The 42,759-nt window shown below is 72.8% G+C and carries 35 protein-coding genes; 21 read left to right on the forward strand and 14 right to left on the reverse strand.

Annotated elements, in window-relative coordinates; all coding sequences use genetic code 11:
* Window positions 1–338: 338 nt before the first annotated feature.
* The gene (locus IPZ69_RS32495; protein WP_235458241.1) at window positions 339–1,193 is read left to right on the forward strand and encodes a GNAT family N-acetyltransferase; all 855 of its coding nucleotides are present in this window, start codon (window positions 339–341) and stop codon (window positions 1,191–1,193) included.
* A gap of 415 nt (window positions 1,194–1,608) precedes the next feature.
* Here the strand turns inward: IPZ69_RS32495 and IPZ69_RS32500 are convergent, their stop codons facing one another.
* Window positions 1,609–2,940 carry an MFS transporter gene (locus IPZ69_RS32500; protein WP_235458242.1) on the reverse strand — a complete coding sequence of 444 codons (1,332 nt, stop codon included), beginning with the start codon at window positions 2,938–2,940 and terminating at the stop codon, window positions 1,609–1,611.
* Between the two features lie 59 nt (window positions 2,941–2,999).
* Here IPZ69_RS32500 and IPZ69_RS32505 point away from each other — a divergent pair, with 59 nt between their 5' ends.
* On the forward strand, window positions 3,000–3,386 hold the full coding sequence (locus tag IPZ69_RS32505) for a MerR family transcriptional regulator (protein ID WP_235458243.1): 387 nt from the start codon (window positions 3,000–3,002) through the stop codon (window positions 3,384–3,386).
* Window positions 3,387–3,426: 40 nt separating this feature from the next.
* On the forward strand, window positions 3,427–4,203 hold the full coding sequence (locus IPZ69_RS32510) for a GNAT family N-acetyltransferase (RefSeq protein ID WP_235458244.1): 777 nt from the start codon (window positions 3,427–3,429) through the stop codon (window positions 4,201–4,203).
* Between the two features lie 261 nt (window positions 4,204–4,464).
* Here the strand turns inward: IPZ69_RS32510 and IPZ69_RS32515 are convergent, their stop codons facing one another.
* A complete protein-coding gene (locus IPZ69_RS32515) occupies window positions 4,465–4,728 on the reverse strand; it encodes a GlsB/YeaQ/YmgE family stress response membrane protein (RefSeq protein ID WP_235458245.1) in 264 nt (87 codons plus the stop codon).
* Window positions 4,729–4,945: 217 nt separating this feature from the next.
* On the opposite strand from IPZ69_RS32515, the gene IPZ69_RS32520 reads away from it, so the two are divergent.
* A complete protein-coding gene (locus tag IPZ69_RS32520; RefSeq protein ID WP_235458246.1) occupies window positions 4,946–6,397 on the forward strand; it encodes an immune inhibitor A in 1,452 nt (483 codons plus the stop codon).
* A gap of 40 nt (window positions 6,398–6,437) precedes the next feature.
* On the opposite strand, the gene IPZ69_RS32525 is transcribed toward IPZ69_RS32520, so the two are convergent.
* Window positions 6,438–9,170: a glycoside hydrolase family 2 protein gene (locus IPZ69_RS32525; RefSeq protein WP_235458247.1), complete on the reverse strand. Its 2,733-nt coding sequence runs from the start codon at window positions 9,168–9,170 to the stop codon at window positions 6,438–6,440.
* Between the two features lie 101 nt (window positions 9,171–9,271).
* On the reverse strand, window positions 9,272–10,456 hold the full coding sequence (locus IPZ69_RS32530) for an ROK family transcriptional regulator (protein ID WP_235458248.1): 1,185 nt from the start codon (window positions 10,454–10,456) through the stop codon (window positions 9,272–9,274).
* A 118-nt stretch (window positions 10,457–10,574) separates the two neighbouring features.
* Here IPZ69_RS32530 and IPZ69_RS32535 point away from each other — a divergent pair, with 118 nt between their 5' ends.
* Window positions 10,575–12,029, forward strand: a complete 1,455-nt coding sequence (locus IPZ69_RS32535) for an APC family permease (RefSeq protein ID WP_235458249.1) — start codon at window positions 10,575–10,577, stop codon at window positions 12,027–12,029.
* Window positions 12,030–12,191: 162 nt separating this feature from the next.
* Window positions 12,192–12,959: an ArsR/SmtB family transcription factor gene (locus IPZ69_RS32540; protein ID WP_235458274.1), complete on the forward strand. Its 768-nt coding sequence runs from the start codon at window positions 12,192–12,194 to the stop codon at window positions 12,957–12,959.
* A gap of 127 nt (window positions 12,960–13,086) precedes the next feature.
* On the opposite strand, the gene IPZ69_RS32545 is transcribed toward IPZ69_RS32540, so the two are convergent.
* On the reverse strand, window positions 13,087–13,533 hold the full coding sequence (locus IPZ69_RS32545) for an SPW repeat protein (RefSeq protein ID WP_235458250.1): 447 nt from the start codon (window positions 13,531–13,533) through the stop codon (window positions 13,087–13,089).
* Between the two features lie 165 nt (window positions 13,534–13,698).
* The gene (locus tag IPZ69_RS32550; RefSeq protein ID WP_235458251.1) at window positions 13,699–14,349 is read right to left on the reverse strand and encodes a sigma-70 family RNA polymerase sigma factor; all 651 of its coding nucleotides are present in this window, start codon (window positions 14,347–14,349) and stop codon (window positions 13,699–13,701) included.
* A gap of 94 nt (window positions 14,350–14,443) precedes the next feature.
* Between IPZ69_RS32550 and IPZ69_RS32555 the strand changes: the two genes are divergently transcribed.
* Window positions 14,444–15,493 carry a MerR family transcriptional regulator gene (locus IPZ69_RS32555; protein WP_235458252.1) on the forward strand — a complete coding sequence of 350 codons (1,050 nt, stop codon included), beginning with the start codon at window positions 14,444–14,446 and terminating at the stop codon, window positions 15,491–15,493.
* 32 nt (window positions 15,494–15,525) lie between these two features.
* Here the strand turns inward: IPZ69_RS32555 and IPZ69_RS32560 are convergent, their stop codons facing one another.
* Together IPZ69_RS32560 and IPZ69_RS32565 are read right to left on the reverse strand one after the other, a co-directional pair.
* Window positions 15,526–16,902 carry a cryptochrome/photolyase family protein gene (locus IPZ69_RS32560; RefSeq protein WP_235458253.1) on the reverse strand — a complete coding sequence of 459 codons (1,377 nt, stop codon included), beginning with the start codon at window positions 16,900–16,902 and terminating at the stop codon, window positions 15,526–15,528.
* Between the two features lie 72 nt (window positions 16,903–16,974).
* Window positions 16,975–18,507, reverse strand: coding sequence for an SDR family oxidoreductase (locus IPZ69_RS32565; protein ID WP_235458275.1), 1,533 nt, complete (start codon window positions 18,505–18,507; stop codon window positions 16,975–16,977).
* 336 nt (window positions 18,508–18,843) lie between these two features.
* Here IPZ69_RS32565 and IPZ69_RS32570 point away from each other — a divergent pair, with 336 nt between their 5' ends.
* Window positions 18,844–19,014: a hypothetical protein gene (locus IPZ69_RS32570; RefSeq protein ID WP_235458254.1), complete on the forward strand. Its 171-nt coding sequence runs from the start codon at window positions 18,844–18,846 to the stop codon at window positions 19,012–19,014.
* Here the strand turns inward: IPZ69_RS32570 and IPZ69_RS32575 are convergent.
* Complete coding sequence (locus tag IPZ69_RS32575; RefSeq protein WP_235458255.1) at window positions 19,011–20,084, reverse strand: acyl-CoA dehydrogenase family protein; 1,074 nt, start codon at window positions 20,082–20,084, stop codon at window positions 19,011–19,013. The two genes, IPZ69_RS32570 and IPZ69_RS32575, sit on opposite strands and share 4 nt — an antisense overlap.
* Before the next feature lie 168 nt (window positions 20,085–20,252).
* Here IPZ69_RS32575 and IPZ69_RS32580 point away from each other — a divergent pair, with 168 nt between their 5' ends.
* The 9 genes from IPZ69_RS32580 to IPZ69_RS32620 all read left to right on the forward strand — a co-directional run bounded on the left by IPZ69_RS32580 (window position 20,253) and on the right by IPZ69_RS32620 (window position 34,078).
* On the forward strand, window positions 20,253–21,575 hold the full coding sequence (locus IPZ69_RS32580) for an aldehyde dehydrogenase family protein (protein ID WP_235458256.1): 1,323 nt from the start codon (window positions 20,253–20,255) through the stop codon (window positions 21,573–21,575).
* A gap of 129 nt (window positions 21,576–21,704) precedes the next feature.
* The gene (locus IPZ69_RS32585) at window positions 21,705–22,526 is read left to right on the forward strand and encodes a hypothetical protein (RefSeq protein ID WP_235458257.1); all 822 of its coding nucleotides are present in this window, start codon (window positions 21,705–21,707) and stop codon (window positions 22,524–22,526) included.
* Between the two features lie 17 nt (window positions 22,527–22,543).
* On the forward strand, window positions 22,544–24,616 hold the full coding sequence (locus IPZ69_RS32590; protein WP_235458258.1) for a CHAT domain-containing protein: 2,073 nt from the start codon (window positions 22,544–22,546) through the stop codon (window positions 24,614–24,616).
* Window positions 24,613–29,739, forward strand: a complete 5,127-nt coding sequence (locus IPZ69_RS32595; protein WP_235458259.1) for an ATP-binding protein — start codon at window positions 24,613–24,615, stop codon at window positions 29,737–29,739. The genes IPZ69_RS32590 and IPZ69_RS32595 overlap by 4 nt, the downstream gene beginning before the upstream one ends.
* The gene (locus IPZ69_RS32600) at window positions 29,736–31,046 is read left to right on the forward strand and encodes a hypothetical protein (protein ID WP_235458260.1); all 1,311 of its coding nucleotides are present in this window, start codon (window positions 29,736–29,738) and stop codon (window positions 31,044–31,046) included. Before IPZ69_RS32595 ends, IPZ69_RS32600 begins: the two co-directional genes overlap by 4 nt.
* Before the next feature lie 80 nt (window positions 31,047–31,126).
* Window positions 31,127–31,498 (forward strand): BlaI/MecI/CopY family transcriptional regulator, encoded by a 372-nt coding sequence (locus tag IPZ69_RS32605; protein WP_235458261.1) that lies wholly within the window; start codon window positions 31,127–31,129, stop codon window positions 31,496–31,498.
* Window positions 31,495–32,424, forward strand: coding sequence for a M48 family metalloprotease (locus tag IPZ69_RS32610; protein ID WP_235458262.1), 930 nt, complete (start codon window positions 31,495–31,497; stop codon window positions 32,422–32,424). The genes IPZ69_RS32605 and IPZ69_RS32610 overlap by 4 nt, the downstream gene beginning before the upstream one ends.
* 118 nt (window positions 32,425–32,542) lie before the next feature.
* Window positions 32,543–32,935 carry a VOC family protein gene (locus IPZ69_RS32615; RefSeq protein WP_235458263.1) on the forward strand — a complete coding sequence of 131 codons (393 nt, stop codon included), beginning with the start codon at window positions 32,543–32,545 and terminating at the stop codon, window positions 32,933–32,935.
* 63 nt (window positions 32,936–32,998) lie between these two features.
* On the forward strand, window positions 32,999–34,078 hold the full coding sequence (locus IPZ69_RS32620; protein ID WP_235458264.1) for an adenosine deaminase: 1,080 nt from the start codon (window positions 32,999–33,001) through the stop codon (window positions 34,076–34,078).
* Here the strand turns inward: IPZ69_RS32620 and IPZ69_RS32625 are convergent.
* The 3 genes from IPZ69_RS32625 to IPZ69_RS32635 form a co-directional block, all read right to left on the reverse strand.
* Complete coding sequence (locus IPZ69_RS32625; RefSeq protein WP_235458265.1) at window positions 34,060–34,575, reverse strand: mycothiol transferase; 516 nt, start codon at window positions 34,573–34,575, stop codon at window positions 34,060–34,062. The two genes, IPZ69_RS32620 and IPZ69_RS32625, sit on opposite strands and share 19 nt — an antisense overlap.
* 27 nt (window positions 34,576–34,602) lie before the next feature.
* Window positions 34,603–36,099 (reverse strand): carotenoid oxygenase family protein, encoded by a 1,497-nt coding sequence (locus IPZ69_RS32630; protein ID WP_235458266.1) that lies wholly within the window; start codon window positions 36,097–36,099, stop codon window positions 34,603–34,605.
* A 67-nt stretch (window positions 36,100–36,166) separates the two neighbouring features.
* Window positions 36,167–37,081 (reverse strand): LysR substrate-binding domain-containing protein, encoded by a 915-nt coding sequence (locus tag IPZ69_RS32635; RefSeq protein WP_235458267.1) that lies wholly within the window; start codon window positions 37,079–37,081, stop codon window positions 36,167–36,169.
* Window positions 37,082–37,192: 111 nt separating this feature from the next.
* Between IPZ69_RS32635 and mgrA the strand changes: the two genes are divergently transcribed.
* Entirely contained in the window at window positions 37,193–38,185 is a 993-nt protein-coding gene (gene mgrA / locus IPZ69_RS32640; protein ID WP_235458268.1) for an L-glyceraldehyde 3-phosphate reductase, read from the forward strand.
* 34 nt (window positions 38,186–38,219) lie between these two features.
* Here mgrA and IPZ69_RS32645 read toward each other — a convergent pair whose 3' ends face one another.
* Window positions 38,220–39,203, reverse strand: a complete 984-nt coding sequence (locus tag IPZ69_RS32645; protein ID WP_235458269.1) for an oxidoreductase — start codon at window positions 39,201–39,203, stop codon at window positions 38,220–38,222.
* 107 nt (window positions 39,204–39,310) lie between these two features.
* Here IPZ69_RS32645 and IPZ69_RS32650 point away from each other — a divergent pair, with 107 nt between their 5' ends.
* Window positions 39,311–40,228 carry an AraC family transcriptional regulator gene (locus tag IPZ69_RS32650; RefSeq protein ID WP_235458270.1) on the forward strand — a complete coding sequence of 306 codons (918 nt, stop codon included), beginning with the start codon at window positions 39,311–39,313 and terminating at the stop codon, window positions 40,226–40,228.
* Here IPZ69_RS32650 and IPZ69_RS32655 read toward each other — a convergent pair.
* Window positions 40,218–40,505: a DUF1905 domain-containing protein gene (locus IPZ69_RS32655; protein ID WP_235458271.1), complete on the reverse strand. Its 288-nt coding sequence runs from the start codon at window positions 40,503–40,505 to the stop codon at window positions 40,218–40,220. The genes IPZ69_RS32650 and IPZ69_RS32655 overlap by 11 nt on opposite strands.
* A 292-nt stretch (window positions 40,506–40,797) precedes the next feature.
* On the opposite strand from IPZ69_RS32655, the gene IPZ69_RS32660 reads away from it, so the two are divergent.
* Window positions 40,798–41,208, forward strand: coding sequence for a hypothetical protein (locus tag IPZ69_RS32660; RefSeq protein WP_235458272.1), 411 nt, complete (start codon window positions 40,798–40,800; stop codon window positions 41,206–41,208).
* 95 nt (window positions 41,209–41,303) lie between these two features.
* Window positions 41,304–42,759 (forward strand): FHA domain-containing protein (locus IPZ69_RS32665; RefSeq protein WP_235458273.1); only part of this gene is annotated, 1,456 nt, incomplete at its 3' end.

Genomic DNA, 42,759 nt, shown 5'->3' on the forward strand with positions numbered 1-42,759 from the left:
GGCACCGCCGGTCCGGGGCGCCACGCTCGCCCACACGGGAGCGGACCTGACCGCCCCGGCCGTCGCCGCGAGCAGCGCGCTGCTGATCACCGGCGTGGTGTTGTACCGACGGTTCCGGCCGAATGGGGACCGCTGACCCCGGTCGGGTCGACAGCGCGGGAGGCCCCGCCGGGCATGCGGCCGGCGGGGCCTCCGGCTACGTCAACGCCCCAGCGAACAGGACTTGTTGAAGCCTCGACGGCTCGAACCCGTCGTGGCGCGAGGCCGGTTGATCGGGAAGGATGCTGCGGGCGCGGTCGATCACCGCGCCCCCGCATCTACGGAATTGGAGCGCACCGATGACCTCTTTGGCCCCCCAGGACCTCGTCGTCACGCGGGCCACCATCGAGGACTGGCCGGTGATCAGCAGGTGGGCGGCGGACGAGGGCTGGAACCCCGGGCTGTCCGACGGCCCCGCCTTCTTCGCCCAGGACCCCGACGGATTCTTCCTCGGCCGGATCGACGGGGAGCCGGTCTCGGCCATATCCGTCGTCAACTACGGCCCCGACTACGCCTTCCTGGGCTGCTACCTGGTCCGGCCGGACCAGCGCGGCCGCGGCCACGGCATCACCACCTGGAAGACCGCGCTGGCGCACGCCGGGAACCGCACCGTCGGCCTCGACGGAGTCGTCGCCCAGCAGGACAACTACCGTCAGTCCGGCTTCGAACTCGCCTACCGCACCATCCGGTTCACCGGCCCGGCCCCCGAGGCCGCCACGCCCGAGCGCGTCCGCCCGGCCGGCCCCGCCGACCTCGCGGCCGTCACCGCCTACGACAGCGCCTGCTACCCGGCCGACCGGCCCCGCTTCCTGGCCGCATGGCTGACCGGCGCTGGCCACCGGACGTTCGTCCGCACCGACGGCGAACGCCTCACCGGCTACGGCGTGATCCGCCCCGGGCGCGACAGCCTGCGCATCGGCCCGCTGTTCGCCGACGGCCCCGACGACGCGCGGGCCCTGTTCGCCGCCCTCACTGCCGAGGCCGCCGGACGCGAGGTCGCCGTCGACGTGCCCGAGACGAACGCAGCGGGCGTCGCCCTCGCCGAAGCGGCCGGCTTCACCGCCTCTTTCGAGACCGCCCGCATGTACACCGGCCCGGTACGCGACTTCGCCCAGGACCGGGTGTTCGGCGTCACGACCCTGGAACTCGGCTGACGCGTACGGCGGTTCACGTCGGCGGCGGGGCGCCGGGCGGTCGCGCTGCCGCTGAGCCGCCTGGCGTTGGTGCGGTGCCGGGGGCATCTGGTCGGGGCCGCGCCCGAACGGGCTTTTCCCGGCCTCTGCGCAGGATGGGAAAGGCGTGCCGTCGTTTCTCGGCGACCGTGACGAGCGCGGCCGTGACTACTCGAACTCGGCTGACGCGTACGGCGGTTGTTGTCGGCGGCGGGGCGCCGGGCGGTCGGGCCGTCGCTGAGCCGCCTGGCGTTGGTGCGATGCCGGGGGCGTTCGGGCGCGCCTGAACGGGCGCTTCCCGGCCGCCGCGCAGGACGGCAAAGGTGTGCCGTCGTTTCTCGGCGACCGTGACGAGGGCGGCCGTGACCACTCGAACGCAGCTGCCCCACCCGGCGGTTCACCTCCGCGGCGCGGCACCGCGAGGCCGCGCCGCCGCCGAGCTCCCCGGCGTTCGTGCGGCGTCGGGAGCCGGGGACTGGTCCGGGACATCCGGTCGCGGCCGCGATCTGCCGGGCCCGGCAGGGCCGCCGCGCCGTACCGGAAAGGCGTACCATCGTCCCCCGGCCACTATGACCAGCGCGGCCGTGACCAGTGGTAGCGCCGTCCAGGGCAGCGCGCCGGGACCTAGGCCGTCCAGGGTCAGGCCCCCGAGCAGCGAACCGGCCGCGATCCCCGCGTTGTAGACGGTGGTCTGCAGTGAGGTCGCCACATCGGCGTCCGCGGGGCCGGAGGCGTCGACGAGCGCGGTCTGGATCAGCGTCGGCGCGCCACCGAAGGCCACCCCCCACAGGGCGACCGCCCCGACGAGCGCACCGGACGTACCGGCGGCGAGACCGAGCACCGCCAGCACGGCCGAGAACAGGGTCAGCGCGGTGAGCAGGGCCGCCCGCAGATGACGGTCGACCAGCGCCCCGGTGACCCAGATCCCGGCCACCGTCGCGCATCCGAACACCGCGAGCAGCGGGCCGGTACGACCGAATCCGGCGTGCGCCGCGAACGGGGCGACGTACGTGTACATCACCTGATGGCCCAGCAGCAGGAACAGCGTCACGGACAGGACCGGACGGATCCCCGGGCGCCCGGCGACCCGGAGCAGCGGCACGCGCGCGTGCGCGGGTTCGCCGGGGAAGGCGGGCACCCGCCGTCGGGCCCAGCCCGCCACCAGGGCCGCGAGCAGGGCCGGCAGAACGGAGACCGTGCGCCAGGGCAGTACCCCGGCCAGCGCGGTGGCGGCGGGGACGCCCAGGGACAGGGCGAGGGTGATGCCGGCCAGCACGGTCGCGATGGCCCGGCCGCGCCGCTCGGCGGGCACCATCCGGGCCGCGTACCCGACCAGCATCGCCCACAGCGTGCCGCCCATCGCCCCGGCCAGCAGCCGGGCCGCGAACGTGAGGGCGTACGACGACGAGACGGCGACCAGGGCGTTCGCACAGGCGAGACCCAACAGCGCGCCGACGAGCACCGGCCGGCGCGGCAGCCCGCGCAAGGCCGCGGTGAGCGGGACGGCGGCCAGGAAGGAGGCGGCCGCGTACGCGGTGACCAGGAAGCCGACGCGGGCCTCGGAGACGCCCAGCGCCGGGGCCATCGACGGCAGCAGCCCGGCCGGGAGCAGTTCGGTCATGACGGCGGTGAAGGCCGCGGCCGACAGTGCGAGCAGGCCCGGCCACGGCAGCGCAGCGGGCGGGGGAGCGGGCAGGGGAGTGCCCCTGACCCGGGAAGCGGTGGACATGCGAGCATGGTCGGAGCCTCACATCAGTGTGAAGGTCAAGCGCGGCCCCGGAGGGAGCCATGAGGATCGGCGAGCTGTCCCGCCGCACAGGCGTCCCCACCCGGCTGCTGCGCTACTACGAGGAACAGGACCTGCTCCACCCCGAGCGGACCGGCAACGGCTACCGCACCTACGCCGAGTCCGCCGTCCAGGACGTCCAGCAGATCCGCGGACTGCTGGACTCGGGCCTCACCACGGAGATGATCCGCGCGATCCTGCCGTACCTCTCCGGCCCCGGCGAGATCCATCCGCCCCCCGAGTCCGTGACCCCCGGGACGGCCGCGCTGCTGCGCGATCACCTCGACCGCATCCAGGCCCGCATCGACTGCCTGGCCCGCAACCACGACCGGCTGAGCGCCTACCTGGCCGCGGTACGCCCGGTCGACGGGAACAGCGTCGACGGGTAATCCCGTTGCCCGGGCCCGCCCAGGATGCTGGAGTGAGCGCATGGATCACGCCTCGGTGCTCGCCCTGTACGACCGTGACATGCGCGAGGGCGCCCGGCCCGACGGACCCGGAGCCCGGATCGAGCGCGCCGGCGACGTGGTGCGGCAGGTCGCCGACGCCCACGGCTGGAACGGCGTCGTCTGGTCGGGACTGGACCGGGCGGGCGCGGACCGGGCGATCGAAGAGCAGATCGCCCATTTCACCTCACTGGGCCGCGACTTCGAGTGGAAGCTGTACGGCCACGACCTCCCGCACGACCTCGGCGCGCGGCTCACCGCCGCGGGATTCCGGCCGGAGCCCGAGGAGACGCTGATGATCGCCGAGACGGGCACGCTGACCGTCGAGGCACGGCCACCCGCCGGCGTCCGCCTCCTGCCCGCCGCCGACGCGGCGGGCGTCGACCTCGTGGTGGACGTGCACGAGAGGGCGTTCGGCACGGACGGGACGCGGCTGCGGCACCGGCTGCTCGCCCGGCTCGCCGCCGACCCGGACACGGTCGTCGCCGTCGTGGCGCTCGCCGGCGAGGAGCCGGTCGCCGCGGCCCGCCTGGAGCTGGTCCCGGGCGCCCGGTTCGCCGGGTTGTGGGGCGGCGGCACCGTCGAGGCGTGGCGCGGCCGGGGCCTCTACCGCGCCTTGGTCGCCCACCGCGCCCACACCGCCGCGGCCCTCGGCTACCGCTACCTCCAGGTCGACGCCTCCACCCAGAGCCGCCCCATCCTCGAACGCCTGGGCTTCCAGCCCTTGAGCACGACGACGCCGTACGTGTACGAGCCGTAGCCCGGCAGGTCTGTCCCCCGAAAGGGTCCAACGGCCCGGTGTTCAGGGCCTGTTGGCCCCACGCGTCGACGCCACCGCGCTGCGACCCTGAGGGTGTGGGGGTCGCCACGACCCCGGGGGACAGCCTCCCGCAAGCGCCCTTCCTCCCCCGTGTTCGGCGCTCGGTCGAGGCTGTGGGCCCGCCGACGCCGAGGGGAGCCGCGTCGGCGGGCCCGCACCGTGTCGCCCGCACGGCAGGGCGTTTCTGGTGTTTCCGACGGTTCAGCGGCGTGACAGCGCCCGGTCCAGGGACGCCACACCCACCGCCGCGAGTCCGATCTGGATGAACCACTCGATCCAGTCGGGGCCCTTGGTGTCGGCCACCCCGAACCCGGCGGCGATCGCCGAACCCAGCAGCGCGGCCACGATGCCGACGACGATCGTCCAGAGGACGCCGATGTGCTGACGGCCGGGGACGACGAGGCGTCCCAGCACGCCGATGATGATGCCGATGACGATGGCACTGATGATGCCCGAGATTTCCATCTCCGCCCCTCTTCGTCGCGATACCCGCTGATGTCCAATGTGCCCCCGAAATCCGGGGCCAGTCCGCTCCGGTCATTGCCGGGACTTTCTGTTCACCGGCCCGACACGTCATGTACCTTTCAATCAATCGACGCGTGTAGAACGCTCAACCGGGTTCTACGCGCGCAGACTTGGCGCCCGCCCCGCCTCTACCCCACCGCTCACGGAGGTTCGCCGGATGCTCGGTTCCAGAAGATCCCCCCGCAGATTCGCCACGGCCCTGGCCGGCTTCGGGCTGCTCGTCACGGGAGCCGCCCTGCAGCTCGGCACCGGTGCCGCACCCGCCCACGCGGCCACCACGCACCGCATCCTGTTCGACAACGCCCATGCCGAGACGGCCGGCAACGCCGACTGGATCATCTCCACCAGCCAGCCCGACCCGCTCGGCCAGGACTCCTCCCCGTCCGCCGAGACGGACTGGACCGGCGCCCTGTCCTCCTGGGGCGTCTCCCTGCAGAAGACCGGCGGCTACAGCCTGAAGACGCTGCCGTCGGGCTCCAGCCTCAGCTACGGCGGCTCCTCGACGACCGACCTGTCGAACTTCGACACGCTGGTCCTGCCCGAGCCGAACACGCTGTTCACGACCGCCGAGAAGACGGCGATCATGAACTTCGTGAAGAACGGCGGCGGTCTGTTCATGATCTCCGACCACACCGGCGCCGACCGCAACAACGACGGCCAGGACGCGGTCGAGATCCTCAACGACCTGATGACCAACAACAGCGTCGACTCGACCGACCCGTTCGGCTTCTCCATCGACTCGCTGAGCATCAGCTCCGGCTACCCGGCGGCCATCAGCGACAGCACCGACCCGGTGCTGCACGGCTCCTTCGGCACCGTCACCAAGAGCCTGATCGCCAGCGGCACCACCGCCACCCTCAAGCCCGCCGACAACTCCTCCGTCAAGGGCCTGCTCTACCGCAGCGGTTACTCCGGCAACACCGGTGCCTTCTTCCTCACCAGCACCTTCGGCAGCGGCCGCGTCGCCTTCTGGGGCGACAGCTCGCCCATCGACGACGGCACCGGCCAGTCCGGCAACACCCTGTACGACGGCTGGAACGACTCCGGCGCCACCAACGCGGCCCTCGCCCTCAACGCCACCGCGTGGCTGGCCGGTTCGGGCAGCACCGGCGGAGGCGGTGGCGGCGGCTCCACCTGCACCGCCGCCCAGCTGCTCGGCAACAACGGCTTCGAGTCGGGCAACACCACCTGGAGCGCCAGCAGCGGCGTCGTCACCAACTCCACCGGCGAGTCGGCGCGCACGGGTTCGTACTACGCCTGGCTGGACGGCTACGGCAGCGCCACCACCGACACCCTCTCCCAGCCGGTGACCATCCCGTCCGGCTGCACCACCGCCACGCTCAGCTTCTACCTGCACGTCGACACCGCGGAGACCAGCACCAGCACGGCGTACGACACGCTCAAGGTCCAGGTCCTGAACAGCTCCGGAACCGTCCTGGGCACCCTGGCGACCTACTCCAACCTCAACGCCGCCAGTGGCTACACCCAGCGCAGCTTCAACCTGGCGAGTTACGCCGGCCAGAGCATCACCCTGAAGTTCACCGGCACCGAGGGCTCCACCCTGCAGACGTCCTTCGTCCTCGACGACACGGCGCTCAACGTCAGCTGACGCCGAAGGGGCCCGGCCTCGTCGGCCGGGCCCCACCGGGTCACGCCGCCGGGACCGTCGTCTCCGGCGTGTTCCAGCCGGAGGTCCTCACCCGTGGTGCGGATCCGTGCAGATCGGCCGTCCGGTAGGTGGCGGTCAGCGTCACCGACTCGCCCGGCCACAGGCTCACCTGGTTGTCCGACCAGCGCACCGGCAGCACCGGCCGGCCCTGCGCGTCGACCAGATGGGCGTCCGTCAACAGCGCCGGGGTCTTTCCGCTCCCCGTGGCCCGCAGGGTCACCGTGGTGGTCGAGGTCCCGTCCGAGGAGCCCGTCGACGTCGTCGTCGCGGTCGCCGACACCGGCGCCTGGGCCATCGACGTCAGCCCCTTCAGATCGGCGTAGCTCGTCGTCGGCGTGTAGTACCAGTCGGTGCCGGCCCAGTCGAGGGTGTCCGGCTTGGTGGAGAGCCAGTACACGTTGCGGCTCACCTCCTTGCCCGAGGAGTCGGTCAGGACCAGGCGGACCAGGTACGTCGTCGACAGCCCGCTCACCGACGCGGGAAGCGTCAGCGCGGTGGTGTGCGCCCCGTCCCCGTCGACCGTGACCCCGGTGACGGTCTTGTCGTACTTCTGCGTGCCGTCGGGGTTGAACAGCGTGGCCCGCGCGGTCAGTCCGGTCGCGGAGCCGTGCCGGTTGTCGACCACGACGACCGAGCGGTTGTCGTACGAGTACTGGATGTGCAGCGGCTCGTTGGCCTTCTTGGCGCCGAAGTAGGCGCCGCCCTGGTCGAGATAGCGGTCCATCAACTGCCAGTGCAGGGACGTCCAGCCGCTGTTGAACATCCAGTAGATCACCCCGGTGGACGGCTTCGAGGCGTCCGTCTGGTTGCGCTCGTAGGCCTCGTACTGCGCGCGGACGTTCTCGTACTGCGCGAGCTGCGCCTTGCGTACGTAGTCGGTGAGGCCGGTCGGGGCGCCGTAGCGGCCGGCGAGGGCGTTGTCGTAGATCTTCAGCGTGCCGAAGACCGGCGACGGGGAGCGGTGGTACTGCTTGGTGCTGGGGTTCTTCCAGAGGGTGTCCAGCTCGGCCGGTGACATCATCCGGCGCAGGGTGTCGAGGGTGGGGATGTCCGGGCCCGCGCTGGTCTCGGAGTTGAAGCCGGTGGCCCCGCCCTCGCGCTTGGCGTACCAGTAGTTCGGCGGGATCCAGTCGTAGGGGCCGGTCATCTTCATGCCCGAACTGCCCAGCTGCGGCGAGGACTTGGCGGAGGCGGCGGAGACCACCGGGGTCGGCCAGTCGGCGGCCCGCAGGGCGTCCAGGTAGTTCTTCTCGATCGTCGCGTCGGGTGCGAAGTCGCTGCCGATCAGGAAGGAGATCACGCTCGGGTGGTCACGCAGCCGGGCGGCCTCGGCGGCCATCGACGCCTTGGCGACCGGGTAGTCGGCCGGGGTCCACTTGTCGCCGGACTCGCCGCTCCCGTTGACCTGGCCCTCCCACTTGTCGCAGCACTCCCAGCCCGGCAGGGTCAGGACGCCGTAGCGGTCGGCCAGTTCGAAGAACTCGTCGGGCTCGATGTGCCCTTCGAGACGGATGGTGTTGAGGCCGAGGTCGAGTGCGTACTTCAGCCGGTCCTCGACATAGGTCCGGTCCCAGCGCAGGAACTCGTCCGGCGACCAGCCGCCGCCCTTGATCAGCAGCTTGCGGCCGTTGATCCGGTACTGGCGGGCGCCGTCGGAGTTCAGCGGCGCCTGCACGTCACGGATGCCGAAGGTCTCGTGCGTGGAGTCCGACGGCGTACCGGCGACGGACGCGGTCAGGTCGAGGCCGTACAGGGGCTGGTCGCCCATGCCCGCCGGCCACCACACCCGCGGCGAGGTGAGGTGCAGGCCGGGGGAGTCGGCCGGGGTGAAGGTGACGGTCTTCGTCTCGTGCGCGGCGAGCGTGACGGTCCTGGCGAAGGACGTTCCCCCGACGCTGCCGGAGACCTCGGTGGTGACGGGGGCGTCGGAGTCGTTGCGGGCCTGTGCCTTGACCGTCAGGTCGGCCGTGGCGAGCGAGGGGACGGCCAGTTTGCTCACCACGTGCGCGTCGCGCAGCGCGACCGGGCCGCCGCGGCGGACCAGGACGTCCCGGACGATGCCCATGTTCTCGTCGGGCGGCGGCTGGAGCCAGTCGATCCAGCCCATGGTGAGGTTCTTGTTCGGCTCGTTGGGCCGGATGCGGAAGGCGACCGTGTTGGTGCCGGAGCGGACCAGCGAGGTGACGTCCAGTTCGTGCCGGGTGTAGGCGCCGGCGACATCGGCGGCCTTGGCCACCTGGCGGCCGTTCACATAGACGTCGGCCGCCGAGATCACGCCGCTGAAGTCGAGGTAGGTGCGCTCGGCGGTGTCGGCGACCATGAAGTCGGTCCGGTACCACCACGGGACCTGGAAGTCGGCCTTGGGGATCTTCTGCTGGTTGGTGGAGTAGAACGGGTCCGCGTACAGACCGTTCGCGAGCAGTGCCGCGAGGACGGTGGAGCGGGGGCCGGCCGGGTACCAGCCGGTCGCCGGATAGCCGGGGGAGGAGACGGCCTCCGGGGAGTCTCCGACCTTCGCCGTCGACTGGATCGCGTAGCCGGACAGCGGGGTGCTGCTGCCGGCGGCGGAGGGGACGCGGGTGACCCGGGCGTGCGCCCGTGTCGGGGCCGGATCCCGGGACCCGGCCCAGGCACTGGTGGACAGCGAACAGAGCAGGCCCAGGGCCACGGCCGCGGTGGCGAGGCGGCGCCTGGGGGCGGGGCGAGGGAACACGGCGGTCTCCAGCCTCGTAAAGTTAGGAAACTTTACTAACCCGCCTCAAGCTAGGGCGCCGGGTGGGCGGTGTCAATCACCGTGGCCCCGGCGGCAGATGTTCAGGACACGGCCGTCCTGTGCTCGAACACCATCTCCCGTGCGGTGCCCAACGCCGTCGCCACCGCGCCCAGCAGGACCGCGTCCTCACCCAGTCGGCTCGGCGCGATCTTCGGGCGCAGGGGGGTGAGCGTGCGCAGATGCTCCCGGACCGGCCGCAGCAGCAGGTCCACGCTGTGGCCCACCCCGCCGCCCAGGACCACGAGATCCGGGTCGAGCACCGCCGCGGCGGCCGCCACCGTGTGCGCGATCCGCTCGCCCTCCAGGCGGACCGCCTTGACCGCGGCCTCGTTGCCCTGCCGGGCCGCGTCGAACACGGCCTTGGCGGTGAGCTGCCCGCTCATCCCGAACCGGCGCGCCGCCTCGACGACGGCCACCCCCGACACGGCGTCCTCCAGCCGCTCCGGCTTGAGCTGCCCCGGCCAGGGCAGGAAACCGATCTCCCCGGCCAGCCCGTGCGCGCCCGTGAACAGCCGCCCCTCGCTGACGACGCCCATGCCGAGACCGGTCCCGATCAGGATGTACGCGAACAGCCGGCTGCCCGCGCCGACCCCGAAGGTGTACTCGCCCAGGGCGGCCAGATTGGCGTCGTTGTGCACTTCCAGCGGTATGCCGAGCTCGGCGCGCAGCCGGTCGAGCAGCCCCGCGCGGCCCCAGCCCGGCAGATGCATCGCATACCTGACGCGCCGCTGCTTCTCGTCGTAGACGCCGGGTGTGCCCACTACCCCGTGCGCCACCTGTGCCGGGTCCACCCCGGAGTTGGCCACGACCTGCCGGGCGGTGCCGACCAGCAGGTCGGTGAGGGCGTCCGCGCCGCGGGCGGGGTTGCGCACGTCGGAGCGGGCGACCACCGTGCCGTCCAGGTCGGCCAGCGCGACCCGCAGCCAGCTGCGGCCCATGTCGATGCCGAGCGCGTAACCGGCGGCCGGGTCCGGGGCGTACAGGACGGCGACCCGCCCGCGCTCGGGGGCGTGGGTGCCGACCTCGTGCACGAGCCCGGCCGCCTCCAGCGAGGCGAGCGCGCTGGAGACCGTCGGCTTGGACAGACCGGTCTCCCTGGCCAGTTGGGCCCGGGACGCGGCGCCGTGGTCCCGCAGCCGGTCCAGGAGCAGCCGTTCGTTGGCGCTGCGCAGCCGTTGACGGCTCCAGGGCTGTTCGTGCTGCTCTATGGCGTCGCTGGCGGGCATCGCACCATTCTCACGTATTCCTGTCGCATACTTGACGCATCTAGTAAGGCTCCTTAACTTTATCGGCCATCCCGCCTCCTCCGGCAGACCTCGCCGTGCAACGCGTCAGGAGCCCCCAATGTCCGGTAGTCCGCCACCCTCGGGTGGCTTCGTCCGTCGCGTCGGCCTCTTCCAGGCCACCGCCATCAACATGAGCCAGATGTGCGGCATCGGCCCGTTCGTGACGATCCCGCTGATGGTCGCCGCGTTCGGCGGCCCCCAGGCGGTCATCGGGTTCGTCGCGGGCGCGGTGCTGGCGCTCTGCGACGGTCTCGTCTGGGCCGAACTGGGCGCCGCGATGCCCGGCTCCGGCGGCAGCTACGTCTATCTGCGCCAGGCCTTCCAGTACCGCACGGGCCGGCTGATGCCGTTCCTGTTCGTGTGGACGGCGATGCTCTTCATCCCGCTGATCATGTCCACCGGCGTGGTCGGCTTCGTCCAGTACCTCGGCTATCTCGCCCCCGACCTGGGCCAGACCCCGGGCGACCTGATCGGCCTCGGCGTCATCGCCCTCGTCGTGATCCTGCTCTGGCGGGGCATCGAGCACATCGCCCGCATCACCGCCGTGATGTGGGCCGTCATGATCGCCTCGGTGCTCCTGGTGATCGTCGCCGCGGCGACGGACTTCAGCACGGACCTGGCCTTCACCTACCCGGCGCACGCCTTCGACCTGACCTCGAACCACTTCTGGCTCGGCTTCGCCGCGGGCCTGACCATCGGCATCTACGACTACCTCGGCTACAACACCACCGCCTACATGGGCGCCGAGATCAAGGACCCGGGCCGGACGCTGCCGCGGTCCATCATCTTCTCGATCCTCGGGATCATGGCGATCTACCTGCTGCTGCAGATCGGCACGCTGGGCGTCATCGACTGGCAGCGCATGAGCAACCCGGACGACATCGCCGCCACCTCGGTGGCCTCTGCGGTCCTGGAGAAGACCTGGGGCAAGGGTGCCGCCGACACGGTGACCGTACTGATCCTGATCACGGCGTTCGCCTCGGTGTTCACCGGGCTCCTCGGCGGCTCGCGGGTGCCCTACGACGCCGCCCGCGACCGCGTCTTCTTCCGCCCCTACGCGAAGCTGCACCCCCGCCACCGCTTCCCGATGCTGGGCCTGGCGACGATGGGCGTGATCACCGCGATCGGGTTCCTGATCGGCCGCCACACGGACCTGGCCACCCTGATCCAGCTGCTGACCACGGTGATGGTGATCGTCCAGGCGCTGTCCCAGATCGTGGCCCTGTCCGTCCTGCGCAAACGGCAGCCGACCCTGCGCCGCCCCTACCGCATGTGGCTCTACCCCCTCCCGAGCATCCTTGCCTTCGTCGGCTGGTGCGTGATCTACGGCTACGCCGACAAGAATTCCCCGGGCCGCCACCCCATCGAGTGGTCCCTGGCCTGGGTGGCCCTCGGCTGCGTGGCCTTCGTCATCTGGGCACGGCTGGAGAAGGTGTGGCCGTTCGGGCCGAGGGAGATCACGGAGGAGTTCCTCACCGCGCCCACGCCGGACACGGAGCCCGCCGGCGCCTGACCTCGACCGTCCCGCTGCGCGCCGCGGACCCCATCGCTCGCGAGGCCGTCCCGGCCGGGCTCACGTCCGGCCGGGGCGGCCTTTTCGGCCGCCGCCCGGCTTGACATGCAAGTAATCGACTGCATAACTTCGAGTGTGCGATCAGAGGACGACGACAGCGGGATGGACAAGGTCTTCAAGGCGCTTGCCGACGAGACGCGCAGACGGTTGCTCGACCGGCTGCACGAGCAGAACGGCCAGACGCTGGGCGAGTTGTGCCGGCGCATCGAGATGACACGCCAGTCGGTGACCCAGCATCTCGCCCTCCTGGAGGCCGCCAACCTGGTCAGCACCGTGCGGCGGGGCCGGGAGAAGCTGCACTACCTCAACCCCGTGCCGCTCCACGAGATCCAGGAACGGTGGATCGACAAGTTCGAGCGCCCGCGCCTGCGCGCGCTCGGCGCACTGAAGCGACAAGCCGAGGAAGCCATGACCGACAAGCCGAGTTTCGTCTACGTCACCTACATCGCGAGCTCCCCGGAGAAGGTCTTCGAGGCGCTCACCGACGCGGAGCTCACCGCCGTCTACTGGGGGCACAGCAACGTCTCGGACTGGAAGCCCGGCTCCCGCTGGCAGCACCTGCGCACCGACGGCTCCGGCATCGCCGACGTGGTCGGCACCGTCGTCGAGAGCGAACCGCCGACCCGCCTGGTCACGACCTGGACGTCCCCCGAGACCGAGGGGCAGGAGGACAAGTACTCCCGGGTCACCTTCGAGATCCGGCCGCACGAGGACATCGTCCGCCTGACCGTCACCCACGAGGACCTGGGCGACGAGGGTGAGCGCGCGGACGTAGCGCAGGGCTGGCCGGCGGTGCTGTCCAACCTCAAGTCGATCCTGGAGACCGGCAGCCCGATGCCGCAGGCGCCGTGGCAGGTGCCGGCGCACTGAGCGGCCGCGGCGGGGCCGGAACGCCGACCGGCCGCGGCGAGGAGGGAACGTCGTCCGGACACGGCGAGGCCGGCTCGCTTTCGCGCACCGGCCTCGCGGTAATTGTTCCTTTCCTCGTTGTTCTCTTCTATGGCATGGGGGCCACCGGGGTGGCCTTCGCCGCCGTCATGGCGCACAGCAACCCGAGGACCACGGCCAGCGCGCCGATGATGACGTTGTTGAGGATGACGCCGGTGTCCGGGCTGGTGCCGACGATCCATGGCGCGATGATCATCCAGACGCCGAGGGCACACATGGCCCAGCTCAGGCCGTACATCCGAGCCGGAGCGGTGGTGAATCCCAGGGCCAGCAGGCCGATCGCGATACCCATGATCAGGTTGTGGGTGGCGAGCGCCGGCTGGCTCGCCGTGTAGTGGAGGATCCACGGGGATGCCGCGCAGTACAGACCGAGCAGGAACACCGGTCCGTCCACGAGCGCTACATCACGACCGCCGAGCATGCGGGCGTAGCGTGCCCGCATTTCGGAGACATCAGGGTGGCTCGCTATGTCGTGTCTGGGAGAGACGTTGGCCATGGCTGGTCTCCTTTGACTTGCAGGCCTGACCGCGTCTGCTGCGGCACCGTAAACGCCGCATCCACCCATTCTGCCCTTATTCCGCCCTTATATATAGAGGCAGTACGGGATCGGTGGTATCAATCTCTGCATCGCTTCTGCGTCGAATTCATGTTCCTGTGAGGCTCAAGCGTTCGCGTACGCGTGCTCTTCGGTCCGTGTCTGCTGTTCGAGGCGATGCCTCAACCGGTGCAGCCCGCGCCGCGCGTGACTCTTCACCGTGCCCAGCGGCCAGCCCGTGCGGGCGGCGATCTGGGGCTGCGTCAGGTCCTCGTAGAAGGCCAGGCACAGCACCCGCCGCTGGGCCGCAGGAAGCCCGGCCAGCTCGTGCCGGACCAGCACGCGGTCCAGCGCGTCCTCGGGCTGCCCGGTCCTGGCGTCCCCGGTGCCGAGGGCCGACCCGGCCGCTGTGACCAGGTCGCCCCGCCGAGTCCGCGCGGTCAGCGCGTCCGCGATCCTGCGCCGGGTGATACCGACGATCCAGGCGCCGAGCGGACCGCGTTCCGGCCGGTATCCGTGCCGCCCGCGCCACACGCCGAGGAACACCTGCTGGGTGACGTCCTCCGCCTCGCCGTCGTCCCCCAGCGAACGCCTGGCCAGCGTGAACACCAGCCCGGACCAGCGCCGGTAGGCGGCGGCCAGACAGGCGTCCTCGCCCGCGACCAGACCGCGGGCGATCTCCTCGTCGGCGAACGACTCCTCGGCCGGGGCCCGCGGCGACGTCGTGGCGACGGGGTACGGCGGTGGGTGAGCGGGGGCGGCCCGACAGGGCGTCATGATCACGGCTCCTCACGTGGGGCGCTGTCGCCATCGTGCGAGCGCGTGAGGCAAGGCCTCAACTTGCGTCGATTCTGCGTCGTATAGTCGCTGTATGGGTGAGTACGCGCTGGTGAGCGAGCCGGAGCGGTCCGGTCCGGGCCCCGCCGCCCCGTCCGGCGACGCCGGGCTGACCACCGGTGCCCTGGCCCGCAGGCTCGGCGTCTCGCCCACGACCCTGCGCACCTGGGACCGCCGCTACGGCCTCGGACCCGCCGAGCGCGCCGACGGCCGGCACCGGCGCTGGACGCCCCGCGACGTGGCGAAGCTGGAGACGATGTGCCGGCTGACGTCCGCGGGAGTACCGCCCGCCGAGGCGGCCCGCGCGGCGAAGGAGGGCACCGAGCCCGCCGCACGGCCACCCGACGGACCGTCCCGGGCAGACAGATCGCCGAGGGGCGCCGGACCGGCTCCGCGTTCGCGGGCGGCGGGCGGCCTGCCGCTCGGTGACGTGCGCCAGGAGTGCCGGGGCCTGGCCCGCGCCGCCGTGCGCCTGGACGCCGCGGCCGTCGACGAGCAACTCTCCTCCGCCGTGGCCGAATACGGCGTCACCGTCGCCTGGCAGGAGGTGATGGTGCCGACCCTGCACGCCGTGGGACGCAAATGGGCCTCGTCGGGAGACCGTTACGTCGAGGTGGAGCACCTTCTGTCGTGGCACGTCTCCACCGTGCTGCGCCGGCACACCCGGCCGCCCGGGACGACGGCGGACGCCACGGCTCCCGGGCCGGTGATCCTGGCCTGCGTACCCGGCGAGCAGCACACCCTGCCACTGGAGGCGCTCAACGCCGGACTGTGCGAACTCGGCCTGCCCACACGGATGTTCGGCGCCGCCGTGCCCGTCGAGGCACTCACGGCTGCGGTCCGGCGCCTGGGGCCGGCCGCCGTGGTCCTGTGGGCACAGGCGCGCTCGACGGCGAGCCCGCCCCTGGCCCAGCACGTGGCCGCCACGGAGTGGGGCGTGCGGGGCGCGCGGCGGCGGCCCGCCGTCCTGCTGGCCGGACCGGGCTGGTCCGGCCGGCCGGCGAGGGGCATGCTGCGCCCGACGGCACTGCGCGACGCGATCGACACCCTGGCCGGGACACGGAGCGCCGCGCCGCCGCGCTGACCGGCCGTGCCCCGGGCGCCCGCGCGGCCCCCTCAGTCGCGTTCGCGGGCCCGCCGGAACCGGGCCAGCCCGTCGGACAGGTCGACGATCGGGTCCGGGTAGTCGATCGCGGCGCGGTCCAGGCCCCACAGTTTCCACGGCTCGTGCACCACGGGGCCCTCGACTCCCTCCAGTTCGGGCACCCAGCGCCGGACGTACGCGCCGTCCGGGTCGTAGCGTTTGCCCTGGGTGACGGGGTTGAGGACGCGGTTGGGGCGGGAGTCCGTGCCCGTGCCCGCCATCCACTGCCAGTTCAGCTGGTTGTTGGCCACGTCCCCGTCCACCAGCAGATCCAGGAAGTGCCGGGCGCCCACCCGCCAGTCGACGTAGAGCGTCTTGGTCAGGAAGCTCGCGGCCAGCAGGCGGCCCCGGTTGTGCATCCAGCCCTCGTACCGGAGCTGGCGCATGGCCGCGTCCACGACCGGATAGCCGGTACGGCCCTCCCGCCAGGCCTCGACGTCGTCCCGGGCCGTCCGCTCGGAGCGCCAACGGTCGCGCTTGGTGCGGTAGTCGGCGCCGGCCGCGCCCGGCCGCGCCGACAGCACCTGACGGTGGAAGTCGCGCCAGGCGAGCTGCCGGACGAAGGCATCGGCGCCCGGACCGCCCGCCTGGCGTGCCCGGTGGACGAGCTCGACGGGGGAGAGCGTCCCGAAGTGCAGGTGCGGCGAGAGGTGCGAGGTCGCGTCGCCGGCCAGGTCGTCGTGCCGGTCCTCGTAGTGCGCCACACCGCGGCGCAGCCAGGCGGTCATCCGCTTCCGGCCCACCCTCTCGCCGCCGGGGGCCAGCCCCTCGGACAGCCCCGAAAGCCCCGTGCGGGTGGGGAGGTCCTCGGACCCGACGCCGTCCGGCACCCGTACCGCGCGGGGTGCGCCGAGCGGCTTGCGCAGCGGCTGCCGCGCCCACTGCCGGAAGTACGGCGTGAACACCGCGAAGTGGTCGGAGGTGGCCGGGGTCACCGCGCCCGGAGCGACCGCCGTGGTCACCGTGTCGTGGACGTGCAGCCGACGTCCCTCGGCCTCCAGGGCCTGCCGCAGCCGTGCCTCCCGGCGGTGCGCGTAGGCGCTGACGTCGGCCGCCATGTGCACCTCGTCGGCGTCCGCCTCGGCCGCCACCTTGCCCACCTCGTCCACGACGTCACCGGACCGTACGATCAATCGCCCGCCGCGCTCGCGCAGTTCCGCGTCCAGGTCACGCAGGCAGTCGGCGAGGAACGCCAGCCGGTTGGGGGCCGCGAAGCCGGCGTCGTCCACCGCCCGGTCACGGACGAACAGCGGCACCACCAGCCGCCCCGGCCCGTCCAGGGCGGCCCGCAGCGGCGGGTGGTCGTGCAGACGCAGGTCGGAGGTGAAAAGGACGACCGAGACGTTCATGAGGCGACTCCGGGTGGGACGGGTGCTGACGGTGAGCTGATTCCGCCCCGGCGGGCCCGGCGGATGCGGCTGTCAACGACCGGGTGCGCCTTCCTTCCTCGGGGTGAGCGGGCCGCGGCCCGCCGCCCGGGCGATGTTGCGGGCCATGCCGCCGAAGACGACGGCGTGGAAGGGGGAGACGCTCCACCAGTAGGCGTGGCCGAGCAGCCCGTGCGGATGGAACAGGGCACGCTGGCGGTACCGGCTGCCGCCGTTCCCGTCCCGTTCGGCGGACATCTCCAGCCAGGCCAGCCCCGGCAGCCGCATCTCGGCGCGCAGCCGCAGCAGATGCCCCGGCTCGATCTCCTCGACCCGCCAGAAGTCCAGCGAGTCGCCCACCCGCAGCCGCTGTGCGTCCCGGCGGCCGCGGCGCAGCCCGACCCCGCCGGCCAGCCGGTCGAGCCGGCCGCGCGCCGCCCAGGCGAGCGGGAAGGAGTACCAGCCGTTGTCGCCGCCGACCCCCTCGATCACCCGCCACAGGTCGCCGGCCGGTGCGTCGACCTTCGCCTCGCGCCGGTCGGTGTAGAGGCTGCCGCCCGCCCAGTCGGGGTCGGTGGGCAGCGGGTCGCTGGGCGCGCCGGGGACCGCGGCGGAGGTCCAGCGGGTGGTGACGCCGGCCTCGCGGACGCGTCGCAGGGCCAGCCGCACCGCCTCGTCGAAGCCGATGGGGTGCCCCGGCGGGTCGGGCACGTACCCGGCGATGTCGTGCTCGCGGCAGACGACCTCGTGGCGCAGCGACTCGGTCAACGGGCGGGCGAGGGACGCGGGGACGGGCGTGACCAGGCCGACCCAGTGACTGGACAGCCGGGGCGTGAGGACCGGCACGGGGAGGATCACCCGACGGGGGAGCCCCGCCACCGCCGCGTAGCGGAGCATCATGTCCCGGTACGTGAGGATGTCCGGGCCCCCGATGTCGAAGGCCCGGCTGACGTCGGCGGTCATGCGGGCGCTGCCGACGAGCAGGCGCAGCACGTCCCGTACGGCGATGGGCTGGATGCGGGTGCGCACCCAGCTCGGGGTGACCATCACGGGCAGGCGCTCGGTGAGGTAGCGCAGCATCTCGAAGGAGGCCGAGCCCGAGCCGATGATCACGGCCGCGCGCAGGACGGTCGTGGGCACGCCCGAGTCGAGCAGGATGCGGCCGACCTCCGCGCGGGACCGCAGGTGGGGCGAGAGCTCGCGGTCGGGCACCCGCGCCGGGGCGAGACCGCCGAGGCAGACGATGCGGCGCAGGCCGGCGGCCCGGGCCCGGTCCCCGAAGATCCGTGCCGCGCGGCGGTCGGTCTCCTCGAACCGCCGGCCCGTGCCGAGGGCGTGCACCAGGTAGTAGGCGACCTCGACGCCCCGCATCGCCTCGGCGACCGACGCGGCATCGGTGACGTCGCCCCGCACCACCTCCACGTCGCCCGCCCACGGGTGGTCGCGGAGCTTGCCGGGGGAGCGCGCCAGACAGCGCACCCGGTACCCGGCGGCGAGCAGCTCGGGCACGAGCCGGCCCCCGATGTACCCGGTGGCGCCCGTCACCAGACACCGCGGGCCTGCCGCGCCGGTGTGGTCCGACGCCATGTGCTCCCGCGCCATGGAGTCCGGTGCCATGCGGTCCGGCTCGGTGGACTCCCGTGCCATGCGGTCCGGCTCGGTGGACTCCCGTGCCGTGTTGCCAGGCTCGGTGTGGTCCCGCGCCATGTGCTCCGGTGCCATGTGGTTCCGCTCCATGGGTCTTGGATCCTCCGTGTCGGTGTCCCCCATGGGTCACTTCCACACGGACGCCCCGCGCGGATGCGCACGCCGCCGACGACCGAAATTGAGCTGGACATGTCCGCGTCGATCCGGGGCAGGCGAAGAGGAGGAGGCGGGCCGGGCGGACCGGCCACGCGTCGACGCCGGAGGTGAATCGCCGCTATGAGCGCGAAGGTGTTGGAACGGTTTCCGGCGGGGGCTCCGCGCGGATCATGGCCGGCGGAGGAGTACGCGGCCGCCCGGCGCGCGGAGGGGGAGCCCGCGACCGTGGTGATGGACCTGAACTCCGACGCGTTCCTCGTGGTGGTGCCCGCCGAGGAGGAGGCCGCCTAGGGCCAGGACACGCCGCCCTGCCGCGTCGCGGTCAGCGCGGCCAGATGGGCCCGGCGTACCTCGGCCGTCTGGCCCTGGATGAGCAGGAACATCGCCTCCCGGGCCAGCCGCTGGGCCGGGCTGCGCAGGTCCATGGCGCGCCCGCCGCCGGCCACGACCGCCGCGGTGGTCGCCGCGCGCAGCAGGTCGTACGCCCGTGTCTTGAGGCTCAGACGTTCCTCGATGCGCTCGTGCGGGACGGGGTGGTCGGCGAGCGCGTAGGCCCGCCGCCGCACCTCGTCCAGGTCGGCGCGCAGCGCGGCCGCCGGCTCCGCGCCCTGCGGGGCGTTCTCCAGGTCGCGCAGCGCCGCGTACGCCACCCCGAACACGGCCGGGGAGGTGTTGGTGCTGCGCGGGATGTCGATCCGGGCGAAGCTCTCGTGCGGGGTGCGCAGCACCACGGACTCCTCGGGCAGCCACAGGCCGTCCAGTTCCAGGGACACGGTCCGGGCGGCGGTGAGCGCGGCGAGCCGCATCGGCGGCGAGGGCCGCAGCCCCGGCCGCTCGCGCGCGTCGGCGAACGCGAACACCACGTCGCCCCGCTCGCAGACGCCCGCGAGCAGCATCACGTCGTTCAGGCCCCAGCCGGTGTACCAGGGCACGGTTCCGTCGAAGCGCCAGCCGCCCCGCTCCGCCGTGGCCCGCACCGGCACGCGGGGGAACCGACGGACATGGGCGTAGGCGATGCCGGCCATCAGCTCGCCGGTCGCCAGCGGACGCAACAGGCGCCCCCGCACGGGGAGTTCGGACTTCGCGAGCAACTTCACCGGCGTGTGGTGCTGCGTCTGCACGAACCAGGTGGAGCAGCACGCCCCCGCCAGGATCTCCGCGATCTCCCGGGCCACCGCGTCGGGCGCGCCCGCCCCGCCGTCCTCGCGCGGCGCGCTCACCCCGAGCAGCCCGGCGCGTCCGACGGCATCGATGTGGCTCGCGGGCACGCCCTCCTCGTCGACCTGACCGGCCCGCGGGGCGAGCAGGTCGTCCGCGAGCCGTCGGGCACGGGAGACGAGCGGATGTGCTGCGATGGTCATGCGGAGAATTCTTCCCGATCCGGTACGGCGGGGAGCGCGGACGCGACGACCCGGTACCGCGCGCCCGACCGGGCCTGGGAATATATTTTCGTTCCTGAAAGGTTGGCCTTTACATCTGACTGTTCGTACTCCGAAGCCGTAGGGCTCGAGCATCACCAGCGAGGCATCGTGAACCACTCCACCCCCGAGCAGCCCGCCGACGTCGTGGCCCGGCTGCGCGCCACCTTCCGCACCGGCCGCACCCGGCCCGTCGAGTGGCGCACCGGCCAGCTGCGCCGCCTGCGCGAGATGCTCACGGAGGGCGGCCCCGACCTGGCGGCCGCGCTCCACGCGGACCTCGGCAAGAGCTCCGCCGAGGCGTACCGCACCGAGATCGACTTCACGATCCGGGAGATCGACCACACCCTCGACCACCTCGACCAGTGGCTGCGCCCCGAGTCCGCGCCCGTCCCGGCGCACCTCGGCGACGACGCGACGGCCTGGACGCAGTACGACCCGCTCGGCGTCGTCCTCGTCATCGCCCCGTGGAACTACCCGGCCCAGCTCCTGCTCGCCCCGATGGTCGGTGCGCTCGCCTCGGGCAACGCGGTGGTGGCCAAGCCGAGCGAGCTGGCCCCGGCCACCTCGGCGGCGCTGGCCCGGCTCGTCCCGGCGTACCTCGACACGGACGCGGTCGCCGTCGTCGAGGGCGGCGTCCCGGAAACCACGGCCCTGCTGGCCGAGCGCTTCGACCACATCTTCTACACCGGCAACGGCACCGTCGGCCGCGTCGTCATGCGCGCCGCCGCCGAGCACCTCACTCCCGTCACCCTCGAACTCGGCGGCAAGTCACCGGTGTTCGTCGACCGCGGCACCGACCTGGACGTGGTCGCCGACCGGCTGGCGCGCGGCAAGTTCCTCAACGCCGGCCAGACCTGTGTCGCCCCCGACTACGTGCTGACCGACCCGGAGACCGCCCCCGCCCTCGAACGCGCCCTCGTCCGGGCCGTCGAGGCCCTGTTCGGCACCGACCCTGCGGCGAGCGCCGGGTACGGCCGGATCGTCAACGAACGGCACTTCGACCGGCTCAGCGGCCTGCTCGACTCGGGCCGGGTGGCGGTCGGCGGCGGCAGCGACCGGACGAGCAAGTACATCGCGCCCACCGTCCTCGCGGACGTGGACCCCGACGCGCCCGTCATGCGGGAGGAGATCTTCGGCCCCATCCTGCCCCTCGTCACCGTGCCGGACCTCGACGCGGCGATCGGTTTCATCAACGACCGCGACAAGCCCCTGGCCCTGTACGTCTTCTCCGAGTCCGACGACACCCGCCGCCGGATCGCCGCCGAGACCTCCTCCGGCGGCCTCGGCCACGGCCTGCCGCTCGCCCATCTCACGGTCTCCGACCTGCCGTTCGGCGGCGTGGGGGAGAGCGGCACCGGCAGCTACCACGGCCGCTACTCGATCGAGACGTTCAGCCACCGCAAGGCGGTGCTGGAAAAGCCGCTGGGCTGAGGCGCACGGCACGGTCCCGGCAGCAAAAACGTCACAGCGTAACGGAGTTGACCGGTTCCGTTACCCGCCGCCGTCCGGCGCAGTACGCTGCCGGGACCACACGGGGAGAGCACGACGCGGGGGACGCACATGAAGGACTCCTACCAGCTGTATCGGCATGCCGTCGACGACGTATGGAAGAAGTGGTGGGTGTCCTGGCCGCTCTCCCGGCGCGTCGAGCTGGGACAGGTCCTGGAGAACGCCGACGGCGACATTCGCAGCGCCGGCAGCCTCACCGACCACGGCGTCCCCTTCACCGCCCGCCCGGGCACCCCGCACAACGACTACACCTACGACGCGCGGGGCTCCGCGTCCGTGACCTTCAAGGCCGCCGGGGCCGCCGCGGACGGCTTCAGCGCCCTGGCAGCCGCCGACTTCGGCGCACGCGTCGGCTTCGAGAAGGGCGACACCGCCCTCGTCGTCTACCGCGGCCTGACCGAGAACGGTGTCGAGAACACCCGCGCCCTGGCCGCGGCACTGGTCGGCCGCGGCTGGGACGACTGGGACGACACCCTGCTCGCCGTCACCGACGTGGTCACCGCCGCCTCCGGCGTCGTCCTGACCGCCACGGACGCCGCGAGCGAGGCCGAACTGCGCTTCCAGGCCGGCGCGGGGCCCGGCGTGCCCACCCTCGCGGACGTCACGGCCGCCGCGGCCGTGGCCTGGCGCCGCCACATCGGTCTGGAGTGGCTCGCGACCGACGTCACCCCCTTCTACCGGGTGGTCCGCCTCCGCAAGAACTGGTTCGGCAAGGTCAAGAAGGACTACGGCCCCCGTCAGCCCGGACGGGGCGCCGCGCAGGTGCCCGTACCACCGATCCTGCTGGAAGAGGCGCAGGACGATCCCGAAGCCGTGCTGGAACCGGTGGAGCCGGACGAGCAGCCGCTGCCGCCCCACGACGCCACGCACTAGCGGTCCACGGGGGCACCATGGCACACGACACGGCGAAGACGCCGACGGAAGCGGTCCTGCGGCTCGTCGGCGCGGCGAACGGCACGGACAGGACCACCGTCACCCTCTCGGTGGACGGCCGCGAGGTGGGGGCCGCACCTCTGGGCGTCCTGGAGCGGACCGAGGACCTCATGACGGTCTTCGACCGCGGCGTGGGTGACAAGGACCGGGAGCACGCGGGCGACAAGCTGTACGGGGCGCTGCTCGGCACAGGGCTGGACGAGCACTGGGCCGATCTGCGCAAGTGCGGCACCGCGCGCCGGCCCCTGCGCGTCCGGCTGGACGTCGAGCCCCTCGAACTGCGCTGCCTGCCCTGGGAGTTGCTCCGGCACCGGGGGCAGTGGCTGTGGCGTCGGCAGGAGCTCCTGTGGAGACGCGGCATCGACGACGACCCCCTCGGCGCCGGGGAGTTACGCGAACTCGGGCCGCTGCGCGTGCTCGTCGTGGTGTGCCAGCCGCCCGACGACGACCGGCTGCTGGCCGAACGGGAGATCGCCGCGATATCCGGGGCCCTGGAGTCCGCCCCGGGCCGCACCTACCTGGAGATCCTCGACGCACCGCGTGACGCGGGCCAACTGTCCGCGTGCATAGACGAGTTGCGCCCCCACATCGTGCATGTCATCGGCCACGGCATGCCCCGCCCGGGATCGGACAGTCCCGTCGTCGTCTTCCCCGCGGACACCCGCGACGGACCCGACGAATGGCTGCTCGCCGCGGGGGATGTCGCCGATCTGACCGACTGGAAGCCCCCGCTGGTGGTGCTCAACGCCTGCCACGCGGGCAAGGCCGACCCCGCCGACCTGATCGGCGGCATGGCCCGGGCCTTCCTGGACGCGGGAACCCGGGCCGTCGTCTCGATGCAGGACGACATCGAGTCCGACGCCGCGGTCGTCTTCGCGGAGAAGTTCTACACGGAACTGAGCTGTGCCCGCGCCGTGGACGACGCGGTGGCCGCCGCCCGCTCCGAACTCGCCAGACGCCCGGCCAGCCGCGGGTCCTGGGCGTTGCCGGTGCTGCTCACCCGGACCGCCCCCGGCCTGGTCCTGCCCGTCGATCACCTGCCGCCACCGGGCGGCTCGGTCAAGGGCATCGACCAGTGCAAGCAGTACCAGGAGCTCCGCCGTTTCGTGGGACGCACCGACGAACGACGGCGCGCCTGGTGGGCGCTGGACGACCCGGCGCTCGTCCCGAGCGGCACGGACCGGCCCGTTCTGGTGATCGGCGGCCACTCGCAGACCAACAGCGAACACACGGGCAAGACCTGGCTCACCAACTGGTGCCTGGTCACCTGGTTCCTGCGCGGGCACCACATCGTCTCGGTCGACCTCAAGGAACCGCTGGCCCACCCCGCCGGCGCAGCCGCCGCCGGACCGCCCACCCGGCACAAGGACTGGCTCTCGGTCCTTCGCCTGATCCGCCAGGAGGCCACCTCCCCGAGCCAGTTGTGCCGGCTGCCCGAGACGGCGTTCGGCACCTTCAACGCCGTACTCAACCGGCTGGCGGCCTCGGCCACCCCGGGCGACGGTGAGCCGGAACCGGCCGAGGACGCCTGGCTGGCCTTCGACGACGAGGTAGGGGATCCCTACGACAAGCGCAAGACGCACATCATGGACGCGTTCCTCGACGCGCTCAGGACCGCCGCCGACGGACGGCCCATGGTGATCGCGCTCGACCACGCCGAGACCATCATGCGGGGCGACTTCGTCAACGTCCTGTACAAGGGGCTGGTCTCGCCGGTCGCCTACGGTCACGCCGCCCCGCTGCGGCTCATCGTGGTCGGCCGCGACGCCTGGCTGAACGAGGTGCTCCCGGAGGCCGACTCGCACATGCTGGGACGGGTGAGCGTCGGCGACTTCGAGAGCGACCAGTTCATGCGGCTCGCCCGCGCCTACGCGAGACGCCTCGGCGTTCCCCCCGACGAGGGCATCGAGGACCTGCTCGAAATGATCAACGGGCAGCTGGCTCCGCACTTCAGTGTCACGACCTTCGAGTCGATCCGCGCGATCCTGCCGACATGGCGAGAGGCCCGACCACAGGGAGCCGGCCGATGACGGACGCACTGGCGGACCTCACCCGTCGACTCGCCGCCGGCGAGAGCCTGGAGGACATCACCCGCTCGCTGCGCCCGCCGGACTGGGCCCCCGTGCTGCGCGCCTGCGCCGTGGCACGCTCCTTCGACGCCGACCTGTACGAGGACGTCCTGCGGCACACGGCCGCCGGGCGAGGGCCGGACAAACCGCCCACCCTGACGGAACTGGTCGACGCCCGCGCCGTGGAGCCCGTGGTCGGGGCGCCGGGGACGTACACACTGTCGGAGACCGACCGCAGCGCGTACTTCCTCGACTGGATCAGTGACGGCGCCGACGGCGAGGCGGCCCCCGCCGGACTGCTGGCCCTCGACCGCGCGATCGGTGAGCGCCGCCGCGCGGACGGCGACCACGCCGAAGCGGTACGGCACCTCCTGCTGCCCGAACCCGACGAGGCCGTCGCCCTCTTCGAGGAGCAGTTCGCGGCGGCCGACGCCCGCCGCGACTTCGCGGCCTGCCAGGATCTCGTCGACATCCTCGGCGACGCCGACCGGCTGCCGTTCGTTCCCCCCGCGATCGCCGAACTCGGCATGGACCGGGCCGGATACGTGCGGGCCCGCGACCACTGGGCGGCCGACTACGCCCGCTCCGCCCAGTTCCTGCAGCCCGCGAGACTGGCCGCCGACGCCGACCGGCTGCTTTCCGGGCGGCGCCGGGTCTGGCACGTGCACGCCCCCGGAGGCGCCGGCAAGACCATGCTGCTGCGCTGGCTGGTGGCCCGGTACTGCGTGCCCGCACCCCGTGACGTCCCGTGCGCCCGCATCGACTTCGACGTCGTGAACCCGCACTCCGTGGGACGTCATCCCTGGCTCCTGCTGCTGGAGATCGCCGAACAGTTCGGCCGCCGGCTGCCCGGACGGCTCTTCGAGTCGCTCGCCGGCTACGGCGTCTACCGGATCCTGCTGGACCGCCGGCCCTCCGAGACCGCGCGCGAGGTCGCGAGCGCCGTCGACCGCCTCGACAGCTCGGCGGTCGAGAACGAACTCCTCGCGGCCTTCGCCGAGCGTCTCAACCCGGCCCTGGCCGGCCGTCCGGCCGTCCTGGTCGTGGACACGACCGAGGAACTCCTGCTGCACGGCCACCCCGAGACCGAACGGCTCCTGCGGATGCTCGGCTCGCTCCTGCAGCGCTGCCGCGGACTCCGCCTGATCCTGGCCGGCCGCCACGACCTGCGCACCAGCATCCCCGAGGCGCTCAGGGCGTTCCCGAGCAGGGACGTCAAGCACGTCCAGGTGCGGCCGTTCAGCCCGGTGCAGGCCCGCCAGTACCTGACCGGCATGCGCGGCATCACGGACCAGTGCCTGGTGCAGGTCGCGACGGACAAGGCACGCGGGCTCCCCTTCGCGCTGGCCCTGCTCGCCGACCTCATCGAGCACGACCCCGACATCACCGCCGAGCAACTCGCCTCCTGCGAGGAGCCGTTGGTGCGCTACCTCATCGAGCGGGTGGTGCAGCGCATCGACGACCCCGGGGTGCGCTGGCTGCTGCGGTACGGCGTGATCCCCCGGCGCCTGCGCAAGGAGGACGTGCGTACCGTCATGCGCTCCTGGCTGGCCAAGGGCATCACCGACCGGTCCGAAGTGGACGACCCGCGCCTCGACGCCCACCATCTGCGGGGCAGGGAGGACGTCTTCCCGTTCACCGCCGCCGAGCCGACGGACGACGACCTGGAGCGGACCTGGCAGCGGCTCCTCGCCTACGCGTCCAGGTCCTCCTGGGTCTCCCGGCACGCGGGCGACGACGACACCGTCGTCTTCCACATCAACGTCCTGGCGCCGATGCGGCTGCTGATCTCCGGCCACGAGGTCTTCAAGGAGCTCCACCACGCCTTCGCAGCCCACTTCGACGCCCTGGCCGAATCGGATCCCGAGCAGTGGGGCGCGTACGTCAAGGAGGCCACGTACCACCGGTTCCAGGCGGGTGATCCGAACGCGGAGAGCCAGTGGCGGGAGGCGTTCTCGGCGTCGTACGACGGGGATGATCCGGAGCTGATGCGGGAGCTGTGCGAGGAACTGCTCGGCGACGAGTACCTGGACGGGGGCCGGCCCCGGCCGCGGGCCGACGGGCAGCCCCTCATCGGCCGGCGCACGGTGGTCCTGGCTCACCTGGGCGCGGCGATGGCGGTCCTGCGCGGCCGGACGAACGACTCCTCGGGCGTCGCCCCCCTGTTCCTGCTCACCCTGGCCAACTCCTCGGATCCGGCCTGGAGCGAGATCGAGCGCCATCTGTCCCGCGTCGAGCGACTGGTCGCGGAGTCGGACGAGCCGATCGACCTGCGCGGGGCCGACACCCTGCTGCGGGCCCTGGTCCTCGTCGGGCGGCAGCAGCACGAGGAGGCGTCCGAGCTGATCCGCACCTTGTTGGAGAGCGAGCTCCCGGCTCCGATCCAAGAGGGCCTGCAGATGATCCTGGCCACCATCCAGACCCAGCTGAACGACCCCGAGGCCGAGACCACCTTCCGCAACGCGATGTCGCGCGCCCGGGCCAGCGGCCGCGTCGCGGACGAGGCCGCGATCTCCCGGCAACTGGCGCACGTCCTGGAGGACCGGGGCCGGGTCGACGCGGCCATCGAGGTGCACCGGGAGGTGGCGGCGGCGGAGACCCTGGCGGGAGCGCACGCGGCGACCAAGAACCGTGCCCTGCTGAGCCTGGCCCGCGTGGAACTCCAGACCTACGCCCCGCACTCGGCCCTGGGCACGCTGCGGGACATCGACCTGACCGCGCTGCCGCCCACCGACCAGGTCGAGGCGCTCCAGTACGAGGCGCAGGCCCACCAGTTCCTCTTCCGCTCCAAGCTGGCCCTCGACGCGCTCGACCGGGCGGACCGCGTCGCACTGGCGGACATCGGCGATGCCACCCGGTACCGGTGCCTGGCCTGGACCGCGCTGCAACGCGGGGTGTTCGAGGGCCAGTTGCTGTCGGTGGACGAGGCCGAGCGGTCCTTCGACCGAGCCGCCGCGCTGTGGTCCGACCTCGGCTACCCCGAGGGTCATCCGCAGTCACTGCTGCTGTACGCCCAGTACCTCGTGCAGGAAATGGGCGACCTGCGCAGGGCGGCGCAGACCCTCGAACTCGTGCGGGCCGTGGACACCTCGGGTGAACTCGCCGTGCGGACCGCGCTGTTGTGGCACACACTCGCCGAGCGGGGCTTCGAGGTGCCCGACGACTCGCTGCTCAGCGTTCCACGCGGCTCGCAGAAGGACCTGCTTGAGGGGGGAGTGGCCGCCGTGCTGGCCGATCCCGGCCGGGCCCCCGACCTGGCGGACGCCCTCTCCGCCGTGGAGGCGCCGACGGCACGCGTCGCCGCGCTCCTCGGGCTGAGCCTGTGCCGCACCCCGGAGCGGCAGCCACGGCCCGGACTCGACCTGCTGCGACCGCTGTTCGAACCGCTGCTGCACACCGAGAGCCCCGATCTCGACCACTACGTGCGGTTGACCCGCCTGGCGGAGTTCGAGCGGGTGTCGGGACGCCCCGAGGAGGCCGCCCGACTGGTGGCGCGGGCCTATCCGGCGCTGTGCGAGGCAGCCGGCGACGACCCGCTGCCCCGATGGCGCTGGGCCCGGGCCCAGATCCGCTGCGGCGGGGCGCCGGAGGGCGACCTCAGCCGGTCCCTGCGCCGCGACGTCGAAGCGGCACCGCCCCTGCTGCGCGCCGCCGCGACCTGGCTGACGGCCTCGACGGAACCGGACACGAAGGCCCGGCAAACACTGCTGCACAGCGCCGCCGAGCACCTCAGCGAGGTGCAACGGCCCTCCTGCTGGGCGCAGTCCGTCCTGCGCGCCACCGGCGAGGAGAACCAGGACCTGTCCGTCCTGCGGGCCGCGCAGCGCATGTCGGAGGTGCTCGGCTACCCGGCGCCGGAGCCGGAGCCGGTCCCGCCCTCCTCGTTCCTGCCGGTCGTGGTCCGGCCCGAGCACGAGCACGTCTACCGCGTGCTCCCCGGGTGGGGGAGTGCCTCCCCCCTCGTGCACGCGGCCCACGCGCTGGCCGAGAACTGGCTGGGAGTCGCGTACGACAACGGGGTGCGGCTCTCGCGGGAGTCGACGGGCGGTCCGCCGGTCCGCTGCGCGCAGGTGCAGGCGGACGAGCCCTGGTCGCACGCGTTCCCCTGGGAACTCCAATTCCGGCACGAGCAGGGGGTGCCCGTGTACCGCACCCTGCCCCGGGCCGCGGAGACCGCCGACGTCCGGGCCGTACAGGCGGCCCTCAACACCCAGTCGGTCACCAAGGTGGTCACCGACGGCGTCTGGGGCTCGCTCTCCCAGCGGGCGCTCTTCGCCGCCGCGGGTGCCCTGCTCGGTCTGGGCCCGCTCGGCGTGGTCGACGCGGAGGTGGCGGCGGCCGTGCTGATGCGGAACTACCGGCGCCGCGCCAGGGAACAGAGCGGTCCGAGCGCGGTGGTCGTCGCCTGCGATCCCCCCTCCGACAACCGCACGCTCGCGGCCTCCGCGTACGCCTCCACGCGCTCGGTCGTCGGCGCCTACACCGCGCACGGGGTGCCCGTCCGCGAGTTCCGGTCGCCGGGCAGCCTCCCGCGGCTCAAGCAGCCTCCCGCCGTCCTTCACGTGAGCGCTCCGCTGCGCCTGCGCGGCGGCACGACTCCCTGCTTCGACCTGTCGTACGGGGAACTCAGCCCCCGGGAGCGGCTGAGCCGCACGGTCACGGGAGCCGATCTGGATCCGGACGGGCTCATCGCCTGGCTGCGGCAGTTCGACCCCGGCACCCAGCCGCTGGTCGTCCTCGACCCGCCCCGCCCCGGATCGGCGGCCGACATCCCGCTGCAACTGATGCTGCGCAACCTGTTCGCGGCGTCGCTGTTCTCCTCCGGACACGCCCCCGCCGTGCTCGGGGTGGGACTGCTGGGCGGCGCCAGGAGCGCCCAGACGAGCCTGGTGGCGCGGGCCGTGCGGGCGGACGCGCCGCTGCTGCGGACGTCCGAGGAACTGCGCGGCCTCGCCCGGGCCGCGGACGGCCTCGCCTCCTGGGGCGAGGACCATCTGGAACACCTCTGCGTCTCGCTGTTCGCCAGCCCCGCGGCCCTGCGCGTGTACGAACCCGACCCGGAACCGGAGCCGACGAGCTCATGAGCGATGTCTCGACGACCGGGGGCCTGACCGTCGACCCCGGACATCCCGCACGCCGCGAGGCCGAGGTGCGGCATCTGCTCGCCGGGCTGGAGGCGGAGCTGGCCGACTGGGCCGAGGCCGCGAAGGCCCGGGGTCCGATGGAGAAGCACCGGTCGCAGATCGAGAGCGCGGTACGGGTCGTCTCCGCCGCCCTCGGCCGGCTCCGGGACATGCCCGCGGCCGAGCGGCGGGACAGGGCTCCCGAACTCGTCCTCGACCTGCACCATCTGTGGGACTTCTTCCGCGGCAAGTGGGCCATGCGGCACATGCCCCGACAGCGGCGGTTCCTCGACGTGGCCGACGAGCTGGCCTGGGCCGTCTACGACCCGGTGCGGCGGGCGGCGGCCCCGCGCCAGGCCCTTCGCGAGCCTCCGCTCACCTTCCTCAACCGCCATCCCGTGCCCTTCGCCGCCGCACGCGGCAGCGACTTCGAGGAACTGCTGCCGTCGGGGCGGCAGCGCACCATGGCCGGCCGCCGGGCCAGCCGGCACCTGCCGTTCCCCGTGATCGGCATCCCCTGGTCGGCGAGCCACCACCTGCCCTCGCTGCTCGCGGTCGCCCACGAGACCGGCCACCACATCGAGGACGACTTCGGCCTCACCGAACCCCTGCGCACGCGCCTGCGCGAGCACGCGCGGCTCTCGCCGGAACGCCTGGCCGTGTGGGAGGGCTGGGCCGGCGAGGTGTTCGCGGACGTGTGCGCGACGCTGGCCTGCGGCGTGGCGTACGCATGGGCCCTGATCGACGTGCTCGCCGCCCATCCGGCGGCCGCCGAGGGCAGCGCGGAGTACCCGCCGCTCGCGCTGCGGGTGCTGGTCTGCCGGGCCGCGCTCCCCGACGGCGAGAGCGCCGGCCTGCCGGGCGCCGCGCACGACGCCGAGGCGCGGGCCGTGGTGGACGCCCTGACCGGTACGGGCTTCGAGGAACTGGGCGGCGCGACCCTGCCCGCACTGCTGGGCCTGCGCCGCCCGGCCGAACTGCACGACGCGAGCCGCAACCTGCTCGCCGGGACGGGGTCCCGGCGCAACGACGTGCCCGGAGTGCTCTCGGCGGCGACCCTCGCCTTCGTCGCGGACCCGGACGCGTACGACCTGAAGAAGGGGTACGACCCCAAGAACGCAGGGGAGCGGGCCCTTTCCGAGGTCCTGGCCCTCGTACCGAAGGGACCGCGCGCCGCCGCGGCGTCCCCGCCCCGGCGCGCCGAACGCGACGCCCTGGCCGGTCACGAGCTCTTCGACCTCTTCGACCGGCTGCGCGCCGACGGCTGACCGGACCGGGCGCCCGGGTGACTACAATCGGCCAGGCGGTCTACTGGACTGTAGACGAAGACAGGGTGAGGATCGTTCCGATGACCGACGCGAAGGACGAACGCCGGCCGGCCGGTGAGCTCGAAGCGAGCGTCATGGCCGCGCTCTGGGCCGCCGGTGCGCCCCAGACGCCCGGCCAGGTGCAGCTCAGCCTCGGCGCGGGCCTGGCGCGCACCACGGTGACCACGATCCTCTCCCGCCTGCACGAGAAGGGGATCGTGGACCGGCAGCGCCAGGGCCGCGGCTACGCCTACGTCCCCGTGCAGGACGCCCAGGGGCTCACCGCCCGCCGGATGCACACCGAGCTCGACCGGGACAGCGACCGGGAAGCGGTGCTCGCCCGCTTCGTCGCCCAGCTCAGCCCCGACGACGAGCGCGTCCTGCGTGATCTGCTGGAACCGGGGGAGCGATGACGGCCCTGCTGCTCCTGCCGCTCCTGCTGCCGTGCGCCCTGCCGCCGCTGGCCCGGCGGGCCCTGGACCGGCTGGCGCCCGCCGCCGCTCTCCGGACGATCACCGCCGCGGCCGTGGTCCTCGCGGGCTGCTCGGTGACCGCGCTCGGCGCGTTCGTCCTCACCGGGCTGCTCAAGCTGCCGGTCTTCGCCGCACTCGGTGAACTCGTCCACCCGCTGCGCACCGCCTCCGACCTCTTCGTCGCCCCGGCCGCCGCCACCTCCGTAGGAGCCCTCGCGGTGGGTGCCTGGACGCTCGTGCGCTCGGTGCTGCGGCAGAGCCGCGCGCTCCGCGTGGCCCGCACGGCGGCCGGGTGCGGTCCCGCCGCGGGCGACCTGTGCGTGGTCGACTCTCCGCACCCGGACGCGTACGCGCTGCCCGGGCGCCCGCACCGCATCGTCGTCACCACCGCGATGCTGCGCACCCTGGACGCCGACGAACGCGAGGTGCTGTTCGCGCACGAGCGGGCGCACAACGCGGGCGGCCACCACTACTTCCTCGCCGCCGCCGAACTCGCGGCCCACTGCCACCCCGCGCTGCGCCCGGTCCGCGAGAGCATCCGGCTCGCGGCCGAGCGCGCGGCCGACGAGGCCGCCGCCGACGCCGTCGGCGACCGGCGCCTGGCCGCCCGCGCCATCGCCCGCGCGGCCCTCGCGGGCCGGGCCGCGCCCGCCGTACGGCCGGCGTTCCTCCCCGCCGCCACGACCGGCCCCGTTCCGCTGCGCGTCCGGGCCCTGCTGTCCGACCGGCGCGACTCGCCGCGCGCGGCCGCCTGGATCGCGGCCCTGGTGATCGCCTGCGCCACCGTCTCGTGCGTCGCCTCGGCGACCGGGATGATCGACTTCCACCACCGCGTCGAGGTCGCGCAGGGCGACGAGCGGGCCTGAGCGGCCCTCGGCACGCCGGCCCCCTTCCACCCCTTCGAGGACGCTCCAAGAGGTGACTGGCGTCCGCGAGGTTTTACGTATAACCTCACCCGTCAACCACACTCACCGAAAGGTCCCGATGAGACGCGTAGCCCTGGTCACCCTCGTCGTCGACGACTACGACGAGGCGCTCCGCTTCTACACCGAGGCCCTCGGATTCCGGCTCGTCGAGGACGCCCCCCGCCCCGACGGCTCGCGCTGGGTGGTCGTCGAGCCGGGCCCGGAAGGGCAGGGAACCGGACTGCTGCTCGCCCGGGCCAAGGGCGAGGGCCAGCGCGCCCGGATCGGCGACCAGACCGGCGGGCGGGTCGGCTTCTTCCTGCACACCGACGACTTCGCCCGTGACCACGCCCGGATGGCCGCCGCCGGTGTGACCTTCCTGGAGGAGCCGCGGCACGAGCCGTACGGCACCGTGGCCGTCTTCCAGGACCTGTACGGCAACCGCTGGGACCTGCTCCAGCCCGCCGACTGAGCTTCCCTCCGCCGAACGCTCCCACCGCCGCATCGAATCGCCCCGCTCAAGGAAAGACCCGCTATGACTGCTACGCGCGTAGACGCCGACGTGATCCGCCGCCTCCCCAAGGCCGTCCTGCACGACCACCTCGACGGCGGCCTGCGCCCCGCCACCGTCATCGAGCTCGCGGCCGCGGTCGGCCACACGCTGCCCACCACCGACCCGGACGAGCTGGCCGCCTGGTACTACGAGGCCGCCAACTCCGGCGACCTGGTCCGCTACATAGCCACCTTCGAGCACACCCTCGCCGTCATGCAGAACCGCGAGGGCCTGCTGCGCGTCGCCGAGGAGTACGTCCTGGACCTCGCCGCCGACGGCGTCGTCTACGCCGAGGTGCGCTACGCCCCCGAGCTGAACACCAAGGGCGGGCTGTCGCTGAGCGAGGTCGTGGAGACCGTCCAGGAGGGCCTCGCCACCGGTATGGCCAAGGCGGCCGCCGCCGGCACCCCCGTCCGGGTCGGCACCCTGCTCTGCGGCATGCGGATGTTCGACCGGGTCCGCGAGGCCGCCGACCTGGCCGTCGCCTACCGCGACGCCGGTGTCGTCGGCTTCGACATCGCCGGCGCCGAGGACGGCTTCCCGCCCGCCGACCACCTGGCCGCCTTCGAGCACCTGCGCCGCGAGAGCGTGCCGTTCACCATCCACGCCGGCGAGGCCCACGGCCTGCCCAGCATCCACCAGGCCCTCCAGGTGTGCGGCGCCCAGCGCATCGGCCACGGCGTGCGCCTCACCGAGGACATCCCCGACCTCGCGGCCGGCAAGCTCGGCCGCCTGGCCGGCTGGGTGCGCGACCGCCGCATCGCGCTGGAGATGTGTCCGACGTCCAACCTCCAGACCGGCTGCGCCACCTCGATCGCCGAGCACCCCATCACCGCCCTGAAGGACCTCGGCTTCCGGGTCACCGTCAACACCGACAACCGGCTGGTGTCCGGTACGACCATGACCCGGGAGATGTCCCTGCTGGTCGAGGAGGCGGGCTGGACGGTCGAGGACCTGCGCACGGTGACGGTGAACGCCCTCAAGAGCGCGTTCATCCCGTTCGACGAGCGAGGCGCCCTCATCGAGGACGTGGTCCTGCCGGGTTACGCGGCCGCGCTCTGAAGCAGCCCCCGCAGATAGGCGGCCTGTCCGATGTGCTGAAGGTCGTCGGACAGGACGCTGACCAGCCGGACGCCCAGGGTGACCGGCGGGTCCCAGCGCTCGTCCACGACGCGTTCGAGGTCCTTGGCGGGCAGCTCGCGCAGCACCCCGAGGCTCTGCTCGTGCACGGCGTCGTAGTACCCGGTCAGCAGGTCGGCGGACTCGACCCGCACCTTGGCGACCTTCGCGGCGCTGTGGCCGTACCCCGTGTCATGGCGCGGCAGGTCGAGTCCGAAGCGCTTGTCCCAGCCCTGTGACAGCCACACCTGGTCGAGGTCGAAGGCCCCGGCCACGTGGTCGTCCTGGACCCGGGCGAGGTGCCAGACCAGCCAGGCGACGGAGTTGGCGGCGGGGGCCGGACGGGCGTGCAGGTCGTCCGGCCCGAGGCCGTCGAGGGTGGCATGGACTTCTTCTTGGATGCGGCCGTAGCCGTCGATGAGGATGTCCCTTGCATGCATGCGTCCACCATCGCGCATCGCGGGCCGTCATGCGTCCGGAATCCAGCTCCCGTGGAAGCCCAGCGGCACCCGGCCCGGCAGCTGGATCCGGGCCACCGGCTCGCCCGTGAAGTCCTGCGCCGAGAGGATCACCAGATCTGACGCCCCGCGGTCCGGGTTGTGCACGTACGCGAGCGTGTACCCGTCGTCCTCGGCAGCCCGCCGGTCCGTGGGATCCCTCGGTACGAACACCGCCTCGCCCGCGGCCGCGTCCCTGGGCAGCCGGTGCACCTGGGTGGCGCCGCGCAGCAGGTCGTGCTTGATGAGGGCGTTGGAGAAGGCCCGGTCGGGTGGATCGCCGTCGGCCGTCAGGTATGCGAGCGTCATGTCGGCCGCCGCGGCCGAGTAGCCGTAGCGGTGCCGGCGGGAGACCAACGCCTCGTTCACCCGCGGGAATTCCTGCGGGCGGTCGTCCAGGACGCGCTGCCGTACGCGTCCGTGACGCAGGTCTACGGTCCACCGTTCCAGCTTCGCCGTGCCCACCGCGCTCGGGCCGTCCGAGCCGAGGCCCGCGACATGGAAGGGGGCCGGGTAGGTCGTCAGGTCGACGACCACGGACGAGCCCTCGTCGTAGGCGTTGAGGGTGTGCGAGTGGAAGACGGGATCGACGGCGAACCAGCGCACCGGGCCGCCGGCGCGCGGCATGACGCCCACGCGCGTGGGGTGTTGCCGGTTCCAGACGTAGGGCACCGGGGCGCCGCGTTCGGCCGCCGCGGCATCGAAGGTGACCGGGATGTCGAAGAGCACCACATGCTTCTCGGTGAGCGCGAAGTCGTGCATCATCGGCGCGTCCGCCACCGGGATGCGCGTCGTGCGGGCGACGCGGCCCGACGGCTCCACGACCAGGTGCCGCACGTGGTCCCAGGCCGGGTAGTAGGAGATCGCGTGCAGTTCGCCGGCGCACACGTCGTACTTCGTGTGGGCGGCGAACGCGCCCTCCAGCGTGCCGTGGAAGTCGTGGGTGCCCACCGTGCCGAGTTCCTCGTCGAGTTCGTACGGCAGCGGCCCGCTCTCCTGGAGCGCGAGGACGCGTCCCCGGTACGGGATCACGTGCGTGTTGCAGGGGAAGTCGTCCGGCGGGACCGGGCCCGGGTAGGGCTCGCCGAGCTTGTGGGCCACCTGCGAGGAGCGCACCCAGCGGTTGCGGTACCACTCCGCCCGGCCGTCGCGCAGCCGGACGCCGTGCACCATGCCCTCACCGAGCATCCAGTGGTGGGCGCGCGGATCCTCCAGGCCCAGCACGTTGGGGCCGTTGCGCAGGAAGCGGCCGCTCAGCTCGCGGGGGACGCGGCCGACGACCGGGAGGTCGAAGGCCGTGAGTTCCTCGGTGACGGGCGTGAACGCCCCTTCTAAGAATGGATAATGACGGTTCGTCATAAGTTGCTCGCGGGCCATCGCCCGCTGGTCCGCCATGGCCGTCAGCGCGCCCGCCGCCGCGATCCCCGCCGCGCCGCGCAGCACGCTCCGCCGTGTGTGTTCCGCCATCTCGCCTGCTCCAGACCGTGGTTGCCGGGTGGGACGGTCACGAGTCTGCGGCGCCGGGGGGCCGAGGTCAGGAGGGGTGGGCCCCGTCCGGGGGTGTCTCCAGGCCCCCTGTTTCGAGCAGGGTGATCAGCGCGCGGGCCGCCGGGCTGGTGGCCGTCTCGGGCGGCAGCAGGGCGACCGTCTCGTACGCCGCCTCGCCCCCGCCCTTCAGCGGCAGCGCCGTCAGCGAGGGGCGCTTGTGCCGGAAGTGCCGGGGTACGACGGCGATCCCGAGGTTCTCGTCGACCAGGTCCAGGAGGCTGTGCACGTCGTTGACCTCCAGTGCGACCGTGCGGTGGATCCCGGCCGCGGCGAAGGCGGCGTCCGTGGTGCGGCGCGGGCCCCAGTCGGGATGGAAGTCGACGAAGACCTCGCGGCCGAGGTCGTCCGGCGCCACCGCCGCACCGGCCGTGGCGAGCCGGTGGCTGGGATGGCACAGGACGGTCATCGGCTCGCTCGTCAGCGACACCGAGCGCAGCTGGTCCGAGTCCGCCCGGGTCCGGTAGGCGAAGGCCAGGTCCAGCCGTCCGGCCGCGACCTCCTCGGCCAGCGCGCCCGAGCCCGCCTGCCGCAGCCGGATCTCCACGTCGGGGTGCCGCCGCCGGAACGCGGCCAGCAGTCCCGCCACATGCACCCCGGCGATGCACTGCTCGGTGCCCAGCGCCAGCGTCCCGCGCAGTACGCCCTGCACCGCGGCCACCGCCTCGTGCGCCGCCCGGACCTGTGCCAGGATCCGCTCGGCCTCGGCGAGGAGCGCCCGCCCGGCCTCGGTCAGGGTCACCCGGCGGGTGGTGCGCACGAACAGCGGCGCCCGCAGCTCCCGCTCAAGGGCCCGGATCGACGCCGACAAGCCGGACTGGGACACCAGCAGCCGTTCGGCGGCACGGGTGAAGTGCTGGTCCTCGGCGACCGCGACGAAGTGCTGGAGGTGGCGCAATTCCATGATTAAGAAGCCTAGCCGCACAATTCCATCGGATTCTTCTGTTGGACCGCTGTACCCGGCCCGGGGAAGAGTGGAACCGGTAGATCCTGTGTCCACCCCTCTGGAGTCGCGTTGTACACCGCACACCCCGACCGCTACGCCGACATGCCCTACCGGCGCACCGGACGCAGCGGCCTGAAGCTTCCCGCGCTGTCGCTCGGCCTGTGGCACAACTTCGGCCCCGACCGCCCGGTCGAGACCCAGCGCGCCATCCTGCGCCGCGCCTTCGACCTCGGCGTCACCCACTTCGACCTGGCCAACAACTACGGCCCGCCGCCCGGCGCCGCCGAGTCCGCCCTCGGCGAGGCACTCGGGGCGGACTTCGCGCCGTACCGCGACGAGCTGGTCATCTCCACCAAGGCCGGGTACCTGATGTGGCCCGGCCCGTACGGCGAATGGGGCTCGCGCAAGTACGTGCTGTCCTCGCTCGACCAGAGCCTGAAGCGGATGGGCCTGGAGTACGTCGACATCTTCTACTCGCACCGCCCCGACCCAAAGACTCCGCTGGAGGAGACGATGGGCGCCCTGCACTCCGCGGTCCAGCAGGGCAAGGCGCTCTACGTCGGCCTCTCCAACTACTCGGCGGAGCAGACCCGCGAGGCCGCCCGCATCCTCGGCGAGCTGGGCACCCCGCTGCTCATCCACCAGCCGCGCTACTCGATGCTCGACCGCCGCCCCGAGGGCGAGGGCCTGCTGGAGGCGCTCGACGAGCTCCAGGTCGGCTCCATCGCCTACTCCCCGCTGGAGCAGGGCCTGCTGACCGGCCGCTACCTGGACGGCATCCCGGAGGACTCGCGGGCGGCGAGCGACAGCCCGTTCCTGAACTCCGACGCCGTCACCGAGGACCTCGTCGGCCGGCTGCGCGCCCTCGACGAGATCGCCAAGTCCCGCGGTCAGACGCTGGCGCAGCTGGCCCTGGCCTGGGTGCTGCGTGGCGGCCGGGTCACCTCCGCGCTCGTCGGCGCGAGCAGCCCGCGGCAGATCGAGGACAGCGTCGCGGCCGCCCGCAACCTGGACTTCGACGCCGAGGAGCTGGCGCGGATCGACGCGATCGTCGAGCCGTAGAGGGTCGACGCGATCGTCCGGCCGTGGCCGAGGGTCAGGCCGTGAGGCGCTCGCTCGCTTCCCAGAGGCGGGCGGCCGCCTCCGGGTCGACCGCGTACGGCAGCACGCCGGGCAGGGCCGAGCCGGAGCGCCACTCGGCCTCGCCGTCGGCGGTCACCACCGGGCTGATGTCGCAGTTCTCGCAGTAGACCCCGCCCAGTCCGGCGAGCTGAGGGCTGGTCGCGCACCACACGCTGGTGGCCGCTCCCTGCTGGACGGTCTTGAACTGCCGGGCGGGGTCGCGAATGGGACGGCCCTGTTCGTCGAGGGCGCCGGCCGCGCGCAGGGCCTCCTCGGAGAGGTGCTTGGCCAGACCGGTGTCGATGATCATGCCGGGGTGCACGGAGAAGGCCCGCACACCCTCCGCCGCGCCCCGCCGGTCCAGCTCCACCGCGAACAGCGCGTTGGCCGTCTTGGACTGGCCGTACGCGAGGAACGGCTCGTAGGGCCGCCGCTCGAAGTGGAGATCGTCGAAGACGACCGGGGAGAACCGGATGCCCCGCGAGGACACCGGGACGACCCGCGCCCCGTCGGCCGCGACCAGCGCGGGCCACAGCCGGGCGACCAGCTGGAAGTGCCCCAGGTGGTTCGTCGCGAACTGCGACTCGTATCCCCGGGCGTCCCGGGACAGCGGGGCCGCCATGATCCCCGCGCTGTTGACGAGGATGTGCAGCGGGCGGCCGGAGGCCAGGAACCGCGCGGCGAAGGCGTCGACCGACGCCGGGTCCATCAGGTCCAGCCGCTCGATCTCCACCCCGTCCACCTCCCGCAGCGCGGCCGTGGCCCGTGCGGGGTCCCGGGCCGGGACGACGACCTCGGCGCCCGCCTCCCGCAGGACCCAAGCCGTCTCCAGGCCGATGCCCGAGTAGCCGCCGGTGACGATCGCGACCTTGCCGGTCAGGTCGATGCCCTTGATCACCTCGTCGGCGGTGGAGGCGGGGCCGAAGCCGGAGGGGAGGGGCTGCTGTGCGGTGGTCATACGGGTGTCTCCTCGGAGTCGGGTGTGGGCCTTCCCCGCCACCGTAGAACCGCCGATCCGTACGATGAATGCTTGAGAGTCCGCATTACTTGCGCGACAGTACGAGCATGTCCGGAGATCCCCTGTCCGACGCCCTCACCGTCGCCGACGCCCGCAGCGTGTTCTCCGGCGGCTTCACCGCCGGCGGGGACTGGGCCCTGCGGCTGCGGGGGCGCGACCGGCTGAAGGTGAACGCCGTGGTGCGGGGCCGCTGCCTGCTGGTCCGCGACGGCGGCGGTGAACCCGTGGAGCTGGTGGAGGGCGACCTCGTGGTCTCCGACGGCAGACGGCCGTACGTGCTGTGCGGCGCCCCCGGAGTCGAGCCCCTGGAGTCGCGGGAGGTCACCGTGGACCCCGGGACCGGGATGGCCCGGATCGGCGAGGGCGAGGACGTCGTGTGCGTCTCCGGGCACATCGACCTCAGCCGGGACAGCGGCGACCTGCTCCGCCGGGCGCTGCCCGAGCTCGTCCGCGTGCGCGCCGACGCGGCCGAGGCGCCCGTACTGCGCTGGCTGGTCGGGCAGCTGGCGGGCGAGATGACGGCGGGCCGGGCCGGCGCCCTGTTCGCGACCGACCAGCTGGCCCAGCTGATCTTCGTCCAGGTGCTGCGGGTCTGCCTCACGGAGGCCGACGGGCTGCCACCCGGCTGGCTGCGCGCCCTCGCCGACGAACGGCTCGCCCCGGCCCTGCGCCTGATGCACGGCGACCCCGCCCACCCCTGGACGCTGGAGGAGCTGGCGCGCGCGGCGGCGATGTCCCGCACCACCTTCGCCGTGCGCTTCAAGGAGGTGGCCGGGGAGCCGCCCCTGACCTACCTGCTGAACTGGCGGATGAGTCTGGCCGCCCGTGCCCTTCGGCAGGACACGATGCCCGTCGCCGCCCTCGCGCGCTCGGTCGGCTACACCTCCGAGAGCGCCTTCAGCAACGCCTTCAAACGCACGATGGGGGTCGCGCCGAGGCGCTACCGCGACACCGTCAGGAGCTGAGCCGCTCCTCCGCCCGCACGGTGACCGTGTCGCCCTCCGCCTTGCCGATGGCCTTGCGCACGTCCGCCTTCACGGGCAGCTTGTGCGTGCCGTCGCCCAGGGCCATGAAAGAGCTCCGGAAAGGATGTCCGTCGATCGTGCCGCGGATCTTGACGAGTCCGCGGGTGCCGAAGAATTCGACGGACTTCGGCCACACGACGTACGTCCAGCCGCCTTTCTCGGGGCTCTTGAGCAGGACGGCGGTGAATTCCGCGGTCGCTTTTCCGGTGATCGGCATGGTGTCCTCCGCTCGCGGTGGTTCTCTTCTGCCCTGTGGAAGAGGGGACCGCCGCGAGCGGGGAAACTCATCGCCGACGGCGCGGTCAGGCCCTCGCCGGCAGTCGCCGACCCCGCCGACACCGCATTTCGGCCAGGGACAGCGGTGAATATGCCAGGAGACTGGCCGGAAAGTCATGGTGACAGTGATTCAAGAGTGAAGATACTCAAACGCCAGGGGCACTTCACCGCATACGAGCCGCACGGAAAGCGAGGCCGGGTCGGCAAACGGGCAACGCGACGGGGGAGTGATCGTGCACGACGAATTCCTGTGCCATGTCACCGCGTACGGCACGTGCGGCGGACGGCGTATCGGCGTACCGCTCGGCACCTACCGCGCGCCCACCCTGGCACTGGCGCTGTGGTGGCTGCGGGACCGGGCCCTGTGGATCGCCGAGCGGCTCGATCCGCTCCCCGAGAACCCGCGCTTCCCCCACGGCTCGCTCGTCCCGGTGGCCGACACCGTGACCGACGTGCCCGGCGTGCTGCGCGCCTGGTGCGCCGACGCGTTCCAACAGGAGCTCGTGGCCGACGAGTTGGCGGGCGGACGGCTGGTGCGGATCGCCGCCCACGACGACACCACCGAGTACGAGCTGCTCGCCGAGTCCATCGACGCCCTGCGCATGCAGCGCACCATCCCGGCGCTCGTCGTCCCCGTCGCCTGACCCACGACAGTGGCCGACCGGAGCAGCCTCGGCCGGGGCCGCCGCGGCCCACGCCGACCAGGCGCACATGTGAGCGAATCGGTACAATTCTGGCCATGGCGGAGCGTCCGGTCGCCCCGACTGCGCCCGAACTCGTGCTGGAGACCGACACGGGCTCCACGGTGATGACCCCGGGCCGGGACTACCACGTCGGTCGCGACCCGTTGTGCGAGATCGTCCTCGACGATGCCCGGGTCTCCTGGCACCACGCGGTGCTGCGGACCGATGACGGTCACTGGACGCTGGAGGACGAGGACAGCACCAACGGCACCTACGCGGACGGCCGCCGCATCCACGCGCGCGGCGTCGGACCGGGCAGCGTGATCCGCTTCGGCAACCCCGCCGACGGTCCCCGCGCGATCCTGCTCGGCCGTGCCGCGCCCGCCGCGGACCGCCCGTCGGCCGTCTCGATGCCCGCCCTGACCAGCACCTTCCGTCGGCCAGCCCATGTGCGGGAGCTGCCCGCCCGCACCCTGCGCCTGGGCCGGGCCCCCGACAACGACCTCGTCGTCGACGACCTGTCCGTCTCCCGCCGGCACGCCGAACTGCGCTCGCACGAGGACGGCACCTACGAGATCGTCGACCTCGGCAGCCACAACGGCACCTTCCTCAACGGCCGCCCCGTCACCCACGCCTCGATCGGCCCCGGCGACATCATCGGCATCGGCCACTCCTCGTTCTGCCTGGTCGGCGACGTGCTGCAGGAGTACGTCGACACCGGCGAGATCTCCCTCGACGTCCAGGACCTCACCGTCGCCGTCGACCGCGGCAGCAAGATCCTCCTCGACGACGTCTCCTTCCCGGTCGGGGAGAAGTGCCTGCTCGCGGTCGTCGGACCGAGCGGGGCGGGCAAGTCCACCCTGCTGGGCGCCCTGACCGGGCAGCGCCCCGCCGACCGGGGCACGGTCCTGTACGACGGCCGCGACCTGTACCGCGACTACGCCGAACTGCGCCAGCGCATCGGCCTGGTGCCGCAGGACGACATCCTGCACGCCCAGCTGACCGTGCGCGCCGCCCTGTCCTACGCCGCCGAACTGCGCTTCCCGCAGGACACCGCGCGGGAGGAGCGCCAGGCGCGGGTCGACGAGGTGATCCGGGAGCTCGGCCTGGAACAGCGCGCCGGACAGGCCGTGCACAGCCTGTCGGGCGGCCAGCGCAAGCGGGTCAGCGTGGCCCTGGAACTGCTCACCAAGCCGTCGCTGCTCTTCCTCGACGAACCGACCTCCGGACTCGACCCCGGCATGGACCGGTCCGTGATGCAGATGCTGCGCGGCCTCGCGGACGACGGCCGCACGGTCATCGTCGTCACCCACAGCGTCCTCAGCCTCGACGTGTGCGACCGGCTCCTGGTGCTCGCGCCGGGCGGCAAGGTCGCGTACTACGGGCAGCCGGACGACGCCCTCGCCTTCTTCGGCTTCGAACAGTGGCCGGAGGCCTTCGAGGCCTTCGAACGGGACCGCGACCGGGACTGGGCGGGGGAGTACCGGGACTCGCCGTTCCACCGGCACTACG

The organism is Streptomyces olivochromogenes (assembly GCF_021538895.1).
Taxonomy (GTDB): domain Bacteria; phylum Actinomycetota; class Actinomycetes; order Streptomycetales; family Streptomycetaceae; genus Streptomyces; species Streptomyces olivochromogenes_A.

Bases quoted from the DNA above. Each gene is read 5' to 3' on its own strand.
- IPZ69_RS32495 (WP_235458241.1), top strand. From the start codon at position 339: ATGACCTCTTTGGCCCCCCAGGACCTCGTCGTCACGCGGGCCACCATC.
- IPZ69_RS32555 (WP_235458252.1), top strand. From the start codon at position 14,444: ATGGGTGAGTACGCGCTGGTGAGCGAGCCGGAGCGGTCCGGTCCGGGC.
- IPZ69_RS32550 (WP_235458251.1), bottom strand. From the start codon at position 14,349: ATGACGCCCTGTCGGGCCGCCCCCGCTCACCCACCGCCGTACCCCGTC.
- IPZ69_RS32510 (WP_235458244.1), top strand. From the start codon at position 3,427: ATGGATCACGCCTCGGTGCTCGCCCTGTACGACCGTGACATGCGCGAG.
- IPZ69_RS32595 (WP_235458259.1), top strand. From the start codon at position 24,613: ATGACGGACGCACTGGCGGACCTCACCCGTCGACTCGCCGCCGGCGAG.
- IPZ69_RS32620 (WP_235458264.1), top strand. From the start codon at position 32,999: ATGACTGCTACGCGCGTAGACGCCGACGTGATCCGCCGCCTCCCCAAG.
- IPZ69_RS32600 (WP_235458260.1), top strand. From the start codon at position 29,736: ATGAGCGATGTCTCGACGACCGGGGGCCTGACCGTCGACCCCGGACAT.
- IPZ69_RS32635 (WP_235458267.1), bottom strand. From the start codon at position 37,081: ATGGAATTGCGCCACCTCCAGCACTTCGTCGCGGTCGCCGAGGACCAG.
- IPZ69_RS32505 (WP_235458243.1), top strand. From the start codon at position 3,000: ATGAGGATCGGCGAGCTGTCCCGCCGCACAGGCGTCCCCACCCGGCTG.
- IPZ69_RS32575 (WP_235458255.1), bottom strand. From the start codon at position 20,084: ATGACCATCGCAGCACATCCGCTCGTCTCCCGTGCCCGACGGCTCGCG.
- IPZ69_RS32500 (WP_235458242.1), bottom strand. From the start codon at position 2,940: ATGTCCACCGCTTCCCGGGTCAGGGGCACTCCCCTGCCCGCTCCCCCG.
- IPZ69_RS32585 (WP_235458257.1), top strand. From the start codon at position 21,705: ATGAAGGACTCCTACCAGCTGTATCGGCATGCCGTCGACGACGTATGG.
- IPZ69_RS32590 (WP_235458258.1), top strand. From the start codon at position 22,544: ATGGCACACGACACGGCGAAGACGCCGACGGAAGCGGTCCTGCGGCTC.
- IPZ69_RS32535 (WP_235458249.1), top strand. From the start codon at position 10,575: ATGTCCGGTAGTCCGCCACCCTCGGGTGGCTTCGTCCGTCGCGTCGGC.
- IPZ69_RS32610 (WP_235458262.1), top strand. From the start codon at position 31,495: ATGACGGCCCTGCTGCTCCTGCCGCTCCTGCTGCCGTGCGCCCTGCCG.
- IPZ69_RS32605 (WP_235458261.1), top strand. From the start codon at position 31,127: ATGACCGACGCGAAGGACGAACGCCGGCCGGCCGGTGAGCTCGAAGCG.
- IPZ69_RS32560 (WP_235458253.1), bottom strand. From the start codon at position 16,902: ATGAACGTCTCGGTCGTCCTTTTCACCTCCGACCTGCGTCTGCACGAC.
- IPZ69_RS32655 (WP_235458271.1), bottom strand. From the start codon at position 40,505: ATGCCGATCACCGGAAAAGCGACCGCGGAATTCACCGCCGTCCTGCTC.
- IPZ69_RS32515 (WP_235458245.1), bottom strand. From the start codon at position 4,728: ATGGAAATCTCGGGCATCATCAGTGCCATCGTCATCGGCATCATCATC.
- IPZ69_RS32630 (WP_235458266.1), bottom strand. From the start codon at position 36,099: ATGGCGGAACACACACGGCGGAGCGTGCTGCGCGGCGCGGCGGGGATC.
- IPZ69_RS32625 (WP_235458265.1), bottom strand. From the start codon at position 34,575: ATGCATGCAAGGGACATCCTCATCGACGGCTACGGCCGCATCCAAGAA.
- IPZ69_RS32520 (WP_235458246.1), top strand. From the start codon at position 4,946: ATGCTCGGTTCCAGAAGATCCCCCCGCAGATTCGCCACGGCCCTGGCC.
- IPZ69_RS32530 (WP_235458248.1), bottom strand. From the start codon at position 10,456: ATGCCCGCCAGCGACGCCATAGAGCAGCACGAACAGCCCTGGAGCCGT.
- IPZ69_RS32545 (WP_235458250.1), bottom strand. From the start codon at position 13,533: ATGGCCAACGTCTCTCCCAGACACGACATAGCGAGCCACCCTGATGTC.
- IPZ69_RS32645 (WP_235458269.1), bottom strand. From the start codon at position 39,203: ATGACCACCGCACAGCAGCCCCTCCCCTCCGGCTTCGGCCCCGCCTCC.
- IPZ69_RS32650 (WP_235458270.1), top strand. From the start codon at position 39,311: ATGTCCGGAGATCCCCTGTCCGACGCCCTCACCGTCGCCGACGCCCGC.
- IPZ69_RS32570 (WP_235458254.1), top strand. From the start codon at position 18,844: ATGAGCGCGAAGGTGTTGGAACGGTTTCCGGCGGGGGCTCCGCGCGGA.
- IPZ69_RS32615 (WP_235458263.1), top strand. From the start codon at position 32,543: ATGAGACGCGTAGCCCTGGTCACCCTCGTCGTCGACGACTACGACGAG.
- IPZ69_RS32540 (WP_235458274.1), top strand. From the start codon at position 12,192: ATGGACAAGGTCTTCAAGGCGCTTGCCGACGAGACGCGCAGACGGTTG.
- IPZ69_RS32565 (WP_235458275.1), bottom strand. From the start codon at position 18,507: ATGGCGTCGGACCACACCGGCGCGGCAGGCCCGCGGTGTCTGGTGACG.